Annotated in this window: 59 protein-coding genes, 20 tRNA genes, 2 rRNA genes, 2 pseudogenes and 4 riboswitches (2 of these 87 running past the window's edge); of the genes and pseudogenes, 65 read left to right on the forward strand and 18 right to left on the reverse strand. The window is 35.8% G+C overall.

The annotated features are described in order from the left end of the window. From AC3WVZ_RS01835 to AC3WVZ_RS01950, 24 genes are all read left to right on the forward strand, one after another. Nucleotides 1-159: ribosomal RNA gene (locus AC3WVZ_RS01835) — 23S ribosomal RNA — on the forward strand (it extends 2763 nt beyond the left edge of the window). Nucleotides 160-261: 102 nt separating this feature from the next. Beyond that, nucleotides 262-377, forward strand: a 5S ribosomal RNA gene (gene rrf / locus AC3WVZ_RS01840). A 5-nt stretch (nucleotides 378-382) separates the two neighbouring features. After that, nucleotides 383-458, forward strand: a tRNA-Val gene (locus AC3WVZ_RS01845). Between the two features lie 8 nt (nucleotides 459-466). Next, nucleotides 467-550, forward strand: a tRNA-Tyr gene (locus AC3WVZ_RS01850). Nucleotides 551-561: 11 nt separating this feature from the next. Continuing rightward, nucleotides 562-636, forward strand: a tRNA-Gln gene (locus tag AC3WVZ_RS01855). Nucleotides 637-640: 4 nt separating this feature from the next. Continuing rightward, nucleotides 641-716: transfer RNA gene (locus AC3WVZ_RS01860), tRNA-Lys, on the forward strand. Between the two features lie 14 nt (nucleotides 717-730). After that, nucleotides 731-811, forward strand: a tRNA-Leu gene (locus tag AC3WVZ_RS01865). A 29-nt stretch (nucleotides 812-840) separates the two neighbouring features. Next, nucleotides 841-915 (forward strand) — tRNA-Gly (locus AC3WVZ_RS01870). 16 nt (nucleotides 916-931) lie between these two features. Further along, nucleotides 932-1020: transfer RNA gene (locus tag AC3WVZ_RS01875), tRNA-Leu, on the forward strand. 3 nt (nucleotides 1021-1023) lie between these two features. Continuing rightward, nucleotides 1024-1097, forward strand: a tRNA-Arg gene (locus tag AC3WVZ_RS01880). A gap of 10 nt (nucleotides 1098-1107) precedes the next feature. After that, nucleotides 1108-1181, forward strand: a tRNA-Pro gene (locus AC3WVZ_RS01885). Between the two features lie 16 nt (nucleotides 1182-1197). Then, nucleotides 1198-1270: transfer RNA gene (locus AC3WVZ_RS01890), tRNA-Ala, on the forward strand. Nucleotides 1271-1290: 20 nt separating this feature from the next. After that, nucleotides 1291-1383: transfer RNA gene (locus tag AC3WVZ_RS01895), tRNA-Ser, on the forward strand. A gap of 55 nt (nucleotides 1384-1438) precedes the next feature. Then, a tRNA-Ser gene (locus AC3WVZ_RS01900) sits at nucleotides 1439-1531 on the forward strand. Nucleotides 1532-1551: 20 nt separating this feature from the next. Next, nucleotides 1552-1628, forward strand: a tRNA-Met gene (locus AC3WVZ_RS01905). Between the two features lie 3 nt (nucleotides 1629-1631). Beyond that, nucleotides 1632-1707, forward strand: a tRNA-Asp gene (locus AC3WVZ_RS01910). Between the two features lie 8 nt (nucleotides 1708-1715). Next, nucleotides 1716-1791 (forward strand) — tRNA-Phe (locus AC3WVZ_RS01915). Nucleotides 1792-1801: 10 nt separating this feature from the next. Next, nucleotides 1802-1874, forward strand: a tRNA-Thr gene (locus AC3WVZ_RS01920). 6 nt (nucleotides 1875-1880) lie between these two features. Continuing rightward, a tRNA-Trp gene (locus AC3WVZ_RS01925) sits at nucleotides 1881-1951 on the forward strand. A gap of 10 nt (nucleotides 1952-1961) precedes the next feature. After that, nucleotides 1962-2038 (forward strand) — tRNA-Ile (locus AC3WVZ_RS01930). Between the two features lie 8 nt (nucleotides 2039-2046). Then, nucleotides 2047-2121: transfer RNA gene (locus AC3WVZ_RS01935), tRNA-Asn, on the forward strand. Between the two features lies 1 nt (nucleotide 2122). Beyond that, nucleotides 2123-2194, forward strand: a tRNA-Glu gene (locus tag AC3WVZ_RS01940). Nucleotides 2195-2322: 128 nt separating this feature from the next. Next, nucleotides 2323-2742 carry a CBS domain-containing protein gene (locus AC3WVZ_RS01945; protein ID WP_000199006.1) on the forward strand — a complete coding sequence of 140 codons (420 nt, stop codon included), beginning with the start codon at nucleotides 2323-2325 and terminating at the stop codon, nucleotides 2740-2742. A gap of 320 nt (nucleotides 2743-3062) precedes the next feature. After that, nucleotides 3063-4214 (forward strand): DUF3965 domain-containing protein, encoded by a 1152-nt coding sequence (locus AC3WVZ_RS01950; RefSeq protein WP_000648912.1) that lies wholly within the window; start codon nucleotides 3063-3065, stop codon nucleotides 4212-4214. Nucleotides 4215-4454: 240 nt separating this feature from the next. Here AC3WVZ_RS01950 and AC3WVZ_RS01955 read toward each other — a convergent pair whose 3' ends face one another. Beyond that, a complete protein-coding gene (locus tag AC3WVZ_RS01955; protein WP_098508793.1) occupies nucleotides 4455-4787 on the reverse strand; it encodes a hypothetical protein in 333 nt (110 codons plus the stop codon). A gap of 5 nt (nucleotides 4788-4792) precedes the next feature. Continuing rightward, nucleotides 4793-5947, reverse strand: coding sequence for an SH3 domain-containing protein (locus AC3WVZ_RS01960; RefSeq protein WP_001056030.1), 1155 nt, complete (start codon nucleotides 5945-5947; stop codon nucleotides 4793-4795). A 269-nt stretch (nucleotides 5948-6216) separates the two neighbouring features. Then, nucleotides 6217-6328, forward strand: a riboswitch (TPP riboswitch). A gap of 60 nt (nucleotides 6329-6388) precedes the next feature. Next, nucleotides 6389-6492: riboswitch (TPP riboswitch) on the forward strand. An 85-nt stretch (nucleotides 6493-6577) separates the two neighbouring features. Here AC3WVZ_RS01960 and tenA point away from each other — a divergent pair. The 18 genes from tenA to kdpDN all read left to right on the forward strand — a co-directional run bounded on the left by tenA (nucleotide 6578) and on the right by kdpDN (nucleotide 21550). Then, nucleotides 6578-7273, forward strand: a complete 696-nt coding sequence (tenA, locus tag AC3WVZ_RS01965; protein ID WP_000666827.1) for a thiaminase II — start codon at nucleotides 6578-6580, stop codon at nucleotides 7271-7273. After that, nucleotides 7242-7991 (forward strand): ABC transporter ATP-binding protein, encoded by a 750-nt coding sequence (locus tag AC3WVZ_RS01970; RefSeq protein WP_001256799.1) that lies wholly within the window; start codon nucleotides 7242-7244, stop codon nucleotides 7989-7991. Before tenA ends, AC3WVZ_RS01970 begins: the two co-directional genes overlap by 32 nt. Further along, nucleotides 7991-8743 carry an ABC transporter permease gene (locus tag AC3WVZ_RS01975; RefSeq protein ID WP_233936547.1) on the forward strand — a complete coding sequence of 251 codons (753 nt, stop codon included), beginning with the start codon at nucleotides 7991-7993 and terminating at the stop codon, nucleotides 8741-8743. Before AC3WVZ_RS01970 ends, AC3WVZ_RS01975 begins: the two co-directional genes overlap by 1 nt. After that, nucleotides 8740-9741 carry an ABC transporter substrate-binding protein gene (locus AC3WVZ_RS01980; RefSeq protein ID WP_065212398.1) on the forward strand — a complete coding sequence of 334 codons (1002 nt, stop codon included), beginning with the start codon at nucleotides 8740-8742 and terminating at the stop codon, nucleotides 9739-9741. Before AC3WVZ_RS01975 ends, AC3WVZ_RS01980 begins: the two co-directional genes overlap by 4 nt. A 10-nt stretch (nucleotides 9742-9751) precedes the next feature. After that, a complete protein-coding gene (gene tenI / locus AC3WVZ_RS01985; protein WP_000787170.1) occupies nucleotides 9752-10372 on the forward strand; it encodes a thiazole tautomerase TenI in 621 nt (206 codons plus the stop codon). Then, complete coding sequence (gene thiO, locus AC3WVZ_RS01990; RefSeq protein ID WP_065212397.1) at nucleotides 10365-11474, forward strand: glycine oxidase ThiO; 1110 nt, start codon at nucleotides 10365-10367, stop codon at nucleotides 11472-11474. The genes tenI and thiO overlap by 8 nt, the downstream gene beginning before the upstream one ends. 15 nt (nucleotides 11475-11489) lie before the next feature. Next, complete coding sequence (thiS, locus tag AC3WVZ_RS01995; protein ID WP_001049502.1) at nucleotides 11490-11693, forward strand: sulfur carrier protein ThiS; 204 nt, start codon at nucleotides 11490-11492, stop codon at nucleotides 11691-11693. A 2-nt stretch (nucleotides 11694-11695) separates the two neighbouring features. Next, the gene (thiG, locus tag AC3WVZ_RS02000) at nucleotides 11696-12466 is read left to right on the forward strand and encodes a thiazole synthase (RefSeq protein ID WP_000931981.1); all 771 of its coding nucleotides are present in this window, start codon (nucleotides 11696-11698) and stop codon (nucleotides 12464-12466) included. Next, complete coding sequence (gene thiF / locus AC3WVZ_RS02005) at nucleotides 12459-13478, forward strand: thiazole biosynthesis adenylyltransferase ThiF (RefSeq protein WP_001065417.1); 1020 nt, start codon at nucleotides 12459-12461, stop codon at nucleotides 13476-13478. Before thiG ends, thiF begins: the two co-directional genes overlap by 8 nt. Nucleotides 13479-13493: 15 nt before the next feature. After that, nucleotides 13494-14306 (forward strand): bifunctional hydroxymethylpyrimidine kinase/phosphomethylpyrimidine kinase, encoded by an 813-nt coding sequence (thiD, locus tag AC3WVZ_RS02010; protein ID WP_000867388.1) that lies wholly within the window; start codon nucleotides 13494-13496, stop codon nucleotides 14304-14306. A gap of 85 nt (nucleotides 14307-14391) precedes the next feature. Further along, nucleotides 14392-14539: riboswitch (cyclic di-AMP (ydaO/yuaA leader) on the forward strand. A gap of 93 nt (nucleotides 14540-14632) precedes the next feature. After that, on the forward strand, nucleotides 14633-15019 hold the full coding sequence (locus AC3WVZ_RS02015) for a hypothetical protein (protein WP_000424090.1): 387 nt from the start codon (nucleotides 14633-14635) through the stop codon (nucleotides 15017-15019). Nucleotides 15020-15032: 13 nt separating this feature from the next. After that, nucleotides 15033-15266, forward strand: coding sequence for a hypothetical protein (locus tag AC3WVZ_RS02020; protein WP_001985933.1), 234 nt, complete (start codon nucleotides 15033-15035; stop codon nucleotides 15264-15266). A gap of 260 nt (nucleotides 15267-15526) precedes the next feature. Continuing rightward, nucleotides 15527-15672, forward strand: a riboswitch (cyclic di-AMP (ydaO/yuaA leader). 96 nt (nucleotides 15673-15768) lie between these two features. Next, nucleotides 15769-15873 (forward strand): SipW-dependent-type signal peptide-containing protein, encoded by a 105-nt coding sequence (locus tag AC3WVZ_RS02025; RefSeq protein WP_000887894.1) that lies wholly within the window; start codon nucleotides 15769-15771, stop codon nucleotides 15871-15873. Further along, on the forward strand, nucleotides 15873-15950 hold the full coding sequence (gene kdpF / locus AC3WVZ_RS02030) for a K(+)-transporting ATPase subunit F (RefSeq protein ID WP_223153441.1): 78 nt from the start codon (nucleotides 15873-15875) through the stop codon (nucleotides 15948-15950). Before AC3WVZ_RS02025 ends, kdpF begins: the two co-directional genes overlap by 1 nt. A 19-nt stretch (nucleotides 15951-15969) precedes the next feature. Beyond that, nucleotides 15970-17637: a potassium-transporting ATPase subunit KdpA gene (gene kdpA / locus AC3WVZ_RS02035; protein WP_000638330.1), complete on the forward strand. Its 1668-nt coding sequence runs from the start codon at nucleotides 15970-15972 to the stop codon at nucleotides 17635-17637. 13 nt (nucleotides 17638-17650) lie between these two features. After that, nucleotides 17651-19741 (forward strand): potassium-transporting ATPase subunit KdpB, encoded by a 2091-nt coding sequence (gene kdpB, locus AC3WVZ_RS02040; RefSeq protein ID WP_001248003.1) that lies wholly within the window; start codon nucleotides 17651-17653, stop codon nucleotides 19739-19741. A 16-nt stretch (nucleotides 19742-19757) separates the two neighbouring features. Then, the gene (gene kdpC / locus AC3WVZ_RS02045; RefSeq protein WP_000412608.1) at nucleotides 19758-20339 is read left to right on the forward strand and encodes a K(+)-transporting ATPase subunit C; all 582 of its coding nucleotides are present in this window, start codon (nucleotides 19758-19760) and stop codon (nucleotides 20337-20339) included. A gap of 56 nt (nucleotides 20340-20395) precedes the next feature. After that, on the forward strand, nucleotides 20396-21550 hold the full coding sequence (kdpDN, locus tag AC3WVZ_RS02050; RefSeq protein WP_233935942.1) for a KdpD-like non-kinase potassium sensor: 1155 nt from the start codon (nucleotides 20396-20398) through the stop codon (nucleotides 21548-21550). 24 nt (nucleotides 21551-21574) lie between these two features. Here kdpDN and AC3WVZ_RS02055 read toward each other — a convergent pair. After that, nucleotides 21575-22703, reverse strand: a pseudogene (locus AC3WVZ_RS02055) (MFS transporter). A 140-nt stretch (nucleotides 22704-22843) separates the two neighbouring features. On the opposite strand from AC3WVZ_RS02055, the gene AC3WVZ_RS02060 reads away from it, so the two are divergent. Further along, nucleotides 22844-23305 carry a MarR family transcriptional regulator gene (locus AC3WVZ_RS02060; protein WP_000679681.1) on the forward strand — a complete coding sequence of 154 codons (462 nt, stop codon included), beginning with the start codon at nucleotides 22844-22846 and terminating at the stop codon, nucleotides 23303-23305. Nucleotides 23306-23433: 128 nt separating this feature from the next. After that, nucleotides 23434-24288 carry a patatin-like phospholipase family protein gene (locus AC3WVZ_RS02065; RefSeq protein ID WP_000892679.1) on the forward strand — a complete coding sequence of 285 codons (855 nt, stop codon included), beginning with the start codon at nucleotides 23434-23436 and terminating at the stop codon, nucleotides 24286-24288. A gap of 125 nt (nucleotides 24289-24413) precedes the next feature. Here AC3WVZ_RS02065 and AC3WVZ_RS02070 read toward each other — a convergent pair whose 3' ends face one another. Continuing rightward, complete coding sequence (locus tag AC3WVZ_RS02070; protein WP_000482713.1) at nucleotides 24414-25715, reverse strand: NCS2 family permease; 1302 nt, start codon at nucleotides 25713-25715, stop codon at nucleotides 24414-24416. Between the two features lie 202 nt (nucleotides 25716-25917). Here AC3WVZ_RS02070 and AC3WVZ_RS02075 point away from each other — a divergent pair, with 202 nt between their 5' ends. From AC3WVZ_RS02075 to AC3WVZ_RS02095, 5 genes and pseudogenes are all read left to right on the forward strand, one after another. Beyond that, complete coding sequence (locus tag AC3WVZ_RS02075; RefSeq protein ID WP_001136261.1) at nucleotides 25918-26784, forward strand: SDR family oxidoreductase; 867 nt, start codon at nucleotides 25918-25920, stop codon at nucleotides 26782-26784. 66 nt (nucleotides 26785-26850) lie between these two features. Then, nucleotides 26851-27612 carry a L,D-transpeptidase gene (locus AC3WVZ_RS02080; protein ID WP_025709928.1) on the forward strand — a complete coding sequence of 254 codons (762 nt, stop codon included), beginning with the start codon at nucleotides 26851-26853 and terminating at the stop codon, nucleotides 27610-27612. Nucleotides 27613-27715: 103 nt separating this feature from the next. Next, entirely contained in the window at nucleotides 27716-27967 is a 252-nt protein-coding gene (locus AC3WVZ_RS02085) for a hypothetical protein (protein ID WP_233935943.1), read from the forward strand. A gap of 129 nt (nucleotides 27968-28096) precedes the next feature. Further along, nucleotides 28097-28624 (forward strand): annotated as a pseudogene (locus AC3WVZ_RS02090) (transposase); the annotation flags it as partial. Between the two features lie 92 nt (nucleotides 28625-28716). After that, a complete protein-coding gene (locus AC3WVZ_RS02095; RefSeq protein ID WP_100910607.1) occupies nucleotides 28717-29424 on the forward strand; it encodes an IS6 family transposase in 708 nt (235 codons plus the stop codon). Between the two features lie 216 nt (nucleotides 29425-29640). Here AC3WVZ_RS02095 and AC3WVZ_RS02100 read toward each other — a convergent pair whose 3' ends face one another. The 4 genes from AC3WVZ_RS02100 to AC3WVZ_RS02115 all read right to left on the reverse strand — a co-directional run bounded on the left by AC3WVZ_RS02100 (nucleotide 29641) and on the right by AC3WVZ_RS02115 (nucleotide 31920). Continuing rightward, nucleotides 29641-30627 (reverse strand): LacI family DNA-binding transcriptional regulator, encoded by a 987-nt coding sequence (locus AC3WVZ_RS02100; protein WP_001140401.1) that lies wholly within the window; start codon nucleotides 30625-30627, stop codon nucleotides 29641-29643. A gap of 117 nt (nucleotides 30628-30744) precedes the next feature. Continuing rightward, entirely contained in the window at nucleotides 30745-30960 is a 216-nt protein-coding gene (locus tag AC3WVZ_RS02105) for a DUF1540 domain-containing protein (protein ID WP_001115482.1), read from the reverse strand. Nucleotides 30961-31032: 72 nt separating this feature from the next. Then, nucleotides 31033-31488: a thioredoxin family protein gene (locus tag AC3WVZ_RS02110; RefSeq protein WP_000738435.1), complete on the reverse strand. Its 456-nt coding sequence runs from the start codon at nucleotides 31486-31488 to the stop codon at nucleotides 31033-31035. A 12-nt stretch (nucleotides 31489-31500) separates the two neighbouring features. Then, a complete protein-coding gene (locus tag AC3WVZ_RS02115; RefSeq protein WP_000532265.1) occupies nucleotides 31501-31920 on the reverse strand; it encodes a disulfide formation protein C in 420 nt (139 codons plus the stop codon). 297 nt (nucleotides 31921-32217) lie between these two features. Between AC3WVZ_RS02115 and AC3WVZ_RS02120 the strand changes: the two genes are divergently transcribed. Continuing rightward, nucleotides 32218-33405 carry an IS110 family RNA-guided transposase gene (locus tag AC3WVZ_RS02120; RefSeq protein WP_078187060.1) on the forward strand — a complete coding sequence of 396 codons (1188 nt, stop codon included), beginning with the start codon at nucleotides 32218-32220 and terminating at the stop codon, nucleotides 33403-33405. 266 nt (nucleotides 33406-33671) lie between these two features. Here the strand turns inward: AC3WVZ_RS02120 and AC3WVZ_RS02125 are convergent, their stop codons facing one another. The 6 genes from AC3WVZ_RS02125 to AC3WVZ_RS02150 form a co-directional block, all read right to left on the reverse strand. Beyond that, nucleotides 33672-33920, reverse strand: coding sequence for a YhdB family protein (locus AC3WVZ_RS02125; protein ID WP_001195459.1), 249 nt, complete (start codon nucleotides 33918-33920; stop codon nucleotides 33672-33674). Nucleotides 33921-34040: 120 nt separating this feature from the next. Further along, nucleotides 34041-34553, reverse strand: a complete 513-nt coding sequence (locus AC3WVZ_RS02130; RefSeq protein ID WP_000761036.1) for a PCYCGC domain-containing protein — start codon at nucleotides 34551-34553, stop codon at nucleotides 34041-34043. 54 nt (nucleotides 34554-34607) lie between these two features. Further along, a complete protein-coding gene (locus tag AC3WVZ_RS02135; protein WP_233935944.1) occupies nucleotides 34608-35708 on the reverse strand; it encodes a GerAB/ArcD/ProY family transporter in 1101 nt (366 codons plus the stop codon). Nucleotides 35709-35724: 16 nt separating this feature from the next. After that, complete coding sequence (locus AC3WVZ_RS02140) at nucleotides 35725-36810, reverse strand: Ger(x)C family spore germination protein (protein WP_000714134.1); 1086 nt, start codon at nucleotides 36808-36810, stop codon at nucleotides 35725-35727. Next, nucleotides 36807-38324, reverse strand: coding sequence for a spore germination protein (locus AC3WVZ_RS02145; protein ID WP_000467485.1), 1518 nt, complete (start codon nucleotides 38322-38324; stop codon nucleotides 36807-36809). The genes AC3WVZ_RS02140 and AC3WVZ_RS02145 overlap by 4 nt, the downstream gene beginning before the upstream one ends. A gap of 125 nt (nucleotides 38325-38449) precedes the next feature. Continuing rightward, nucleotides 38450-39046, reverse strand: coding sequence for a hypothetical protein (locus AC3WVZ_RS02150; RefSeq protein ID WP_000276979.1), 597 nt, complete (start codon nucleotides 39044-39046; stop codon nucleotides 38450-38452). Nucleotides 39047-39284: 238 nt separating this feature from the next. Between AC3WVZ_RS02150 and AC3WVZ_RS02155 the strand changes: the two genes are divergently transcribed. Beyond that, a complete protein-coding gene (locus AC3WVZ_RS02155) occupies nucleotides 39285-39845 on the forward strand; it encodes a nitroreductase family protein (protein WP_000214819.1) in 561 nt (186 codons plus the stop codon). 234 nt (nucleotides 39846-40079) lie between these two features. Here AC3WVZ_RS02155 and AC3WVZ_RS02160 read toward each other — a convergent pair whose 3' ends face one another. Genes AC3WVZ_RS02160 through AC3WVZ_RS02170 form a run of 3 tightly spaced genes read right to left on the reverse strand, consistent with a single transcriptional unit; the run spans nucleotide 40080 to nucleotide 42770 of the window. Further along, nucleotides 40080-40385 carry a YkgJ family cysteine cluster protein gene (locus tag AC3WVZ_RS02160; protein WP_000627670.1) on the reverse strand — a complete coding sequence of 102 codons (306 nt, stop codon included), beginning with the start codon at nucleotides 40383-40385 and terminating at the stop codon, nucleotides 40080-40082. Continuing rightward, nucleotides 40382-41746, reverse strand: coding sequence for a hypothetical protein (locus AC3WVZ_RS02165; protein WP_000739847.1), 1365 nt, complete (start codon nucleotides 41744-41746; stop codon nucleotides 40382-40384). Before AC3WVZ_RS02165 ends, AC3WVZ_RS02160 begins: the two co-directional genes overlap by 4 nt. 10 nt (nucleotides 41747-41756) lie before the next feature. After that, nucleotides 41757-42770, reverse strand: coding sequence for a hypothetical protein (locus AC3WVZ_RS02170; protein WP_233935946.1), 1014 nt, complete (start codon nucleotides 42768-42770; stop codon nucleotides 41757-41759). A gap of 736 nt (nucleotides 42771-43506) precedes the next feature. Between AC3WVZ_RS02170 and AC3WVZ_RS02175 the strand changes: the two genes are divergently transcribed. The 3 genes from AC3WVZ_RS02175 to AC3WVZ_RS02185 all read left to right on the forward strand — a co-directional run bounded on the left by AC3WVZ_RS02175 (nucleotide 43507) and on the right by AC3WVZ_RS02185 (nucleotide 48093). Then, entirely contained in the window at nucleotides 43507-44334 is an 828-nt protein-coding gene (locus tag AC3WVZ_RS02175; protein WP_001177271.1) for a hypothetical protein, read from the forward strand. A 970-nt stretch (nucleotides 44335-45304) separates the two neighbouring features. Then, entirely contained in the window at nucleotides 45305-46723 is a 1419-nt protein-coding gene (gene spoVR, locus AC3WVZ_RS02180; RefSeq protein WP_001202693.1) for a stage V sporulation protein SpoVR, read from the forward strand. A gap of 107 nt (nucleotides 46724-46830) precedes the next feature. Next, nucleotides 46831-48093 (forward strand): neutral/alkaline non-lysosomal ceramidase N-terminal domain-containing protein, encoded by a 1263-nt coding sequence (locus AC3WVZ_RS02185; protein WP_233935947.1) that lies wholly within the window; start codon nucleotides 46831-46833, stop codon nucleotides 48091-48093. A 108-nt stretch (nucleotides 48094-48201) separates the two neighbouring features. Here AC3WVZ_RS02185 and AC3WVZ_RS02190 read toward each other — a convergent pair whose 3' ends face one another. Further along, nucleotides 48202-48672: a MarR family winged helix-turn-helix transcriptional regulator gene (locus AC3WVZ_RS02190; RefSeq protein WP_000372891.1), complete on the reverse strand. Its 471-nt coding sequence runs from the start codon at nucleotides 48670-48672 to the stop codon at nucleotides 48202-48204. Nucleotides 48673-48818: 146 nt separating this feature from the next. On the opposite strand from AC3WVZ_RS02190, the gene AC3WVZ_RS02195 reads away from it, so the two are divergent. The 11 genes from AC3WVZ_RS02195 to AC3WVZ_RS02245 form a co-directional block, all read left to right on the forward strand. Next, nucleotides 48819-49403 (forward strand): DUF3238 domain-containing protein, encoded by a 585-nt coding sequence (locus tag AC3WVZ_RS02195; RefSeq protein WP_000247265.1) that lies wholly within the window; start codon nucleotides 48819-48821, stop codon nucleotides 49401-49403. Between the two features lie 135 nt (nucleotides 49404-49538). After that, entirely contained in the window at nucleotides 49539-50123 is a 585-nt protein-coding gene (locus AC3WVZ_RS02200) for a DUF3238 domain-containing protein (protein WP_233935949.1), read from the forward strand. A 201-nt stretch (nucleotides 50124-50324) separates the two neighbouring features. Then, a complete protein-coding gene (gene cdr / locus AC3WVZ_RS02205; RefSeq protein WP_065381827.1) occupies nucleotides 50325-51989 on the forward strand; it encodes a CoA-disulfide reductase in 1665 nt (554 codons plus the stop codon). A 184-nt stretch (nucleotides 51990-52173) separates the two neighbouring features. Next, nucleotides 52174-52437: a metal-sensitive transcriptional regulator gene (locus tag AC3WVZ_RS02210; protein ID WP_000456206.1), complete on the forward strand. Its 264-nt coding sequence runs from the start codon at nucleotides 52174-52176 to the stop codon at nucleotides 52435-52437. An 88-nt stretch (nucleotides 52438-52525) separates the two neighbouring features. Continuing rightward, a complete protein-coding gene (locus tag AC3WVZ_RS02215) occupies nucleotides 52526-53086 on the forward strand; it encodes a sulfurtransferase TusA family protein (RefSeq protein WP_000023952.1) in 561 nt (186 codons plus the stop codon). A gap of 38 nt (nucleotides 53087-53124) precedes the next feature. Continuing rightward, nucleotides 53125-54255, forward strand: coding sequence for an MBL fold metallo-hydrolase (locus AC3WVZ_RS02220; RefSeq protein WP_000351647.1), 1131 nt, complete (start codon nucleotides 53125-53127; stop codon nucleotides 54253-54255). Nucleotides 54256-54282: 27 nt separating this feature from the next. After that, complete coding sequence (locus tag AC3WVZ_RS02225; protein ID WP_002182462.1) at nucleotides 54283-54513, forward strand: sulfurtransferase TusA family protein; 231 nt, start codon at nucleotides 54283-54285, stop codon at nucleotides 54511-54513. A gap of 38 nt (nucleotides 54514-54551) precedes the next feature. Beyond that, nucleotides 54552-54911 (forward strand): rhodanese-like domain-containing protein, encoded by a 360-nt coding sequence (locus AC3WVZ_RS02230; protein WP_142408428.1) that lies wholly within the window; start codon nucleotides 54552-54554, stop codon nucleotides 54909-54911. Between the two features lie 14 nt (nucleotides 54912-54925). Then, nucleotides 54926-55222, forward strand: a complete 297-nt coding sequence (locus AC3WVZ_RS02235) for a rhodanese-like domain-containing protein (protein WP_000661797.1) — start codon at nucleotides 54926-54928, stop codon at nucleotides 55220-55222. Between the two features lie 60 nt (nucleotides 55223-55282). Next, entirely contained in the window at nucleotides 55283-55762 is a 480-nt protein-coding gene (locus tag AC3WVZ_RS02240; protein ID WP_000437719.1) for a DsrE/DsrF/DrsH-like family protein, read from the forward strand. Between the two features lie 33 nt (nucleotides 55763-55795). Then, on the forward strand, nucleotides 55796-55857 hold the beginning of the coding sequence (locus tag AC3WVZ_RS02245) for a sulfite exporter TauE/SafE family protein (RefSeq protein WP_233935951.1). 703 nt of this gene lie beyond the right edge of the window; only the first 62 of its 765 coding nucleotides appear in the window; the start codon lies at nucleotides 55796-55798; its stop codon lies off the right edge, out of view.

Below are 55857 nucleotides of genomic sequence, written 5' to 3' on the forward strand. Positions count from 1 at the left end.
AGTGCTGAAAGCATCTAAGCATGAAGCCCCCCTCAAGATGAGATTTCCCATAGCGTAAGCTAGTAAGATCCCTGAAAGATGATCAGGTTGATAGGTTCGAGGTGGAAGCATGGTGACATGTGGAGCTGACGAATACTAATAGATCGAGGACTTAACCATATAATATGTAGCAAATGTTATTTAGTTTTGAAAGAATATAAAAAACTTGTTGACTTTCGAGGTCAAATGAGTTAAAATGATTCTTGTCTTAAATGAATACAGTCTGGTAATGATGGCAGAGAGGTCACACCCGTTCCCATACCGAACACGGAAGTTAAGCTCTCTAGCGCCGATGGTAGTTGGGACCTTGTCCCTGTGAGAGTAGGACGTTGCCAGGCAAAATGGAGGATTAGCTCAGCTGGGAGAGCACCTGCCTTACAAGCAGGGGGTCGGCGGTTCGATCCCGTCATCCTCCACCATATATGTCGGAGGGGTAGCGAAGTGGCTAAACGCGGCGGACTGTAAATCCGCTCCTTCGGGTTCGGCAGTTCGAATCTGCCCCCCTCCACCATTCTTAATTAATGGGCTATAGCCAAGCGGTAAGGCAACGGACTTTGACTCCGTCATGCGCTGGTTCGAATCCAGCTAGCCCAGCCATTAAGAGCCATTAGCTCAGTTGGTAGAGCATCTGACTTTTAATCAGAGGGTCGAAGGTTCGAGTCCTTCATGGCTCACCATTTTAATGAAATATGCGGGTGTGGCGGAATTGGCAGACGCACTAGACTTAGGATCTAGCGCCTTTGGCGTGGGGGTTCGACTCCCTTCACCCGCACTTTTAATAAAATAACTCATACATGTCTTGCGGAAGTAGTTCAGTGGTAGAATACAACCTTGCCAAGGTTGGGGTCGCGGGTTCGAATCCCGTCTTCCGCTCCAATTTTCAATATGACATGCCGGGGTGGCGGAACAGGCAGACGCACAGGACTTAAAATCCTGCGGTGGGTGACCACCGTGCGGGTTCGACCCCCGCCCTCGGCACCATATGCGCCCGTAGCTCAATTGGATAGAGCGTTTGACTACGGATCAAGAGGTTAGGGGTTCGACTCCTCTCGGGCGCGCTTTTATTAACGGGAAGTGGCTCAGCTTGGTAGAGCACCTGGTTTGGGACCAGGGGGTCGCAGGTTCAAATCCTGTCTTCCCGATATTCCCAAAAAACATGGGGCCTTAGCTCAGCTGGGAGAGCGCCTGCCTTGCACGCAGGAGGTCAGCGGTTCGATCCCGCTAGGCTCCACTTTATTTAATATATGTCTCGGAGGTATACCCAAGTTCGGCTGAAGGGATCGGTCTTGAAAACCGACAGGCGGTGAGAATCGCGCGGGGGTTCGAATCCCTCTACCTCCTCCATTTTTTCTTTAATGGCTTAGACATATAATAATAAAATATTTATTTTTTCCTTCATGGAGGTATACCCAAGTTCGGCTGAAGGGATCGGTCTTGAAAACCGACAGGCGGCGAGAGTCGCGCGGGGGTTCGAATCCCTCTACCTCCTCCATTTTTAAAACTTTATATTGTCGCGGGGTGGAGCAGCACGGTAGCTCGTCGGGCTCATAACCCGAAGGTCGCAGGTTCAAATCCTGTCCCCGCAACCAAATGGTCCCGTGGTGTAGTGGTTAACATGCCTGCCTGTCACGCAGGAGATCGCCGGTTCGACCCCGGTCGGGACCGCCATTTATGTTGGCTCGGTAGCTCAGTCGGTAGAGCAGAGGACTGAAAATCCTCGTGTCGGCGGTTCGATTCCGTCCCGAGCCACCATTTTTTTTATGCCGGCTTAGCTCAATTGGTAGAGCAACTGACTTGTAATCAGTAGGTTGGGGGTTCAAGTCCTCTAGCCGGCATCATTTAGGGGCATAGTTTAAAGGTAGAACTGAGGTCTCCAAAACCTCCAGTGTGGGTTCGATTCCTACTGCCCCTGTAAAGTATATGGGCCTATAGCTCAGCTGGTTAGAGCGCACGCCTGATAAGCGTGAGGTCGATGGTTCGAGTCCATTTAGGCCCACCATATATTATTCCGCAGTAGCTCAGTGGTAGAGCTATCGGCTGTTAACCGATCGGTCGTAGGTTCGAGTCCTACCTGCGGAGCCATGGCCCGTTGGTCAAGTGGTTAAGACACCGCCCTTTCACGGCGGTAACACGGGTTCGAATCCCGTACGGGTCATACCAAAAAGAGTCAGCATTATGCTGGCTCTTTTTTATTTTGTTAATCCTTTTTATTACGTTACTTTCCAGAAATAAATAAAGGAATTTTGGAAAAGCTATGGTATGTATAAAAAGGAGGAAATCATAATGACACGAGTGAGAGACTTAATGAGTACCCATATTGTACATTGTACACCGCTAGACAATGTATATGAGGCAGCTGTAAAAATGAAGGAAGAATCGATTGGATTAATTCCTGTTGTTGAAAATGAGCAAGTTGTTGGGCTTGTTACTGATCGTGATTTAGTCGTTCGAGGGATTGCTGAAAAACATCCTGGATCTAATAAGATTACAAATGTAATGACAACAAATATTATCTCAGTTTCTCCAAATGATTCTATTGAAAAAGCTACAGAGCTAATGGCACAGCATCAAATTAGACGATTACCAGTAGTTGATAGTGGTCAACTTATTGGCATGTTAGCACTAGGAGATTTAGCTATAAGGGAATCAGCAGATGATCAAGCTGGATTTGCCTTGAGCGAAATCTCAGAGCGTACAGAGTAAATTGAAACTTTCATTAACCGAGAGTTTAATGGTCACTCATAAAGAGCTAAATTATATATAAATTTCAGATACATTATTCTAGTATATATGGATTAAACTAATATGTTAGCGTGATGTATCTGAGACATTATATAATAAGTATGTGGTTAATAATTTCGACATTTTTTAAAATTTGTTATTCTTAATTTTTAATAAGAGAAAAGATGATATACTGATAGATATAAGCATTATGAGAGATTTTGAATATAACAATATTAATTTTTAGTGGTGCGATAATAAATTAATATTTCCTACATAGATGAAAAGGGAAGGGGAATTATATGAAGGCTGTACAGGGCGATCCAAATTGGAATTTGGTTACAGATACATATATAGAACCAAATAATTTCGCTGAATTATTTTCTTTGCTTGTACCTTGTCACCCAAAAGGTGAGGGGAAAGAACGAACTATATTAGTATGGAAAGAGAAAGAATTTTATAAAGAAGAAAATTTAGCGGCATTTATCGTATATGGCATGAATAAAGCAAAGAAATTACCGCAGTTTCATAAAGATGAAATTCCAACTTTAGTGCGTATTCTTCGCTTATGCCAAGAGATTGGTTGGTATGAAGAGGCAAATGATTTTATGATAGCGCAAGGATTAGCTGAGTTTGTTCATACTTCATTGGAATATGAAACATGGGATCTTTTGACGCAATCAGTTGCTTTAAATTATTTAATTATTAAATATCGTATAGGTGAATTGACAGATAGGGATATTGAAATTTGGGATAGAGTTAAATTTAATGAGAAGTGTATAACCGATTGTAAACATTTATTATCTCATAAAGAAGTATTGGAATTTACATTCTTTTATATGTGCAAGAGAGCGAAATCATTATCAAAAGAGCAATTAAATAGTGATATGATGAGTTTAGCAATGTATTGTAATACTTTTGTATATGATTTGTATACACATGATTTATTACGGAAATATCGTAAGTGTACAGATTTCCTATCATATTATGGACCTAGTCAGGCAGTTTTAGCATGTCAAAGAGCTGTATTATCTCAAATTTCCGATCGCTTAGACCCATTAAAGACAACGCATGTAGATGATTATTTATATGTGATGAAAGAAATGATGGAGCATATGACGATAGGAGTAATGGATCGATATGGTCATTTTATTGGAAAGCTACTATCTTATGTGCCATTTTTCGAAATGATACAAGTTCCACAGCATGCATATTATTGTGAAGAATTACTGTATATTTGTAAGGGCATTGAATATAAAGAAGAAACACTACGCAATTATATATTTATACAATTACATGATTGTTTACCATCATTTTTTAGGCTATTTCTTAAAAATAAGCGTTACGCAACGATTCATGATATTCTTTTCTATTGGTGCGATGACGAACAACGAATGAGCTTAGAGAAAAAATATAATCTAAGCTTTATTTATGAAAAATATGCTTGTGGATAAACAATATTTTCGATATGAAAAATTAATATAAATTAAAAAGGATCTCCAGTTTATGTGAGATCCTTTTTTGTTAGTAAAACAAGGAGAAAGTGATTAAGACAAGAAACAACATTCCATATAGGAGAAGTTGTGCAGTATAACTTCCTTGTATACCAAAAAAAGTATTGGCTTTCTTATACAAATGCAATATGTATTTTATTGGAGCATCTTTGAAAGATTGGTACACAGTGTCTCCTCTTTCTAAGCTTCTTGTTCTTGTTTTTGGTTATAAGGGACATTAATATATCTAGCTACAAATAATAAAACAGCCATAAAGAATACTGGAAATACAGTAGATAAATAAAAGCCATTACTAATTATATTTGTTATGAGAGCACTCAAAAGAAAAATAGCATTATAAATATGGGCAATTTTTTGTTTTAGTTGCACTTGAAATGATTCCATCATAATTTCTAATGCAACAAAAGCAATAATAATAGATAAAAATACAATGTTTGTATTGTAAATGATTAAACAACAGATTAAACCTAAAAAGGCTACGTATTCAATTATAAGAGGTATATTGCGTGGCATACAATTTACCTAACTAAATATGGCAGTGGATTTACTGCATTTGTTTTTTCAAAATTCCATTCTCCATTATGTAATTCAAAATGAAGATGTTGCCCGTATGAATGACCTGTGTTTCCCATATGACCTATTAATTGTCCAGTCTGTACTTGATCACCAGCTTGTACAGTGCGATCCTTCATATGAGCATAAACAGTTGTATATAATTTCCCATTGATTTGATGCGCAATGAAAACAACATTGCCATAGCTAGCTGAATAATAAGATTTCACAACTTTACCTGCAGCAGCAGCTTGGATAGAGACGTTTCCTGGAGCGGCAATATCTATACCATAATGCATTTGTTCCCAGCGTATATCAAAGGTTGAGCTAATTCTTCCTTGAGCGGGGAATTTGAAAGCAGCTGGAATTGATGAAGGCTGATCTGTTTTAGCTTGTGGTTGATTTTGTACTACATAGTGTTTTGCTACATATCCGTATCCTGTGCCAAAACGAATTTTATACCAAGTACCTACAGTTTCTACTACTTGTACTTGAGTACCGTTTTGTAATGAACCGAGTAGAGCGCTACTTGTACTAGCTGTGCTACGTACATTTAGATTAGGTGTTGCAACAGTATATTTTGTATTATTTTGAACGGTGATTCCTTTTACTAAGGGTTGTGAACCATTAGAGATGAATGCTTTTTGTACGTAACCTGTTTGGCCATTATGTGATATTTTATACCATTCGCCTTGATCTTCTTGAACGGTAATAAACTTACCATTTGGTAATACATCTAAAATGGAAGATTCTAAATTAGGTTCAGAGCGAACGTTTAATGCATTAGCATTAACGATGTATTGATCATTAGATTGAAGTTTGTTTTTTAGTAAAATAGCATCTTTTTGTACATAACCTACTTTATTATGAACAGATACTTTATACCAACCATTAGTTGTTTCAATGATGTTCACTTTTGTATTAAAGCGAATTGTATCAATTGATGTGCTTTTTACGTTATCTTCTGTATGTAATGCTACTTGATCGACTTTGACATACCCAGTTTTAATATTAGATAATTGTTCAGCGTTTGCTTTTTGTACATTTGTTTCACCCATAGAAGGAAGTAAAGAAGCAATCGCTACAGTAGTTGCTGTTAAAGCAGTAGCTTTCATATTCATGGAATAGAGACCTCCTCTAGTTGTATAGTTGTAATTTTATTATAGTATAAAGATATAATATAGTGGGGGTATTCACATAAATGTAATATGAAATCAATATAAAAATAAATTTTTTGAGGATAATGATTCCTTTTTATACAATTAATTGGGGTTTTATTTTCTAAAATAGAATGTATGTATTGTATAATTTTGATATTATGTTGGCAATTAAGAAAATTAAAAAAGTTGATGATGTCTTATTAGGGTGTTATACTGACAGTGATAATTTTATAGTTTGCTAGGAGAGCTGGTGTTGCCAGCTGAGAGTAGGCCGTAAGCCTTTGATCCTTTTTATTACCTGATCTAGATTATGCTAGCGTAGGGAAGCAATTCGGACACTAACAATGAGTCCCCGTTTCTTTGCGTATAGAAACGGGGCTTTTTTATTTGAAAATTTCATATTGAAACCACTAGGGGTGCTTGACTTGCTGAGAGAGGAATAATCCTTAACCCTTACAACACCTGATCTAGGTAATACTAGCGAAGGGAAGTGGAACATCGAATAAATGTATAACTTTATTTGCTGTAACCACTTCTTATATATAGAAGTGGTTTTTTATTTAGATACATATATTGAAAGGGGATAGAGAAATGAAATTTTGCGATAGATTATTAGAAACTGTGCAACCGGTTTGGGAGATGAGTCATAATCATCCGTTTGTAGTGGGTATGGGAGATGGCACGTTAGAAAAAGATAAATTCCAGTATTATATTATTCAAGATTATTTATATCTGCTAGATTATGCAAAGTTATATGCGATTGGTGTTGTAAAAGCAACGAATCCACAAGTAATGGGAAAGTTCGCTGAACAAATTGATGGAATATTAAATGGCGAAATGACAATCCATAAACAATATGCAAAAAGACTTGGAATTTCTATAGAGGAGATAGAGTCTGCGAAACCATCTGCTAAAAATTTAGCTTATACAAATTACATGATGTCTGTATCTCAAAATGGCACACTTGCGGAATTAATAGCAGCGCTTCTTCCATGTATGTGGAGCTATTGGGAAATTGGAAAGCGTTTAAATGATATTCCTGGAGCAAGAGATCATGAGTTTTTTGGTGAGTGGATTCAAGGATATAGTTCGGAAGAATACGGTAATCTTTGTATTTGGTTAATAGATTTATTAAATGAAATGGCAGTTGGAAAGTCTGAGAAAGAACTAGAAAGATTAGAGGAGATCTTCTTATATTCCAGTCGATTTGAATATTTATTCTGGGATATGTCCTATCGTAAGGAGATGTGGGGATTTGAGGAGCAAGAACATACTACAGTTTCATAATGTTTCTTTTCATTACGATGAGAAACCAATCATCCATGAATTAAATGCTTCTATATATGAGAAAGAGTTTGTCAGTATTATCGGACCGAGTGGATGTGGAAAAAGTACTTTATTTCGCCTTATTACAGGTCTAGAAAAGGTAAGTACTGGACAGATAGAACTGACAGAAACAAAGAACCATCCTGTAGGATATATGCCGCAAAAAGATATGCTTTTGCCGTGGAGAACAATTATTGAGAATGCTGCCCTGCCGCTAGAGTGCCAAGGTGTACAGAAGAAAGAAGCAGAAGTAAAGGCAAAGGAACTGTTACATAAATTTGGTTTGCAAGGGTATGAGCAAAAATATCCGAAAGATTTATCTGGTGGGATGAGACAACGTGTATCTTTTATTCGAACTTTATTAACAGGCGGGGAGATATTGCTGTTAGATGAACCATTTAGTGCGTTGGATGCTTTAACGAAGACCTCTTTGCAAGAATGGTTGTTTGAACAATGGCAAGAGTGGGAAAAAACAATTTTATTCATTACTCATGATGTTGAAGAAGCGTTATTTCTTTCAAACAGAGTTTTAGTAGTGGAACAGCAGCCGATAACGACTTTGACTGAGCGGACTGTACCGCTTGATCATAACAGAACACGAAAAGATTTATATAAACCGGAAGTATTAGCGCTGAAAGATGAGCTTCTTAGTATGTTACAAAGGCAGGTACTTGTGTGATGAACCGATTGAAAGAATTAGTTCCTGCTATTACACTTTCTAGTATTTTACTAGCTGTGTGGGAAATAGGAGCAAGAATTGTAGATGAGATGTACATTTTACCGTCACCGTCTGCGATTGTAATGAAGATATGGAAACTAAAAGACATATTATTTACAGTTCATTTACCTGCAACGTTATACGTCGTTTTAATAGGTGTTGTTATCTCTAGCGTATTAGGTGTAGGGCTAGCGATGTTAATGAATGCGAGTACATGGATGGAAAGAGCATTTTATCCATTATTAGTTGCTTCACAAACGATTCCAATTACTGCGCTTGCTCCGCTATTTGTTTTATGGTTTGGATATACAATTTGGAGTAAGGTTGTTGTCACAGTTTTAATTACGTTTTTCCCAATTGCGGTCAATACGTATGATGGACTGCGTAGTACGAAAAAAGAATGGGAGGAGCTCTTAGTTACATATGGAGCAACAAAAAGAGATATTTTTCTTAAATTAAAGTTGCCGTCTGCTCTTCCTTATTTTTTCTCAGCTTTAAAAATTGCAGTTCCGCTTAGTGTTATCGGAGCAGCAATTGGAGAATGGCTCGGTGCACAAGCTGGGCTTGGATATTTCAGTAAGAGAATGATGACGCAGTTAGATGGAGCTGGCGTATTTGCACCTATTGTATTGTTATCATTATTAGCTATTTTCTTCGTCGTAATTATTTCCATATTAGAAAAGAAATTCATTAGTTGGAGGAAGCATTCATGAAATTTTTAAAACGCATCTTTGTGTTTACATTATTAATTGCAATAATTGCAGGATGTTCGAGTAATTCAGCATCAGACAAAAGTAAAAAAGAGAAAGAAATAACAGTCATGTTAGATTGGTATCCAAATGCGGTACATAGCTTTATCTATGCAGCAATTGAAAAAGGATACTTTAAAGAAGAAGGTGTAAAGGTAAATATTAAATTCCCTTCTAATCCGACTGATCCATTAACGCTAGCAGCAGCAGGGAAGGTGACAGTTGGCTTGTATTATCAGCCAGATGTTGTTATGGCGAGAGCGAATGAGCAAATTCCAGTGAAATCAATTGGGGCTGTCGTACGTTCACCATTAAATCATGTTGTATCACTGAAATCAGCGGGCATTCAATCACCGAAAGATTTAGAAGGAAAAACAGTAGGATACTCTGGAACACCATTAAGTGAGATGTATTTAAAAACGATGGTAAAAGAAGCTGGTGGTAATCCTAATACAGTGAAAGTAGTAGATGTTGGCTTTGATTTAGTACCAGCATTAATTACGAAGAAAGTAGATGCGGTAACAGGGGCATACATTAACCATGAAGTACCTGTTATGCGTCATGAAGGCCATGAACCAGCGTACTTTAATCCAGCTGATTACGGAGTACCAAACTATCATGAGCTTGTGTTTGTAACAGGTGATAAAACGTTGAAAAAAGATAAAGAGGCGTTGCAAGCTTTCTTACGTGGTACGAAAAAAGGCTATGATTTCATGAAGAAAAACCCAGATGAAGCATTGAATATTTTATTAAATCATCAAGAAAAAGAAAACTTCCCACTTGTGCCAGAAGTTGAAAAGGAAAGTATGAAAATTTTATTAGAGAAGATGGAAACGAAAGATGAGCCATTCTTATCAGATTCAAAAGAATCTTGGGAGAAACAAAATAAGTGGCTGAAGGACAAAGGAATGACGAATGAAACCGTCCCAGCCGATGAATTATTCGAAAATATTTTAAAGTAGGCGAATGAATATGAAAAATGAGCTCCACGTAATCTCAAATGGCCATATGCCATTCGAAGAGTTAGTGAATGTAGCGATGCAAATTGAGAGTGAGATTGATTATTTGCATATTCGTGAGCGTGAGAAGAGTACGAAGGAATTATATGAAGGTGTGGAAAGTCTATTAATGGAGGGCTTTCCAGCTTCTAAAATTGTCATAAACGATCGAATTGATATTGCAATTTTATTAAATATTCCTCGTGTTCAACTAGGATATCGAAGTACAGATGTAAAGTCAGTGAAAGAAAAGTTTTCGTATTTGCATGTCGGTTATTCTGTGCATTCGCTAGATGAAGCAATAGTAGCTTTTAAAAATGGAGCGGATTCACTCGTTTATGGCCATGTATTTCCGACAGATTGTAAAAAAGGTGTGCCAGCGAGAGGGCTTGAAGAAATTTCAGACATTGCAAGGTGTTTATCTATACCGATTACAGCAATTGGAGGAATTACCCCAGAAAACACAGTGGATGTTCTTACTAACGGTGTAAGCGGTATAGCAGTTATGTCTGGAATTGTAAGTAGTAGTAACCCGTATAGCAAAGCGAAATCTTATAAGGAATCAATAAGAAAGTGGGCGGAAAAACATGTGTGAGAAGTATGATGTAGCGATTATTGGTGGTGGTGTAATTGGTAGTTCAGTTGCACATTTTCTAGCAGAAAGAGGACATAAAGTAGCGATTGTGGAGAAGCAAAGTATTGCATCGGAAGCTTCAAAAGCAGCTGCTGGTTTACTTGGTGTTCAGGCAGAATGGGATGCGTATGATCCTCTATTTGAACTTGCTAGAGAAAGCCGAGCTATATTTCCACAACTTGCAGCAGTTTTACGTGAAAAGACGGGTGTTGATATTGGATATGAAGAAAAAGGAATTTATCGTATTGCTCAAAATGAAGATGAGAAGGAAAGAATTCTTCACATTATGGATTGGCAGCAGAAAACAGGTGAAGATTCTTATTTTCTAACGGGAGACCATGTGCGGGAAAAAGAGCCATATCTATCCGAATCTATTATAGGAGCAGTATATTATCCGAAAGACGGTCATGTTATTGCACCAGAGCTTACGAAAGCATTCGCACATTCTGCAGCGATTTCCGGTGCTGATATATATGAACAGACAGAAGTATTTGATATCCGTATTGAAAATAATAAAGTGACTGGAGTTATTACAAGTGAAGGTATTGTCACATGTGAGAAAGTCGTTATTGCAGGAGGTTCATGGAGCACGAAGTTACTCAGTTATTTTCACCGCGATTGGGGTACATATCCAGTTAAAGGAGAAGTGGTTGCGGTAAGAAGTAGAAAACAACTTTTAAAAGCACCTATTTTTCAAGAAAGATTTTACATTACTCCAAAGCGCGGTGGACGTTACGTAATTGGGGCAACAATGAAGCCACATACGTTCAATAAAACTGTGCAGCCAGAAAGTATAACTTCTATATTAGAGCGTGCTTATACAATATTGCCAGCTTTAAAAGAAGCAGAATGGGAAAGCACGTGGGCAGGATTAAGACCACAATCGAATCATGAAGCTCCTTATATGGGAGAGCATGAAGAAATAAAAGGTTTATATACTTGCACGGGCCATTATCGAAACGGTATTTTATTAAGTCCTATTTCTGGCCAATATATGGCTGATTTAATAGAAGGAAAGCAAGAGAATCATTTGCTAGATTCATTGCTTTCTAGAAGAGTTTAGAAAGGGGATGGAAGTTTGAATTTAAAAATTAATGGTAACCAAATTGAAGTGCCAGCGAGTGTAAAAACAGTAGCTGAGCTACTTACACATTTAGAGCTAGATAACAGAATTGTTGTAGTAGAGCGTAATAAAGATATTTTACAAAAAGATGATCATACAGATACATCTGTTTTTGATGGAGACCAAATTGAGATTGTAACTTTCGTAGGAGGCGGTTGATTATGTTAAACATTGGACCATTTTCATTTCATTCTAGACTTTTATTAGGAACAGGTAAATTCCCTGATTTTGACGTACAGCAAAAGGCAATTGACGTTTCTGAAGCTGAAATTTTAACGTTTGCAGTACGTCGTATGGATATCTTTGATGCAAAGCAACCTAATTTATTAGAGAAACTTGATGTGAAAAAATATACGTTATTACCAAATACAGCAGGAGCAAAAAACGCTGAAGAGGCTGTTCGTATTGCAAAATTAGCAAAAGCTTCTGGGCTTTGTGACATGATAAAGGTAGAAGTTATTGGTGATGATAGAACGTTATTACCTGATCCGGTAGAAACATTAAAGGCATCTGAAATGTTACTGGAAGAAGGATTTATCGTACTTCCGTATACATCTGATGATGTTGTATTAGCACGTAAATTACAAGAGCTTGGCGTGCATGCGATTATGCCAGGAGCATCTCCAATCGGATCAGGACTTGGTATTGTAAATCCATTAAATTTGAGCTTCATTATTGAACAAGCGACAGTACCAGTTATCGTTGATGCCGGTATTGGTAGCCCAGCTGATGCGGCATTTGCAATGGAATTAGGAGCAGATGGCGTGTTATTAAATACAGCTGTATCAGGAGCAAAAGATCCTATTAAAATGGCACAAGCAATGAAATTAAGTATTGAAGCAGGCCGTTTAGGATTTGAAGCAGGTCGCATTGCACGTAAGCGTTGTGCAACTGCAAGTAGTCCTTTAGAAGGAATGAGCGTAGTTGAATAATCGATATTCTCGCCAAGAACTATTTTCTCCAATTGGAGAAGAAGGACAGCAAAAGATAAGAGAAAAGCATGTGCTTATTATCGGTGCAGGTGCATTAGGTAGTGCAAATGCAGAGATGTTTGTAAGAGCAGGTGTTGGCAAGATAACAATTGTTGACCGTGATTATGTAGATTGGAGTAATTTACAAAGACAACAATTGTATGCAGAGAGCGACGTAAAGAATAATCTTCCAAAAGCTATAGCGGCTAAAAAACGTTTAGAAGAGATTAATAGTGATGTAACAATAGAAGCTCTCGTTCAAGATGTAACAGCTGAAGAGCTAGAAGAACTTGTTATAAATGTTGATGTAATTATTGATGCGACTGATAATTTCGAAACGCGCTTTATTGTAAATGATATATCACAAAAATATTCTATTCCATGGATTTACGGTGCATGTGTAGGTAGTTACGGTCTTTCTTACACAATCCTTCCTAGTAAAACACCATGTTTATCATGTTTATTACAGTCGATTCCGCTTGGCGGGGCAACATGTGATACAGCGGGTATTATATCACCTGCTGTATCTCTTGTCGTTTCTCATCAAGTAACAGAAGCTCTTAAACTGTTAGTAGAAGATTACGAATCACTTCGAGATGGGCTTGTATCGTTTGATATGTGGAAGAATGAGTATTCATGTATGAATGTGCAAAAACTTCGCCAGCATAATTGTCCTTCATGCGGAGAGAATGCATTATATCCGTATTTAAATAAAGAAAACACATCAAAAACAGCAGTTTTATGCGGGCGAAATACAGTTCAAATTAGACCACCTCATAAAGATGAAATGAATTTTGAACAATATAAAGAGTTGTTGGAAGGTCGTGTAAATGATTTAAATATAAATCCATATTTACTATCATTTTCTGTTGAAGACAAGAGGTTAGTAGCCTTTAAAGATGGCCGTGTGCTCGTACATGGAACGAAAGATATAAGCGAAGCAAAAACAATTTATCATCGCTATTTTGGATAGAAAAGGATGAGTGGGATGAAAGTGAATAAAGCTTTAACAATTGCAGGGTCTGATAGCGGCGGCGGTGCTGGAATTCAGGCAGATTTAAAAACATTCCAAGAGCTTGGTGTATACGGAATGACGGCTATTACGGCAATTACTGCTCAAAACACGCTTGGCGTTCAAGGGGTATATCCTGTTCCATTAGAAGGTATTACAGAACAGCTGAATTCAATTGGTACGGATGTAACACCAGATGCAGTGAAACTAGGAATGTTATTTAGTAGTGAAATAATTCAAATTGTTGCAGAACAAATTAAAAAGTTTGGCTGGAATAATATTGTGCTAGATCCCGTTATGATTGCAAAAGGCGGTGCATCATTATTACAGCAAGAAGCAGTTCAAGCATTAAAAGAATATTTATTACCAGTAGCAACTGTTATAACACCGAATGTCCCAGAAGCAGAAGTGTTAACTGGGGTGGAGATTCATAATGTTGAAGATAGTAAGGAAGCTGCAAAAGTATTGCACAAATTAGGTGCTAAATATGTGCTTATGAAGGGCGGACATGCAGAATATCAAGGGAATGAAGTAATTGATTTCCTCTTTGATGGAGAAGAATTTATTGAGTTTAGAAGCGAGCGAATTCCTTCAAAGCAAACGCATGGAAGTGGGTGTACATTTGCTTCAGCGGTTACAGCAGGACTTGCGAAAGGATACTCAATTGAAGATGCTGTTCAAGAAGCAAAACGATTTATTAGTATAGCAATTGAAGAGCCATTGAATATTGGTAGTGGTCATGGACCGACGAATCATTTTGCGTATAAAGTGAATAGAACGCGTGTATAGATAAGTGAAAAGCCAGTTTTATAACTGGCTTTTTTTCTGTTTACTTTTTCAAAATACAGGAGTAATATATCAGCCAGAATACATTTTTTTGTAAACGCTGAGTCCAATTATATGGAGCGGAGGAACCAATTTGTGCAGTGTCACTAGGGGTGAATCTTTCAAGTTTGAAAGTAGGGCTACTCTCAAAGTCCGAATCCGACAGCTAACTTCGTAAGCGTCTTGAGAGAGGACGGTGCCATGATGGATACATCACTTCATCGATCTGATTAGTATAGGGGAATATCAATCTATGTTTGATTTCTTTTATACTAAGGAGGATGAGGTACATGGAACTAACACTTATTTGTGTTGGAGAAGAAAGTAAGGTAAATAGTTTAAGAGATTTAGTATCATTTCAACATGAGTTAATTATTTTTACAGCAAATGAAGAGATAGCGGCTGAAGTTAGGAATTGTGGGTTTGATTGGACTTATAGCTGCAGTAAGGAGCAGGACTTTACTAGTATTTGTGAGTGTATTAAGAAGGTGATTTTACTAGGGGATGAGCTTCCAATCGTTAGTTTTTTCACAGAACACATTCGCTTTTCTTTTCAAGCACCTATTACTGTTGTTACAAGGAATAAACGATATCCAGCGAGGCTCTATGAAACAATTGGAGCTAAGTTTGTCGTGTTTACAAATTGTGATAATATTTCTTTTTTATTTTTTGAATAGGGCGGGGGAAGAAATGATGAAGGTACTATTACTTGGAGATATAGCAAATCGTTGGGCAGTATCGGTAGAGCGAGTTCAAGAATTGGTTCAGATCGATCCCCTTTTTCCAGGGCCGTATATTATATTACCATCAAAAGATGCTTTGTATTTAGAGGTAGATATTACCGAGTATGAGCAGCTACATGCAGAATTGACACAAGTTTATATTCGCGGGAGAAATTTACGTGCATTTTTACGAGGAGAATAAAGGTTGAATAAAAAAGAGCGAATGCTGAGTGCAACAAGCTATGCACTTCATGTCATTCGCTTTTTTTATTTCATATTTAAAAGGTCATTTTTAAGAAAAGAAAAGAGAAATAAAGAAAATAGATGAAATAACAGTAATAATCTTCAATATAAGCGTTTAAATGAATGTAAATATTATTATTTTCAGTAATTTACCCCTTTACAAGTGAAATATAGAGGAGTATATTTACTCTCATAAATCATTCATAAAATTTCCAAAAAAACCTAAAATCGCTGAGTTCCAGAAATGGAGCGGGGGAACCAATTTTGTGCATCGTCACTTGGGGTGAATCTTTCAGTTTTGAAAGTAGGGCTACTCTTTAGGCCCGAATCCGACAGCTAACCTCGTAAGCGTTTAGAGAGGAGGTTTACTTTTTGTTGTTCATTTTTTGAACACTGAGTAGAGCTCAGTGTTCTTTATTAATATTTAAATGGTAAATTTTAACAAAAAGAGAGGGATAGTTATGTTAGATGTTGTAATGGTCGGGATTTTTATTTTATTAGTTGCATCGATGGCAAGTCTTGCAAGTTGGTCAGATAAAGTTGTGAAAGAAGGAAAGCAATCATGATGATTGTCTTATCGGTTATTGTCGCAGCAATTACAGTGTATTTAGTGTATGCATTATTAAATCCAGAGAAGTTTTAATTAGGGGGAATCATTCATTATGATTTGGGTTGCAGTCATTATTACAATGCTCTTGTTTATTTTAGTAGCAAAGCCAACGGGGATTTATTTAGAAAAAGCTTTTCAAGGTAGCAAAACGTTAGATAAAGTATTCGGGCCTTTTGAAAAACTTATTTTTAAAATTACGGGTGTAAAAGCATACAATCAAACGTGGAAACAGTACGCATTATCATTAGTTTTATTAAATGGATTTATGATCGTTGTCGTATACTTCATTTTCAGATTACAAGGTGTGCTGCCGCTAAATCCAGCACATATTGAAGGGATGGAGCCTACGCTCGCTTTTAATACAGCGATTAGTTTTATGGCTGATACAAATTTACAGCATTATAGCGGTGAAAATGGTTTATCCTATTTATCACAATTAATCGGGATTACATTTTTAATGTTTGCGGCACCAGCAACGACATTAGCGCTCGTTATGGCTTTTATAAGAGGACTTGCTGGAAAAGAACTTGGTAACTTTTTCGTTGATTTTACGAGAGCGTTAACGAGAGTGTTTCTTCCTATTGCATTTATTGCGGCACTAGTTTTTGTCGCACTTGGCGTACCACAAACGTTAGATGGGGCGGTTACAGCACAAACGATTGAAGGTGCAAAGCAAAGTATTTTACGTGGACCTGTTGCATCATTCGTTTCCATTAAGGAACTTGGAAATAACGGCGGTGGATTTTTCGGAGCAAATTCTACGCATCCTTTCGAAAATCCAGGACAAATGAGTAATATTTTGCAAATGATGCTTATGATGTTATTACCAACAGCACTTCCATTTACGTACGGACGAATGGTCGGAAATAAAAAACAAGGCCGCATCCTTTTCGTGTCACTATTTATGGTATTTTTACTAGGGTTTATAACGATTACGACATCTGAACTAAACGGGAACCCGGCATTAAATGGAATGGGTATCGAACATGTACAAGGAAGTACAGAAGGGAAAGAAGTACGATTTGGAACAGTATTTTCTTCACTATACGCAACGGTAACGACAGCTGCTGAAACAGGCGCTGTTAATACGATGCATGATACGTTAACACCAATTGGCGGTTTAGTTCCGCTTGTAAATATGATGTTAAATACTGTGTATGGCGGCGTTGGAGCAGGTTTTGTAAACATTATTATGTATGCAATTATCGCGGTGTTTATATCTGGGTTAATGGTTGGACGGACACCAGAGTTTTTAGGTAAAAAGATTGAAGGTAAGGAAATGAAATTAATCGCGGTCACGATTTTATTTCATCCATTGCTCATTTTAGGATTTTCGGCATTAGCTCTTTCAACAAATTTAGGGACGGATGCTATTTCTCATTCCGGTTTCCACGGTTTGACGCAAGTGGTATATGAATATACATCGTCAGCTGCGAATAACGGATCTGGATTTGAAGGATTAGGAGATAATACACCGTTTTGGAATATTACGACTGGTTTAGTTATGTTTTTAGGACGTTACTTCAGTTTAATTACGATGCTAGCTGTGGCAGCTTCATTGAAAGAAAAAACGGTAGTGCCAGAAACAGTCGGAACGTTCCGTACAGATAATAGTTTATTTGGTGGCATCTTCATCGGAACAATTGTAATTGTCGGTGCATTAACATTCTTCCCGATGTTAGTACTCGGTCCAATTGCAGAATTTCTTACATTGAAGTAATGGAGGGTAAATGATGAGACCGGTAGTAGTAAAAGAAAAACAATTAAATGAGTCACAAATACATGCTGTAGAAGATGAAGTTAGACAAGCGAAAACGATGGATCGTGATATCGTAACACATGCGATGAAGCAATCCGTTGCGAAATTGAATCCGAAAGTCATGATAAAGAATCCGATTATGTTCGTTGTGGAAATTGGATTTATCATTACGTTCATTTTATCTTTTCTTCCAAGTAGTTCTAGTAGTATACCAGGATGGTTTAATATAACAGTTTCTCTCATTCTATTATTTACAGTTTTATTTGCGAATTTTGCAGAAGCATTAGCAGAAGGTCGTGGTAAAGCGCAAGCCGATTCTTTAAAGCAGTCGAAGAAAGATGTGTTTGCAAATGTAGTAAAAGAAAATGGAGACATTGTCCAAGTTTCAGCAACTGATCTTAGAAAAGGTGACGTTGTTATCGTAAAACAAGGAGAAATGATTCCAAGTGATGGTGAAGTAATCAAAGGATTAGCATCTGTAGATGAATCTGCAATTACAGGTGAATCAGCTCCTGTTATAAAAGAAGCAGGCGGTGATTTTTGTTCCGTAACAGGTGGAACGATGGTCGTAAGTGATGAAATTACAATTGTCATTACGAGTAATCCTGGTGAATCATTTATCGATAAAATGATTTCTTTAGTAGAAGGAGCTGCTCGTCAAAAAACGCCGAATGAGATTGCTTTAAATACAGTATTAACGAGCTTAACTCTTATTTTCTTAATCGTCGTTGTGACGTTGCCGATTTTTACAAATTATTTAGGTTTTCAAATTGATACTGCTGTACTTGTAGCGTTGTTAGTATGTTTAATTCCAACGACAATTGGTGGTTTGCTATCAGCGATTGGTATTGCGGGGATGGATCGGGTGACAAAATTTAACGTGCTAGCGATGTCAGGGAAAGCAGTAGAAGCTGCGGGCGATATTAATACAATTATTTTAGATAAAACAGGTACAATTACTTTTGGGAACCGAATGGCTCATACATTATTGCCTGTAGGAAATGAAACGATTGAGCAAGTTGGAAAGTGGGCCGCTATTAGTTCTGTTTTAGATGAAACACCAGAAGGTCGATCTGTTATCGAGTATGTGCAGGGAAAATCTATATCATATAATAGAGAACTTGCAGAACAAGGTGAGTTTGTTCCGTTTAAAGCAGAAACGAGAATGAGTGGTGTTGATTTACAAGACGGAACAAAAGTGAGAAAAGGTGCTGTAGGTGCCGTTATTGAATGGGTTGAGTCACAAGGCGGAACAATTCCGAAAGATGTAAATCAAAAAGCAGACTTAATTTCAAAAGAGGGCGGAACACCACTTGTAGTTGCAGTAGATAATCGTATTTACGGTTTAATTTATTTAAAGGATACAGTAAAACCGGGTATGCGTGAGCGTTTTGAACAGTTACGCCAAATGGGGATTAAAACGGTTATGTGTACAGGTGATAATCCGTTAACAGCAGCAACCATTGCAAAAGAAGCTGGAGTAGATGAATTCGTTGCCGAGTGTAAACCGGAAGATAAAATTGCTGTCATTAAAGCAGAGCAAGATAAAGGGAAACTTGTAGCGATGACAGGTGATGGTACAAATGATGCTCCAGCATTAGCACAGGCGGACGTTGGATTAGCGATGAACAGTGGTACGACAGCAGCGAAAGAAGCGGCAAACATGATTGATCTAGACTCGAATCCAACGAAAATTATTGAGGTTGTAGGAATCGGTAAGCAATTGTTAATGACGCGAGGTGCTTTAACGACGTTTAGTATTGCAAATGATATAGCAAAATATTTTGCAATCATTCCAGCAATGTTTACACTTGCGATTCCGCAAATGGAGGCATTGAACATTATGAAATTAACATCACCACTGTCAGCGATTTTATCAGCATTAATATTTAACGCTGTTATTATTCCATTACTCATTCCGTTAGCGATGAAAGGTATTGCATATAAACCGATGAGTTCTAATGCATTGCTTAGCCGAAACTTACTTATTTATGGGCTTGGCGGAGTTATCGTTCCGTTCATTGGAATTAAAGTAATTGATATAATTGTCGGCTTGTTCATATAAGGAAGAGGGGGAAAAGATGGAGAAGAAACAAAGTATACTATCACCAATTATCCGTATTACTTTTACATTTCTAGTGTTGTGCGGACTTGTATACCCGCTTATTGTTACTGGTATTGCACAAGCCGTGATGAAGGATAATGCGGATGGAAGTCTAATATATAATGATAAAAATGAAGTGATTGGTTCTAAATTAATCGGGCAAAACTTCACGGATCCACGTTATTTTCAAGGGCGTGTTTCTAGTATTGAATATAAGGCTGAAGCATCTGGTTCAAATAACTATGCACCATCTAATCCAGATTTAGAGAAACGAGTAGAGAAAAGTATTGAAGAGTGGAAGAAACAAAATCCGAGCGTTCCAGTTACAGAAGTACCGATTGATTTAGTGACAAATTCAGGTTCAGGGCTTGATCCTGATATTAGTCCGAAGGCAGCTTCTGTGCAGGTGGATCGCATATCGAAATTAACGAATATTCCGAAAGAAAAACTTAATCAATTGATTAAAGATCAAACAGAAGGTGCTGCGCTTGGTTTATTTGGAGAGACCCGCGTAAACGTCTTAAAGCTAAATTTGGCATTACAGGAATTAATGAAATAGTAACAGTGCTACCTCAATCTAACGGATTGAGGTAGCGTTGTTTCGAATGAAAGGTAGTGTTTATTTTGTATGCAGATGATTATGAACCGAAGTTTCAAAGGCGAACGCCAGAGGAATATTTAGAATATATTCGTCAGCAAAATCGCGGAAAGTTAAAGTTATATGTAGGAGCAGCTCCAGGCGTAGGAAAAAGTTATAAAATGCTCTTTGATGCAAGGGAAATGAAAAAAGATGGAATTGATATTGTAATTGGTTTAATTGAAACGCATGGAAGAAAAGAGACGGCAGAAGCAATTGCTGATTTAGAAAAAGTTCCTTTGAAAGAAATACAGTATAAAGGAAAGGTATTTTATGAGCTTGATGTGGAAGGAATAAAAAAACGCGCGCCGCAAGTAGTCGTAGTGGATGAACTTGCGCATAGTAATGTTCCTGGTTCTAAGCATAAAAAACGTTATATGGATGTGCAGGAATTGTTAGAGGCTGGTATATCGGTATTATCAGCTTTTAATATTCAACATTTAGAAAGTGTTCATGATATTGTAGCTCAAATTACGAATGTAAAAGTAAGAGAACGAATTCCAGATTTTATTTTACAAAAAGCAAATGAAATTCAGCTCCTTGATGCAACACCGGAAGTACTTCGGAAGAGGTTAATAGACGGAAAGATATATAAAGAAGAAAAAATTCAGCAAAGCTTACAAAATTTCTTTACGCTTAATAATTTAGGAGCACTTAGGGAATTATCGCTTCGTGAAGTCGCTGACGATATGGACGAAAAGATTAGTCAAACAGTGATAGAACCAATCGGAGTGAAAGAAAAAATTCTCGTTTGTGTACAATACAGTTCAACAGCGGAGAAATTAATAAGACGGGGATGGCGCATGGCTGATCGGTTAAACGCTGAATTGTACGTATTAAACGTTGAGAGGGAAAATATAGATTCTATTTCAGCTGGAAAAAAGCAGACGATTGAAGAGTGGAAGTTGCTAACGAATCAATTTGATGCAAGTTTTGTATTAGAAGAAGCAAAGGGAAGAAAGCCAGCAGATGTTATTATTGAAGTGGCAAAAAGATTACAGGTGACGCAAATTTTACTTGGACAATCGGCTAGAACAAGGTGGGAAGAAATACGAAAAGGCTCTATTGTAAATGAAATTATGAGACAAACAAAGTATATTGATATTCATATTGTTGCGGATCAAAGAGGATAAATAGAGCCGACCTTTTTGGGGGCTCTATTTTGCTTTTTGTACAGAATGAAAACTTAGCATTTTCATTGTATATAAGATTACAAGTAAAAACATAATTGCGCCTAGGAAGAAAATCCAAAAGTAATTTTGGTTAAATAAAAGAAATCCACCTATAAGTGGCCCTGTGCCCATACCAAGATAGCGGATGAAGTTGTACATACCGATAGCTGTTGCGCGTTCTTGTACGAATTCTTCTGTTAATAAAGTAGTGTGAGTTGGCATAGAAAGTCCCATACTAAAACCGTACAAAGATGTAACGATAATAATGAATGGGATATTGATGCTATATGTGAAAGAGAATAAAACGACACATATAATATTGAAGAAACTCGTAATAAATAAAGCTTGCTTTGTTGGACATTGGTACAAACATAAGACCAATTTTATTTACAGTTAAATGAAATGAATTTGTTAAAATACTCGGTAAAAAAACGAGAAAGCAAAAGTAAATACAAAATTGAATGAAGCCAATAAGAGTAATAGAAAATCCAGTTTTATTTTTTAAGATAAGAGAGTAATTCTTTTGTGCTTTAGATTGTTTAATTATATTTGGCCTTGTTTCTGGGAGTAGTGAAATGTTTATAATTAATAAGATAATGCCAAGTGTAGATAAAAAGAGAAATACAGATAAGTGACCATTTATACTGCCAAGATAACCACCTATGAGAGGAGCCATTGCAGGTGCGAGGGCAAGTAACATTTGGTATAGGCTCATCGCTTCTCCGCGTTCTTTTCCTTCAAATAAATCGCCGATAATCGTTGCTGAAACTACAGGTATAGCCGCTATTCCTATAGCTTGAACAGCTCTAAAAAAGAGAAATAAATAAATGTTTGCCGAAAAAGCACATCCGATTGAACCAATTGTACTAATGACTAAACTAGGGATAAGGACAGATTTTCTCCCTTTTGTATCAATTAAAGGTCCATATACGAGCTGCATAATTGCAAGAACGAATGTGAAAAGTGAAACTGTTACATTTACAAGATAAAGAGAAGTGTGAAAAGAATTTTGAATCATCGGTAAGATAGGTGTGTAAATATTTTGAGCGAAGGAACCGAGTAAGGCACTAATACAGACAACATATAAAATGAAAGTTAGTTTAGATTTTTTCATCTTGTTAACCTCCTTGTAATTTAGTTTCCTTGGAAACTAAATTTATTTTAACATGATTTTCTTACTTGTAAAGATGAAAAAATGGTTTTAAAATGGTATATAGTTAAATTGTTTCTTTGGAAACTTAGGAGGCGAACGGATTGAAGCATGCAACGAAGCAAATGGAAATACTGTCGGACATTCGTACACTTTTGCATAAAAAAGAAGAACATTTAAAACGACAAAATGAGAAGTTTCTTCGTGAGACAGGCGTAAGTAGTATGTCTTTATCTGAGTTACATGTAATCGAATGTATCGGAAAAAATGGTTTGATGAATGTAACGGCAATTACGACAGAAATGGGCATGACGAAGGGAGCAATCTCTAAAATTTGTACAAAGTTGTTTCAAAAACAATTCGTTGAGAAGATGCAAATGTTAGATAATCAAAAAGAAATCTTCTTCAGCTTAACGGAGAGTGGGAATGAAATATATAAAGCTCATGAAAAATTGCATAAGCAAGCTGAAGAAAAGTGGTTGTTACTTTTAGATGGATATACGAAAGAAGAGCAAGACTTTATTCAAAGGTTTATAAAGGATGTCTCCGGTCATTTGGAAATATAATTGGAAGAAAAAACTCCTTTTTCTCAAGTCTTTTAAATATAATTTCTGAAAGAACTCATATATAATAGAAAAAGATACTTAACATGGTGAATAATTAAAGAGTCAATATATATAGAGGAGAGAGTAACATGCTTGAAAATACGGGGTTAGTATTAGAAGGCGGCGGTATGCGTGGTGTATACACGGGCGGGATATTAGAATACTTTATGGAACAAGATTTATATTTTCCATATGTAATCGGTGTATCAGCTGGTGCTTGTCATGCAGCGTCGTATCTTTCCAGACAAAGAAATAGAAATAAAACGGTCAATATTGATTATGCATCACATCCGAAATATTTATCGTATAAAAACTTATGGAGAAAACGTCAGCTATTTGATATGGATTTCATTTTCCACGAAATCCCAGAAAAGCATGTGCCGTTTGATTTTGAAACATACTTTAATAGCCCGGAACGTTTCCTTGTAGGAACGACGGATTGTGAAACAGGGCAATCAGTTTATTTTGAAAAAGAAGGCACGAATGATGATGCGCTAAATTTATTACAAGCGTCTAGTTCATTGCCTTTCATTGCACCAGTAGTAAATTATCGTGGCAAGCAACTGTTAGATGGCGGGATTTCTGATCCAATTCCAGTTCGTAAAGCACAGGAAGATGGATTTAAAAAATCAGTCGTAATTTTAACGAGAAATCATGGTTACGCAAAGAAAAAATCAAGATTTGGGTGGATTGCTGCGAAAGCTTATAAAAAATATCCGAACCTTGTGAACACGATGCTAAATCGTTATGAAGTGTATAATGAAACACTTCACTATATTGAAAAAGAAGAACAAGCTGGCAATTTATTTGTTATTCGTCCAGAAGTACCGCTTCAAGTAGATCGTATGGAAAAAGATACAGCAAAACTACAAAATCTATATGAGCAAGGCTATGAAGATGCAAAGAGACAGTTTGCAGATTTGCAGGCGTTCTTGCAAAAATAATAATTAGGCTGTGGAGATGGAGTTCTCTGCAGTCTTTTTATATTGCTTTTAAAAAAGGAAAATAGAACATCGAATTTCGATGCTCTACTTTTTATGTATAAAAAAATCCCTCTTTATGAGGGATTTTAATGTGGTAAGAATATCAATTGATAAGCAAACAAAATTCCAAATACATATACAAGTGGGTGAACAGCACGGAATTTACCTTTTGCCACTTTCATAAGTGGGTATGAAATAAATCCAAGTGCGATACCTGTTGCGATACTTGATGTAAGTGGCATGCTTAAGATTACTAAGAATGCTGGGAATGCTTCATCAAATGCGTCCCAATCGATGTGGCGAACTGAACCCATCATAAGACTACCAACGATAATTAATGAGGGTGCAGTAATAGCTGATACACCAGAAACAGCACTTACTAATGGGCCGAAGAATGCTGCTAGTGCGAATAGAACCGCTACTGTAACAGTTGTTAAACCAGTACGACCACCAGCTGCAACACCAGCAGATGATTCAATGTAAGCTGTTGATGGTGTCGTTCCGAACATAGAACCAATAGTTGCTGAGAATGAGTCAGATAGAAGAGCTCGTCCTGCTTTTGGAAGCTTTCCGTCTTTCATAAATCCACCTTGTTGTGCAACGCCAAGTAATGTACCTGTTGTATCGAATAGTGTAACAAGGAAGAATGAGAATACAACGCCGTATAATCCGTAGTTAATTACGTCAGATACAGCAGTAATTGGATTTGAAACGATAATTCCTTCTGGTAAACCAGGCATTGATGTAACACCGTTTGAGAATGATAATTGTCCCGTGAAGAAAGCGATAATACCAGTTAATAGCATCCCGATAAATAGTGCGCCATTTACATTTAAAGACATAAGGACAATTGTAATTCCAAGTCCAGCTAATGCTAGTAGTACTGGAGCAGAGTGAAGATCACCAAGTCCAACTAAGTTTGCATCATTTTTTGTAACGATACCTGTTAAACGTAAACCGATAAAGGCGATAAATAGCCCGATACCAGCAGTAATTGCATGTTTTAAGTTTTCAGGAATTGCTTCCATTAATTTTGTACGGAAAGATGTAAATGATAGCAAAATTAAAATCATACCTGCTACGAATACAGCAGAGAATGCAATTGCGAAAGTCATGCCTTCATGCGCTTTTACAACAGAGTAAGAGAAGTAAGCATTTAATCCCATACCTGGCGCGATTGCGATTGGTAAGTTTGTAAAGATTGCCATAAATAATGTTCCGACAACAGCAGCGATAATTGTTGCTGTAAATGCTTGTTCAAATGGAACACCTGCATCTCCAAGGATAACAGGGTTTACGACAATGATATATGCCATTGTTAAGAAGGTAATAATACCTGCCATAATTTCAGTTTTAATAGAAGTTTTATGTTTTGAAAGGTTAAACATATAAACATCCTTTCTGTTTACGAATAATTTTCACAACAGTTATATATAATATTCGTTTTTTATCTATTTTGCAATAGTTTTGCATAAAAAGTTTATAACAATTCATATTTTGTGTCTTAAATTCGAATATTAATCGTAAAACGATGTGTGAATTTCAGCTTTTTATTGTGCACATGCTAAGGAAAAGGAGTTGAAAGCAGCTATGCCACAGCAAAAAAACTTTATAACAATGCCTGCGCAACATCAAAATAAGCAGCCAGGTATTGAATCATTAATGAGCCCCCTTCCGCAGTTTGAAGATGCAAACTATAAAGGAAGTGAAAAGTTAAAAGGGAAGAATGTGTTAATTACGGGAGGAGATAGCGGAATTGGACGAGCAGTTTCCATCGCTTTTGCAAAAGAGGGAGCAAATGTTGCGATTGCTTATTTAGATGAGGAAGAAGATGCAAATGAGACGAAACAACGTGTTGAAAAAGAAGGTGTAAAGTGTGTATTGTTGCCGGGGGATTTGAGTAATGAACAGCATTGTAAAGATATTGTGGAAGAAACCGCCCGGCAGTTAGGTAGTTTAAATATTTTAGTGAATAACGTTGCACAGCAATATCCGCAGCAAGGGCTAGAGTATATTACAGCAGAACAGCTAGAAAAAACATTTCGTATTAATATTTTTTCTTATTTTCACGTTACGAAAGCAGCCCTTTCTCATTTGAAGAAAGGGGATGTCATTATAAATACGGCATCTATCGTTGCATATGAAGGAAATGAAACGTTAATTGATTATTCCGCAACGAAAGGAGCAATCGTAGCTTTTACAAGATCACTTTCTCAATCGTTAGTGCAAAAAGGGATTCGGGTAAATGGTGTTGCACCAGGCCCGATTTGGACACCGCTTATTCCATCGAGCTTTGATGAGAAGAAAGTCTCTCAGTTTGGGAGCAATGTTCCGATGCAACGGCCTGGTCAACCATATGAGTTAGCGCCGGCATACGTATATTTAGCATCTGGTGATTCATCCTATGTTACTGGGCAAATGATACATGTAAATGGGGGCGTTATTGTAAATGGATAGTTTTCATTTATAAGAGCAAAGTAATGTTAATTCCACTTATTATAGGGAGCGCTAGGGGGGATATAGCTGAAAAAGTTATGTTTCATCATACTATTATTTTTCATCCTACCGGTTAGTGCTTTTGCTAATACAGATCATTTAATATTAGTAAATCTTACGACGAACCAGTTGTCTTTTTTTGAAAATGGAAATTACACAAAAACATTTCCAGTAACGACTGGAAGAGATCGTACACCTACGCCTGAAGGTAATTTTTGTATTATAACTAAATTTAAAAATAAAGAATACCATCGAAAAAAAATACCTGGGGGTGCACCGAATAACCCTCTTGGTACGAGGTGGCTTGGACTAGATAAGAATGAATATGCAATTCACGGGACGAACCGGGAATGGACGATTGGAAGTAGGGAATCAAATGGCTGTATTCGTATGCATGACAGGGATATACAATGGTTATATGACCGAGTACAATTACAAACAAAAGTAATCATTTCTCGTTTTCATACGAGCCCCGAATATGAAGCGAATAAGCTTGGTTATCGCGTTGTGAGCTGGAATGGTCGAAAAATAGAAGAAGAACAAATTGGAGTACTTACGCTAGTAGACCGTGCGGATATATATTGGCAAGAACCAAATGGACAGTTAACGAAAGTGAAAACGGTATTGCCAAATGAAAGATATCCAGTGTACTCAAAACGAAAAGATGGAATATATTATATAGGAAACAATTCGTATATTATAGATGAAACAGGAGAGAAAGTTCGTTACGAGCAAATTCCTTCTTCGATTTTAAGTAATATATATAAACGGAAATACAATGTTCCGTAATGGCTACCGTATTATAGACGGTAGCTTATTTATACTTGGAGTTTAACTGCAACTATTGTATTTTGCTGAATATAATACAGTACAGATAGGGGGCGGTTATATTATGAAAAGTGAATTTGCGTTTAAAGTTTTCTTAGTAACGACCTGTTTATTTATCGTGTATTTATATGCGTTTCTCGTCTTTTCTTTTTATGTTCCATATGTTGATTTAATATTATTCTTCGGATTTATTTGGGCGTTTGTGAAAGCGAGGGAAGGAGAGAAGAGTATATATCGGCGCATTACCCTATGCGGGACGGCCGTTCTCGTTATTTTGTACTTTTTTATTAGGCATGATTTTTGGAGAGGAATGTAAAAAAAGCATACGATTAATCGTATGCTTTTATCAGGCTGTGGAGAAAGTCTTCTCCACAGCCTGTTTTTGTGTCTGAACCTCTTTTTATGTGTCAACACTGATAAAAAAGAGGAAAAGGAGAGATTTTTTATGATGGGTGCTTTAAAAAATCATCGTGATGAGCGTGTATCTGTTTCTGTAGAAGAGTTGGTTCCACAAGATCATTTCCTTCGTGCAATTGAAGCGACAATTAGTTTTGATTTTATTGAAGAGAAGTTACGCCCTTATTACTGTGAAAACAATGGACGCCCGTCCATTCATCCTATTGTTTTATTTAAGATGATGTTTATTGGATATTTTTACGGTATTCGTTCTGAGCGTCAATTGGAAAAGGAAATTAAAACGAATATTGCCTACCGTTGGTTTTTAGGGTTTTCTCTATCGGATACTATTCCGGATCACTCTACAATCAGTTGGAATCGTCGTACTCGTTTTATTCATACAAATATTTTCGAAGAAATTTTTGATGAGATTGTGAGACAAGCGACGGAGCACCGGATGGTAGGAGGACGTGCACTGATGACAGATTCTACACATATTAAGGCCAATGCCAATAAAAATAAATTTGTACATAAATATAAAAAAGAAAAAGCAAAGTTTTATATAGACGAGCTAGAAGGGTTCTGGTGCAAAAAAGCGAAATGATTTGAAAATGCTCTTTCAAACTTGGCAATACTGGTGCTATTACTAAAAAAAGGTGTGTGATCAGTATGGAAAAAGAAAATATATTCAAATGGAAACAGTATCAGCCTGATATCATTGTATTAACCGTACGTTGGTACCTGCGGTACAACTTAAGTCTTCGTGATTTAGTGGAAATGATGGAGGAAAGAGGATTATTCTTAGTACATACAACAATTATGCGATGGGTGCATCAATATGGACCAGAATTAAATGAGCGTATTCGAAAACATTTGAAACCAACCAATGATTCTTGGCGTGTGGATGAAACATACATCAAAATCAAAGGAGAGAAAATGTACTTATATCGCGCGATTGATTCTGAAGGAAACACGATTGATTTTTATTTAAGTCGTAAAAGAGATGCGAAGGCTGCCAAACGTTTTCTAAAGAAAGCCTTGGCTTCTGTTCATGCCACAAAACCTCGTTCGATAACTGCTGATGGCGATAAAGCCTATCCTGTTGCAGTACGTGAACTAAAGGAAGAAAAGTGTATACCACACGGTATACCACTTCGTGTAAAAAAATACTTAAACAATATCATTGAGCAAGATCATCGGTTTATCAAAAAACGGATTCGGAATATGCTAGGATTGAAATCATTCCCTACAGCTATAAAAATGATTACTGGAATAGAAGCTATGCATATGATCAAAAAAGGACAAACTCTCCAAGGGGAGAAGTCTGTCCAAAAGCAGATATATCTTATCAATGAACTCTTTGGTTTAACAGCATAAAGTTCCATTCCGTTAGGAATCTTCTATTCTTTTTTCACATTCCACTATTGTTGCACCAGAACCAATTTGTTTCATATCCATAAAAATTCCCCCTTACTATAAATTCTCTTTTATAGAACCGGTTCCGCAATAAGTTAAAATAAAAAACAGGGAAATGATGTTGAAAATCCTGTTTTTAAAATGTGGAACCGGTTTTAATTTTATTATAGAGCGCCTTTATATTTTGTCAACGCTTTCTTGGATTTTTAATGTATAACGGGAGTGTAATATTTTTGGTATAGTTTTGTTTTCAACAAGCTGTGAAAGAGAAGTGGCAGCAAGCTTTCCAGCATACTCATAGTCAAACGCAATTGTCGTTAAACTAGGGTGTACCATTTCTGAAATATCATATCCACCGAATCCTGTTACAGAAATATCACCTGGTACAGAAAGAGAGTGGGAGTGAATGACTTTCATTGCGCCAAGAGCGATGTTATCTGTAGCACATACGATAAGAGTTGGGCAATTATTATCTAAAATATGTTGTACTTGTTTCATGGCATCTTCTATGCGGAAAGTTGTTTCGTAATATGAAACGTTGCAAGTCGGTTCTAAATTTTCAATTGCTTTTTGAAAACCATTTTTTCGATTTATTCCAACAGAAATATCATCTTTTTCTATCCCTAAATAGGCAATATGTCGATGGCCTTGCGATAAAACGTATGCCCCTAACTCATAAGCTGCATCATAATCATCGTGAACGAGGCAATATTGATCTTTATATTCTTGCCCGACGAATAAAATAGGGATGTTTGAATTAGCCATAATTTTTTGATGTTCATTCGTCAATGTTTTTGTTAATAAAATAATGCCAGCTACCTTTTGTTTTATAAAGTTTTCAATTGCTTGTATTTCAGTTCCGGTTGTTTGATTTGCATTTGCTACAAGCATTTGATAGTTATTTTCCTGTAATGTTTTATCGATCCCGATAAGTGTTTTCATTGTAGCGAAGGAGTCTAATCGGGGGATGATGACACCAATTAAATTTGTTGTTTTTGCTTTTAAACTTTGAGCAAATGTATTAGGAGAGAAATTTGTTTCTTGAATAATACCTTCGATTTTAAGTTTTGTTTTATCACTTACATATCCGCCGTTTAAGTAACGAGAGACTGTGCTTTTTGCAACTCCAGCCAATTTGGCGATATCTGCAATTGTTTTAGCCATAGTATTTCACCTTCGTATTCATAAAAATGTTAACTTTATTATAGGGAGAATTAGAGATGACGTAAACAAGAAGAGGGAAAGAAAAGACCACCTCACGTATATGAGGTGGAATAATTGTTAATATCTAGGCTTAAATGTATGACAACAAGTCTCTACACTCGTTGCTACAGAACTTTCTAGCGTCTCGTTTGTTAAAACAGCAGCTGTATATGAATCATTTTCAGTTTGACCAGTTTCATCTGCATCAGGCTGAACGATGATCGCACTTGCTTGACAAAAGTTACCTTGTCCCCAAAAAGAACAGTTGGAAACAGAACATCTTACTTCTGGCATAAAACCCCCTCCTTATACATTAGTGTGGGATTTTACGCCCATTTCATGTGTAGAAGGAGTTTCCTTTTCTAATTACTTTTTCGTTTGTTCAAGCCATTCTTTTAATTTGTCTTTCGGCTGTTCACCGCTAATACGACTCACTTCTTTGCCATCTTTAAAATGAATGATTGTTGGTGTACCTTGAATTTTATATTCATCCCAAGGAGCATCTAATTTTTCAATATCCATAACTTTCATATCAACGTTCAAGTCTTTAGCCATTGGCACTACGACAGGAGATAATTTTTGGCAATGAACGCAAGATGTTTGATAAAAGTATACTGTTTCTTCTTTTTTCTCTTTTAAGTTCTTTTGAAGATCTGAAAGAGAAATTTTATTTGTGTAGTAGTCAGGACCATCTGTTTGACTACCAGTAGCATTATCAATTTTTTGGCTAGTTGAAGCGTTTTTTTCTTCCATTTGTGTTACAGCGAAAATTGCCGCAAACAAGGCGATAATAATACCACCAAATATAAGCATTTTTTTCATTCTTTCATCTCCTTATTTGTTTTTGATGACAATAAAGCTACAAACAGCGATTGTAATAAAGCCGATAAGTGCTAAAAACGGGATTGTCACAAAACCGAACCAGTTTATGTATTCTCCCGTACATGGTACACGTCCACAAGCTGCCCCAGCAGCTGAAAATGCTGCGACTTTTTGAATTGCATAGTGATATAAAGAAATACAAGCACCAATAGTTGCGATTGGTAAAGAATAACTTGCAATGCGATAATCTTTCTTTGCTACAGCGATACCAAGCCATAAAACGAATGGATACATAAAAATACGTTGATACCAACAAAGAACACAAGGCTCAAATTTCATGATTTCGGAAAAGTACAGACTTCCTAGTGTAGCGATAAAAGAAGCTCCCCATGCGGTAAGTAAAGCATATTCTTGCTTTTTTTCTCGTCCCATATTTTATACCTCTCTTGTATGTTTAAGTTAGGTTTTTAGGAAAGGGATTTACCTATAAACCCAAGGGTATTTTAACTATTGTAAGATACTCTTACTTGTAGATAGAGTGTTGCCGTTCACCTCCCTGAATCGTTGTATTCGTCTTGGAGACTGGTACCTCTATCTAATAAGTAGTTTACGAATGAGTTGGATGTTGCTGACCGTTGGTCATTCTTCGTATCTCTAACAAGGCAGTAACGCTTATTAGATTAGAGGATGTACAACTATCTTATAGCTATAAAATAAGGAGTGAACCTCATGTACTATGTCGGAATTGATATTGCCAAATTTAAACACTATGCTTCCATCATTGATCAAACAGGAAAAGCACTAACTAGACCCATTTCGTTTCAAAATCATACGGATGGTGGAAATAAACTTTTAGCCTGGATACATCAATACGTGGATAACCCTACCGATGTATTAATTGGAATGGAGGCAACCGGACACTATTGGCTAGCCCTCTATTCGTTTCTTTTAGAAAAAGGGTTTTCAGTCATTGTATTAAATCCTCTTCAAACCAATGCTTGGAGAAAGGGAACAGAAATTCGAAAGCGTAAAACAGATTCCATTGATGCAACCTTAATTGCAGACGTAATTCGCTTTGGAAGATTTACAGAAACCGCTTTAGCTGATGAAACAATGCTGGCATTAAAACAACTAAGTCGTTTCAGATATTCGCTTGTACATAGCGTGAGTGATTTAAAACGAAAAGCCATTGTGGTATTAGATCAAACATTTCCGGAATACCATACGGTATTCTCTGATATTTTTGGAAAAACATCCTCCGAAATTTTAATGGAATATACCACTCCCAGCGATTTTGAAAATGTCTCAATTGAACAACTAACTGAACTTATGGAAAAAGCTAGTCGGAAAAGAATTGGCGAAAATAAGGCGAAACAACTCCTACAAATCGCGTCCCAGTCCTTTGGTGTAAGATTTTGTAAAGATGCTTTTTCATTTCAATTAAAAATGTTACTCGAACAAATCAAATTTATTGAAGAGCAAATTAAGCATTGTGAACACCAGATGGGAGAGTATTTAGTTGAACTGGACACCCCTATCACAACCATACCTGGGATTGGCCCCATTTTAGGTGCCACAATTCTAAGTGAAATTGGTAATATTCATCGTTTTGATAAACCAGCTAAGCTTGTTGCCTATGCAGGAATTGATGCTTCCATTTCACAATCTGGGCAATATGAAGCATCAAAAGGTAGCATGTCTAAACGTGGCTCTTCACACTTACGACGTGCCTTATTTCAAGCTGCCATATCCGCCTATCGATGTGACCCAGTGTTACAAGCGTTTTATAAAAAAAAGAAAGCACAAGGAAAGCATTATTATGTTTGTATTGGCGCAGTAGCTAGGAAATTGTGTTACATTATTTATGCCATTTTAAAAAGTAATAAACCATATGAAATTCCACCACATATAGAATAAGTTATATACCACTCTCTATTTTTTCAGCCTTTCGATAAAGGCTTATTTCCTATGCTTTTTAAATTGAATACCCATATTTTCACTTTAATTTACAGTTGACTTTTCATAGTTGGTCTTATAATAGTTACATACTAAATTATAGTATGAAGTAGTATGGAAAAGAAAGAAAAAATATGTTTATCAATAAAAGTTTTATAAGGAGAAACTTTTATTGATATAAACATTTTAAAAAAGCGCCATTCTCCGGAAGAGAATAGCGCTATATTTTACATTTGAATTTGTTCTACTTCTTCTACATGCGACTTTTGGGATGCGTGGTCAATATATTGAAATAGGAGCTGCAATTGTTTATCAACTTCTGGAAGTTCTTTACTGTATTGATAAGCGTGTAAAAAATGCTCAATACGTTTAGAAAATAATTGATCGTTCGTTTGAACCATGAGAACGAGTAATTTATCCCAATTACAGCAATACGTGTAATAGAGAGCTTTATCATAGTCGTTATATGTTTGCACTGTGTACCCTCCTTACCGAGAGTTATATATAGTGTGTGATAAGTAAGGGGAAATACACTTGAAAGAATTTGTTAAGAAAAAAAGTGAATGAAAAGAAAAAACGAGGAGTTTCCTCGTTTTTTAAGCTTTTGGCATTGGCGTAGGTGTTGGTTTGCCATAGCCTTCTTTGTATTTATTATCGATATAGTTACGAATTTCAAGCGTTGATTTTCCTTTTTGTTTCATGGAAGCAGATTCAACTGCGATTTCTAGGCAATTGACGCAAGTCGTTGCATGGGAGTCCCAAACAACTTCACCATTCTTTTTAATTTCACGAATAAAGCAGTTTTTATTATTTTTATGTCCTACACTTTCACCGCAACCACAATAGCATGGAATCCAATCTAATAGTTCTGCATTTTGTCCAGCGACAGTGTAGATATCTTTCATTTGTGGATCAAGCTTGTCTAGGAAGGTAGGAAGTGTGTCGACTCCTTTTGTTTTCTCTTGAATGTCAGCTTGCTGAGTGTGCGATGCGTGGTCATGTTCTTCTTTTTTTGATTCAGAAGATTTTTGGTCATTTGTACTAGTACTTCCGCATCCAGCAAGAATTAAGCTTAGTACTGCAAGTAAAGAAAATACATACTTTTTCATTCGCTTGTCCCCTTTATAAATGTATTAATCAAATTGTATCAGACTAAGGGACACCTAGGGAGAAGTTTTTTTTGAACGATTTTTGAAGTACCATCTTAGTGAATGAAACAAAAATAAAATTGGGATATAAGCGTATACAATATATAAACCCGCTTGAGATAGTACGGTATTTAATGTGTTGATACTTTCACGGTTTGTGAAAAGTAGAGAAGCTGAAAATATGATGAAAATAAAAAACGGTAATGTAAATTTAAATGAAATATGAAAGGAACGCTTCATCGTTTGACATGATGACCAAATGGTTAAGCAGAGGTTTGGTAAAATAATTAAAAACCAAACGAAAATAATAATATATTCAAAGCGCTGGATAAAAGGAACTTTAATTATTTTTAACATCGTTAAAGTAGGCCAAATAGTACGGTTTAATTGTCCCTCGCTGTAATACATAAAAGATACGATAGCTAAAACTACATAAATTAAGGTGCTAAAAGCAATTCCAGCATGGGCCCATCGCTTTAAAGATTTTCCTTTTTCAATAAAGGGATAAAAGATAAGAATTGTTTCAAACCCCAGAAATTCCAATGCGGATTGTTTTGCAGATATAAGCATGTCAAAAGGTGAATGTGTAAAAATAGGTAAAATATTACGAAAATGAGCATATTTCATTGGATAGATTAAAAAGAATACAACGAAAATAGGAAGAACAATACCCCAAAAACATATCCCTGTCACAGAACGGAAGCCACCTTTTATAATGTAGTAAGTGACTAATAAAAACATAAGCGTAAGTTTCCATAACTTAATGGTAGGGAAAATCCAAACTTGTATCACTTCCATATACGTACGAAGAACCGTAAGGCAAAATAATAAGCAATAAAGAGTGAAAATTACAGAAAATATAGAGCCAACCCATTTTCCAAAGGTTGTTGTATGAATGCTAATTAAATCTCCGTCTTTTTCAAGCATTTTTAACATACAAAACAGCACAATATGAGTTGCAATTCCCGCAATAATAAGAGAAATCCAGGCATCATAACCATCGTTTTTTAAAATTACACGTTGATATCCGAGAATTCCTATACCAATCTGGAGAGAATGCAATAAAATAAATGCAAAATATGGAGAGACTGTCTTTGTTTTATTCATTGTATTCATTGCTTATTTCACCTCACTATTCTCCGATTCCAGATTGTACAATATTAAGATCTAAATTTACATCCACCGCTACATTTTTATACATATTTCGAATTTGTGTTATATTCCATTTTCTCGTATGGCTTCTAATTTCATCTCGTATTCCTAAAGGATCAATTTCCTTTTCTTGAAATTGTTTTATTAGATCTTCACAGTCTTTTTCAACATTTCGTTCAATTTGTTTTTTTATATAGTTGATATTTGTTTCTTTTCTTAAATCAATCCAATTAGGAGAGTTTTTAATTAATCCATTTAATTTTAAATGGATTTTTACTTTTGGTATGTCGCCAGTTTGATCTATATTATACTTATTTTCCCCAGCTAAGTTTTGTATAACAACCATACCTTTATGTTTATCCTTTTTTATCGCTGCTTCGTAACGTCCATTTTTCGTAGGATTAATAAGTAATTTTGCTAAAACAGAATGTCTTTTGTCCGTATACATGACGACTTTATCGCCTTTTAAAAAGGCAAGCCCTTTGACAGCGACAGAATGATTATCGTCCATTTTAATATAAGGAACATAGGCATCACATACGGAAGAGTAATAATTATATAAAAAAATGTTTAATTCGGTTTGTGGAATGTTTTCATTTCTTATATTTTGTTCGAGTAAATCAGCAATATATAAAGACCCATTTTTTTTTCCGTAATTTAAAAGCTCTTCAGCTGATCCATCTACAATTGCTAGTTGTACATCACGCCCGATATTTGGGTCACGTTGTAAGTTAGTAATAATCTCTCCCATTCCGCGTTCTCCTAGAGCTTTTCCAAATAGGACGACACGCATTTGACCTACAACGACATTGTGAGGAGATTTTGCATTTAATCGTGAAGCGATTGTCTCAAGTGAACGGGCAGATGTTGATTGCGTTTCTGGTTTAGACTTTACACCATGTGTGTACTCTGGGAATAGAATAGTTCCTTGGAATCTTTTGTTTTTTGTGATGTCAAATCCAGCGATATGAATGATACGCTGCGTATCCACTATATAGGTTTGTGTACAGCCAGTTTGTAAAATGAAGAAGATAATGATAATAAGGTGCAATAAAAATTTTTTCATTCATTCTCACCATCACGTTTTTGCTTCGCTTTGTTTGGATTATAGCGCCATTTTGATTTTGGTCTAAGAAAAGAAGGTCTTTGAGCTGTTTGACTAAATGGTAATCGAAGAAAACCTTCTGCTGTACCTAAACCACGAAATGGATATAAAGGTAATAAATAAGGTGATCCAAGTGATTTTAATTTAATTAAATGAGCTAAAATAAATACAAATCCGACAATAAGACCTAATCCTCCGAATGCACCGGCTAAAAGAATAAGTGGAAAGCGTAATAACCGGATAGTAGAAGACATCTTTACGGTCGGTGTTGTGAAAGATGCAAGAGCGGATAAAGCAACTGCAATTAATAAAATTGTACTAGTCAAAGCTGCCTCCACGGATGCTTGGCCAATTACAATCCCCCCAACAATACCAATCGTTTGTCCGACTTTTGTCGGTAAACGCGCTCCAGCTTCACGAAGCAATTCAATTGTAATTTCTAAAAAGAGTGCTTCTAGAATGGGAGGGAAAGGTACGTTAGCTCTCGAGAAAATAATAGGACCTAGTAAATCAGCTGGAATCATTTGATAATGATATGTTAAAGCCGCTGTATAAATAGCGGAGGAAAAAAGAGAAAATATAGCTCCGAAAAAACGAATAATACGAAAGAACGATCCAATCATCCACGGTAAATAATAATCTTCTGGTGAAATGAAAAAATCCAGTAGCGTTGTTGGTCCTGATAAAGCATATGGAGAGCCATCTGTTAAAATTAAAACTTCCCCGTTAATTAATGCAAATACAGCTCGATCTAATCGTTCTGTAGGTAATAGAACTGGAAAAGGTGAATTGCTATTATCACTAATAAATTGCTCAATCATAGTTGAATCAAATGGGACATCAAAGTCAATGTCTTCTAGCCGTTGAATTGCGGTGTTGATGAATTGTTCATTTGTAACTCCTTCTATATAAGCAACTGCTACTTTCGTTTTTGACATAGATCCGACGGTAACTTCTTTAAAAATGAGTTGCTCCGTTACGATATTTCGGCGTAATAAGTGTATATTTGTATCAAGGTTTTCAACGAAACCGATTTTAGGCCCGATTACGCTATACTCATTTTCTGTATCGTTATATAATCGTGTTCCTAAAACAGTACTTTCGGCACGAATTAAAGCATATTGATCAGGATTCGAATTGTTTTTTAAGCGTATTAAAATATATCCACCTAATAATTTCTCACGAATATCATCAATAGAAGGGGAGATAATAATGTCTTCAATAGAGACGATATTACATAAATCAGAGATGTTTTGGATTTGTTCCGATTCCTTTTTTAGAGGAGTTAAAATGAATTGTTTAATAATAAGTGCTTCCACGACAGATCTATAATAAAACAAGCACAATGTTTCATTTTCAAGTACGTTATGAGAAACAAAGTCGCTTGATTCTTTCATGGTTTGTATAAATTCTGGAATAGAACAAAGTGTTTTTGTATTAGTCTTTTTTGATTTTTTAGATGATAAACCGAACATTTTCTCACCCCTAACATATATCATTTACTTGTGTTAGTTTTTGGGAAAGACGGGAATTTATACTTAAAAATTGAAAGTTCATAAAGAAAAGGAAGAGTGGTGAATGCCTCTTCCTTTTTAGCATTTTAATTTGTTTTTTGTTCTTTAATAGACTTCACTAATTTCATCATTTCCGCTCGTATATCTTCTCTTTTTACATTTAATTTTTCGGCAATTTGTTTAATGTCCATTCCATCTTTTTTCATCTTTAATACATCATCAAGAGGAGTATTGCTTTTTTGAGAGATGATTGTTAACACAGTAAGATGACGCAATTTGATGTTATATTCTTTCATTTTTTGCTTTAGCTGATCCGGTGTGGATTTTTGCATAGTTGCTAACTGTTGTAGCAGTGCTTGCTTTGTTTCTTTATTCATATGATGCTTTTTCAGCTTACTTGGATCTATACCGAAATGCTCGGCTGTTTTCTCCCAAGATTTATTTTGCTTATAGTAAGCTAAAACATCTTGTATTTCTTTATTACTAATTCTTGCAATATGAGCAGCTTTCCAAATTTCATGTTTGTTATAGCCGAGTTTTTCTAGCGATTGTATTTCTTCATCTGAAATTGGTTTATGGTGATGCATTGTTACTTCTTTTGGGGTGGCAGCGGAAGCGGGGAAGATAATTGCTCCGCATAATAATGCTGCCATAGTCATACTTACCGCGATTTTTTTGTACATGTAAACTCCTCCTAGATGGATAATGTAGAAAACTGTACACATATCATTTCCATAAAATGTGAAATATTTGTGAACAAGTTAAGTTTTTTTATTCACAGCATGGAATGACGTTTTTAGAAGTTTTCCAACATAAAACATTGATTAATAGTAAAAAACTAAGGTATAATCGAAATTGAAAATCAATATCAATACTAATGATAAACTTATACATATAGATAAAAATAAGGGAGAGATAAATATGACTACATATACTTCCATCGCTAATGTGATTAAAGAAAGACGCTCTGTTCGTACATTTACAGACAAAGCAGTAGAAAAAGATTTATTAATTGAACTATTAAACGATGCAACATGGGCACCTAATCATAAGCACCGTGAACCATGGAATTGTAAACTATACATCGGAGAAGGCCGCAAGAAATTAGTAGATGCGGTATTAAACTCTTTCACGGAAGAAGAAAGAGCGAAACGCGGTAAAATTTTATCAGATCGTTTTTTAAGCACGCCTGCACAAATCGTTGTATATATAAATGAAGATCCACGTCAAATTCAACGTGATGAAGATTACGCTGCAACATGTGCATTTATGCAAAACTTCCAACTTCTTGCTTGGGAACGTGGATTAGGTTGCGTTTGGAAATCAGGCGGATTAAACTACAATCCATTATTTATAGAAGGAATCGGTTTAACAAGAGGCCAACGTATCGTTGGAATTCTTCATATCGGCTATTTCGATAAAGCACCAGAAGGAAAAGCTCGTACTCCGATTACGGAGAAGATGGAGATTATCGAAGGTTAAATAGGTGAGGCATCCTTGTTAAAAACAAGGATGTTTTTTGTTTTTGAGAAGACTATGAAATAGCAATCTAGCTATGTTGATAATTTTTGAGAATAAAGGTTTATTTGTTATATTTTTTATGTAGAGAAGCTACTCTTTTATATGATAATCATAAATATGTAATTAATTTAAATAGGCGTAGGGAGAATAAATACAAACAAGCACATTCCTCAATTAGGATGCGCTTGTTTGTATTTATTCATCAATTTGTTTAATATCAGTTCTATATATGGAAGAGATGTTATGCATTTCCTGTAATTCATTACATGATTTAGCATTTAGGAGATAAAAGTCCTTTTTTGATATAGATTTTTTAAAAAGCTCCTCATATGCTAGTTCGATATTGCAGAGAAGAGGACGTTCTTCATAAATTTTACATGACCGATTGTCAATATCATAATGGATACAACAGCCATCACCTCTGTTTAAATGAGATAGGGAGTCAATACCTTGTATGTTTTGACAACAGATTCCACATTGGGTACAAGGAAAAGTTATCATAATATGAATGACTCTTCACTTAGCATAAATGAATTGAACTCATCTTGATTTTTAAATTTAAACGAGACGTTTAAATTTTCGGCAAGTTGATGAATAGTCGCTTCTATATTTTCACCTGTATGAATCGTTTGTTTAACCAATCCAGTTACGTGTTCTATTTTTGCACCAGTTTCTTGATAAAAGTTACAAATACGTTCTTCTTCTTGTTTAATGTAATCTATAAGGACTTTACTTAATTCTTCAGCTCTTTTTCGTTCCTCAATTGTTAATTCCAATTCTTGTTGAGCACGAGTGAATGCTCCATAAAGTTGTTTCATTCCTAGCATAGCGACGGTAGCGCCGACAGCTGCACCGACAGGACCGAGAAGCATTGCTCCTGCTGCGCTGAATACAATTCCAGAAAAAGTAGTAACAGCGTTTTCACCAACTATTTCTAAAAATTCTTCAATAGATAATTTTCCTTTTATGAGTTGGTAGGAGCTTTCCGTTAGTCGAACAGCTGAAGAAGCAAGAGCTGCTGCTACGTTTCCTTTCATCATCACACTATCTTTACCAATAAATTTAATGCCATGAGCAATGCCTGCAACAGCAGCGCTTTTTCCAGCTTGTTTGCCACTATCTTTTCCTACTTGTATAAATCCATCTTTTATTTGCTTTTCGCTTTTACAAATCTCAACAGTTTGTTGTACAAGTGATACTCCGCCACCTACACATGCCCCTGCTAAAGCACCATTCATCATAGAAGAGAATGTTCCTTCAGCAAATGTATATATTTTTTCTTTTAGTGCGTATGTTTGTGGTTGATTTGTAGCTTTTAAAGCTTCCTCATATGTAGTGCCACCACTTGTAATGTTGTTTGCTTCTAGTTTTCCGTTTATGTGAGGAGCTGCTTGTTCGTAGTCTTTTGCATAAATACTTTGGGAATTTGCACGTTTCTCAACTAATTCTTTTACTTTATCAGCTTTTTCACTGTTAACTAAACGATCCATATCCCCATACTTTTCGCTCGATACCATTCTTGCTAGTGATGCAGCTTTAGCACCAGACTTTGCTTGTACTTCTTTAATTAATGTATCACCATCTTTGATTAAGATATCAGCCGCGGCATGTGGATCTCCTAAAGAGTCTGTTGTAAAAGCACGCAAACTTTCACCTTTTAAGGCTGCGTCTTTATTAAATTTGGTTGCTTCAATAATTTCAAAAAGCCGTCCTTGTGTGATATTGGGTGAACAGTTCATATATTGTTTTGCTACTTTGGTTAGTGTATCCATTCCAGCAAATGTTTCAATAGTAGCATTTCCATAGCGCTCAATTTGCTCAGCTACAATTTGAGTTGCGAGAATATCTAGATTTTTCTTCATATGCAATTACCTAGTACATGTGTTTAATTGATTTTTCTGTGGTTTTAAGAATATTTTCCAAGGTTTTGGATCGGTTGCCACCTTCATCAATAACAGGTGTATCTAATAATTTTTTCAAAATAATTGCAAGTTCAGCAGTATAACGGATCGCAAGTTGTTCATCATCGGAGAAGTTACGATAGTCGATACCCTTTTCATCGATGATAGAACTCATTGTTGCAATATAATCAGCAAAAAGTGTAGTTGTTTCAGTTGTTAAGTTTGATAATTTAATAGTGTACAATTTTATCTCTTTTAAGATAGAAGTGGCACTTTGTAATTTTTGCATTTCTACTGAAACTTCTTCTTTTTTTATTTTCATTTCTTCTAGCTTCTTTTTAGTGGATGCAGCAAAGATCATACTTCCTAATGCTAAAGCAGGAGCAAGAGCAATTCCACCTAGAACAGCCATGTCACCAGCCATTCCTAATCCACCAGCAGCCAGTGATCCACCACCTAAAAATGCTAACGTTGCATTGGTCGCTGCTACTCCGCTTAAAGAAGCAATAGCTGTCCCAGTTGAAGCGGCACCAAATGTTGTTGCTGCTCCGAGTGCTCCGAAAGCTGCAAGTCCACCGCCAGCAATTGCAGAAACGCCAGATTTTAATAGATCAGATGCAGCGATGACTTGTTTTTCTATTTCTTGCATGAAGTGTTTAGAATCAGAAACATCTTCTAGAGAATCAATAGTTGTTTTATCTGTAAAATCAACATTTTTTAACTTCTTGAATTCTGAAATGAATTCTTTCATTGTTCCATTAAGAATATTCAGTTTTAATTCTCCATACTTTTCAAATTGAGTATTTGTATCTTGACGTACTTGATCAAATATATTAAATACAGTTTTGTATTGCTTATCCATCGATTGAGCAATATTCTTTGTTTCTTTCATGTTTTTGTATGAGTCATGTCCTTTTTTTCCAGCGACTGCAGTGGCAACTGCAGCACCAGCAGCAACAGCTAATGGAATAAATGGTAATGGCATTCAAATCGTTCCCTTCATGATAAAATTTTCCTATAATATAATTAAAATATTACAATATTATCGAAGGATATTACAGGTTTTTTGTGAAAAACAAGAAATGTTAGATTGATTTAACATAAAATTCTATATGTATGTTTGAAATATAGAAAGATTGAATTGGGTAGGAATCATGTATTAATCTGTAAGGTATAACAAATATGAAATTCCAAAAATATTTATAAGAAATGGACAAAAATGCTTTTTTGATCCAATTAGAAAGAAATGAGTTTTAATTACTCCTGAAGAAATAGTAAGGTAACAAGGTATTCAGTTTGTAATTAAAGATAGCAAGTTCCAACTGAGTATATTGAGGTTAAAGTACTGATGTCTTATTTTAAGAAAGGTTTAAAAGGAAGTATTTAATTTGCATGATATTTTTGGAAATAGTTATGAAGATATAGAAAATGATCTTAAACAATTAAATGAACCAAATCTAATTATTTTAAAATAAAGTATAAATGATGTGGAAGATGTATTAAGAGAAGTTGTTAGAGAGTGTAAATTATCACGGAGATTAGCTAGGCTTAAAAATAATTAATAGGGTTTTGAATGCGTAATACTAAATAATGGGGTAATATTGTGAAGTGAATTTATAACAAAAAGGTACTGTCGTCCTAATAGGCTTCAGTACCTTTTTGTTATAAGACATTCTTCCTTTTTCATATGGTTTATAAATAAAAGAAGGGGAGAAGAGAACATGCAGCTTAGTAATATTCGCTTAGAGTTGGTGAAAATACAAAGCATCGTCCCTATTTATGCTGAACATGTTTCAAAAAGTGCTGTGAAGAAACTAGTTCGAGCTTTGGAACAAGGAAGTATGTTAAGTAGTAGCATCATAGTTGAAAAAGATAAGTTTGAGGATAAATATTGGCTTGTGTCAGGGTTTCCAGAATATATAGCTTATCTCGAGATTGATGATGCAAACCTACAATATAATACAGTCTATTGCGTTGTACAGCCTTATTCTAATGAGACAGAACAAAGGTTGAAGTTGTTACAGAGAATGTTCCATCACCAAGTTACCAAATGGATAGATAAACACATATTAATCAGTCAAATGGTTTATGATGAAAAAAGCATAGATACAATTTCGAAAAAATTAGGGGTCAATAAATCTGATATTAAAAGATATTTCATTCACCCTGATATTCCAATAAGTGTTATTGAAAAGGCTTATCAAAACAGTGGTAGCTTTATTAATTTAGAACAGATTCGAAAGTTGAAATTACATTCATTTTTGAAAGATAGATTGTACGAAAAAGTGGTGCTGCCACAAAGACACATTGATCGTTTAACAACGGACAAATTACAAAAGCTCAAGTGGGTTTTAAAAGAGAAAAATTTTTATGACTTAAAGCGTGAGGATCAATGGGATTTGATACAGCAAGCTTTAAATTACAAAGGAACATTACAGAGCAGTTGGAGTCGAGAAATTCAAAAAAGATTAAAGCATAATGCAAGAAGTAACTACATTATAAGAATGAATTGTAATAATACAAATCATTCTTCAGAGCATAAACATTAGGAACAATTTAGTGAGGTTTTATATATTTTGAAACAGGATAACAACAATTGAGTATAGAAAATGTATTTAGATATTATGCAGGAATTTAAATGGAAATAACGAGGATTATATAATGAAAGATACTATCAAATGATTGGAGTAAAAGGATGACAATTCTTCAGGACTATGGGCAAATGCCACCGCTGTATCGTTTTATTTATTATAAAGTAAGATTTTATGACGGAAAGGATATACACAAATTTGTATCCAAGATGATAAAGGACATCGAGAAGAAATTTATCAACAACTCATGTTAAGTGGAGATGCGAAGGTTAAATGGAAGAATGAAGCGGAGTTATTTAAACTCGTAGTAAAACATTATCCGGACGCAATTTTCCAGTATAGAGCAGATTGACTTGATAAATAGTCTCTTGATGTGTATATTTCTAGTTTGAAAATTGCTATTGAATTTCAAGGACAATAACATTATGAGCCTGTTGAATTTTTTGGAGGAGAAGATGCTTTTCTATATCGCCAAAAACTCGATGCATTAAAAAAAGAAAAATGTAAGGGAAATAAAGTTAAATTGATTGAATGGCATTATCAGGATGTGATATCCATGACAAATTTGAAACGAAAGATTAATCAATAAGAGAGGTAGGCTACCTGTTTCATAAACTAAAGAGGAGAATTTTAATTGAAGAATTTTTGAAAGTATGAAAAGGGTAAAGAATTTACATATTGAATAAATAGGACGATGTAGTATAAACCATCATCTTATTTAATCGTTTTTATTTTATATAATGTCAATACTAAAACTAATAAATTAATTAGACAAGTAGCTGAATATCCTTCTGATTTATAAATAGGTGATGAATGATGGGGATATTAAATCTTTAAATTGAATAAATGAAGTAACTACGTTTATTTTTCATGAAAGCTTGTTCTTCATCATACACTTTCTTAAGGGAAAGTGTAAGGAGGGAAAATAATGAGAGCAAGTGATGATAAAGCACTGCAATATGCGATTGCGGAAATTACGGAAATTGCGACTGGATTTGGGCTTGATTTTTATCCGATGCGTTATGAAATATGTCCAGCGGAAATTATTTATACATTTGGTGCATATGGGATGCCGACAAGGTTTTCACATTGGAGTTTTGGAAAACAATTTTTCAGAATGAAATTACAATACGATTTAGGACTTAGTAAAATATACGAACTCGTTATTAACTCTGATCCATGTTACGCCTTTTTATTAGATACGAACTCTTTAATTCAAAACAAATTAATTGTAGCGCACGTTTTAGCACACTGTGATTTCTTCAAAAATAATATTCGTTTTTCAAATACGAAGCGAGACATGGTGGAGAGTATGGCGGCAACAGCGGACCGTGTGAAAGCGTATGAGCATAAGTACGGAAAGGCAGAGGTAGAAACATTTTTAGATGCCGTACTTGCCATTCAAGAGCATATTGATCCGTCGCTTATGCGTCCGAAGCTCGCATGGAGTATTGATGATTTAGAAGATGAAGAAGTAGAAAAGAAAAAGGTGTCGCAATACGATGATTTATGGAATTTAGATAATCGCAATAAAAAGCAGGAACGTTCTAATGTGCGTAAAAAGAAGAAAATTCCACCACAACCAGAGAAAGATTTACTGCTCTTTATTGAAGAATATAGCCGTGAGTTAGAAGATTGGCAGCGTGATATATTAACGATGATGCGCGAAGAAATGTTATATTTTTGGCCACAGCTTGAAACGAAAATCATGAACGAAGGCTGGGCATCCTACTGGCATCAACGCATACTTCGTGAAATGGACTTAACCTCTGATGAAGCAATTGAATTTGCGAAATTAAATGCAGGTGTTGTACAGCCATCAAAAACAAGTATTAATCCATACTACCTCGGTATTAAAATCTTTGAAGATATTGAAGAACGGTACAATAATCCGACTGAAGAAATGAAACGACGAGGCGTAAAACCAGGATCTGGCCGTGACAAAATGTTTGAAGTACGCGAAATTGAATGGGACGTATCGTTCCTAAGAAACTACTTAAATAAAGATCTTGTTATGCGAGAAGATATGTACTTATTCCAGCGCCAAGGAAAAGAATATAAAGTAATAGATAAAGAATGGGAGAATGTGCGTGATCAACTCGTAAATATGCGGACAAATGGTGGGTTCCCGTACTTAGTGGTAGAAGATGGAGACTACTTAAAGAACGGAGAATTATACATTAAACATAGTTACGAAGGAATCGAGCTCGATTTAAAATACTTAGAAAAAGTATTACCATATCTTCATCAGCTATGGGGAAGAACGGTGCATATGGAGTCGATTGTGGAGAGTAAGGGCGTTGTGTTTTCTTATGATGGGAAGATGGTGCATCGGAAGTATGTGTGAGGGGAAGAACGGACATAGGATACTGTGTCCGTTCTTTTTATTTGGAACAAAGTTAAATATGCTATTCTTGAAAAAAGGGAGTTACATAGAGAAATGGAGTGATTTAAATGAGCAAAGTAGGGATATGTAAGGTTGATATTACGCCGCCTGTAGGTATTGATTTTGTCGGATATCATAGAGAGACAGGCATAAATAATGTTGAAGAACGTATTTACGGGACAGTTTTTGTATTTGAAAAAGATGAAATGAAGACTGTGTTTATAAGTATTGATAATATTGGGATGCTAGTAGAAGATACGAATATGATTCGTGAGCGAGTAGCAAGTAGGCTTCATGTGCCATTTGAGCGAATAACGGTTGTTTATACTCATACGCATTCCGGTCCAGAGACAGTCGGTGATAATCCGCTAGTGCAGTCGTATAAAACGATTTTAGTAAATAATGTAGTGCATGGTGCTATTACTGCGAATAACAACTTGAAGCTATGTGAAGTTGGCTGGGGTGTTACGACAGGTGATATTGGGGTAAATCGAAGAGAGAGAACATGTGATGGAAGAGCGAAGATGGGAACAAATATAGATGGTGTTGTAGATAAGCGAATTGGTATGTTAGCAATAAGAGATGCTGAAACGAAGGAGTTATCTGGGATTTTAGTATTTGGTACTGCGCATCCTAATGTTTTAAAAGGTGATAGTGATGAATTATCAGCGGATTATCCTGGAATGACGAGAGAGATTTTAGAGCAGATAGTGAACTGCCCTGTTATTATCGTTCAAGGTGCCGCTGGAAATGTGAATGCGAAGTACCGCGGTTCAAGTGAAGCGTTAAAACAAATGGCCTATTTACTTAGTGGACATGTATTAATGATGTTGCCAACAGTTACATATAGCTCAATTGTAAATTTAAGGACAGTTTCGAGTATGATGCAAATGAAGTTGAAGGATATTCCTGAATTTGATGAGATACGAAGCATGGCTCGATTAGCCGAGAAGCAGTGGGGCGTGAATACGGATGAATGGCTTACTATCGTTTTAGAGAAATATGAGCAAGGTATTCGGCGGTTAAGTATTGATTTAGAAGTGCAGTTATTTCAAGTTAATGATGGTATGTTTTCAGGTTTACCGATGGAACCTTTTTCGGAAACGGCATTAGAAGTGAAAGAGAATCTTCAAAATGAATTAGCTTTCTTTGGTGGATATACGAATGGATATATTGGTTATTTACCAACGAAGGAAGAATTCTTATACGGTGGGTATGAAGTGGAATTAAGCCCTGTTGTGTATGGATCGGTTACGAATTTATTGATACCACCGGAGGAGAATACTGCGGAGTTGGTTGTGAAGAGAGTTATGGAATTATATAACGCGTAAAAAATATATTTAGTAGAATAAAATTTAAAGAAATTAATGATTTTTAATACATCTGTAGAAAACGAATCCATTTTGAAGAAGATGAATCAAAATGGATTCGTTTTTTGTTTACCAGACAGGTCGTATATTTGATGATAATTTCTCTGTATTTTCTTTAGTAACGAATGTTGTTAAATCCTCTTTCAGTATTTGCATTCGTTCTATACCTATGTTTTCAATCCATCGCTGTTCTATTTCAGCTACTATTTCTTCTTTTACTTTCATTACTGACAAACCACGTTCGGTTAAAACGATGATTTTACCTCTTTTATCAGTAGGGTGTGTTTTGCGTGTAACGTAGCCATTACTCTCAAGAGAATCCACCATTTTACTTACAGCTTGTTTGGAAATCCCCAAATACTCAGCTAGCTCTATACCAGTTGCCCCATTAGGAAGGATGCGTTTGAACATAAAACCATGTGCTGGCCTAATATCTTCAAATCCTAATTCACTTAATTTGTCATGTAGCTCAGTGATTAATGTGCTAAATGATAATGATAAAAGCGATGTAAGATCTAACTCGTTAAATGTTTGATCCATGTATATAACCTCCGCGCTTGTAGTCAATTAAGTTGACTATATGTAATGTCTATTGTACTATACATAATATAGTCAATCAAATTGACTATATTATGTCGGTAGAACAAATAATGATTTATATAATATAGAATCAATGGAGGTTTCACATGGTTAATATCGTGAAAATTAGAGGGAGTGTATTTGCACCGTATGCATCGCTGGAACCTATTAAGGACCCTGCAACAGGAAGAGTGTTTGAATATGCTGGAGATGCACGTGAGTTTACACCACAAGCTGTGAACACAAAGCGTTCAAGATTAGAACAAGAAGTGAATATTGATTTTTATAAAAGAGAAATTTTCACATATGCAGATGCTTGTATCGTCACCGTGAAGATTACAAATTCAGATGGCTCAATTGAGTATCAAAAGGGAGAAACAAGTACAGAAAACATTGTATGTACAAATATTGTATGGAGTGAAGATGAAGTTTCATTTGAAATGAGAGCAAGTGCAAGTAATCCTTTAAACGCAGCAGCACCTGCAGCTGATTATTTTTTGACTATACGTGCTAATGAAAGTGGCACTGTGAATATTGAAGGTGTACATGATGGTTTCCCTTGCTATGAATTTTATAAACAAGTAGATTTTGGTTCGTTTGAATTGATATACACACATGATTTCAGAAAAACGGATGATACCCCAGCAGCACTAGCTGGAGAGATGGAATATAGCTTTAAAACGACAGTCTAAACATAAATATAGCGCTATTTTTTAGAAGGAAATAGAAAAGTAAAAGAGAAATCTATTGGTTTTAGGATTGAAATTATGGTCTGTTTTATTTAATAAGCATTCAGCATCTAAAATAAAATTATAGAGGTGTTTCTTATGACTAATATCGTGAAAATTAGAGCCAGTGTATTTATTCCAATGTCTTGGACTGAGGCTAAGAAGGATATGGAAACAGAAAAAGTAATTCAATTCGAAGGTGATTCACGTGAATTCACACCGTATGCGGTAAATGCGATGCACTCTAGAGTTGAGCAAGAGGTAGTAGTTGATTTCTATAAAGAAGAAGTGTTTTCATATGCGAACACGGGTATTACGACCGAGAAGATTACAAGTCCAGATGGTTCTGTGAGTAAAAGAACAGGGAAAGCAAGTACAGAAAATATTGTGTGCACTGATATCACATGGAATTCTGAAGGTGTGCAATTCAAAATGAGTGCGAGTGCAAGTAATCCATTAAATGTATATGCACCTCCTGTGGATTATGTATTAAATGTATGTGTGAAACAGGATGGTAGTATTGATATTCAAGGGGAGCATGATGGATTCCCTTGTTTTGAATTTTATAAGCAAGTAGATTTCGGTTCATTTGAAAAAATATATACACATGATTTTAGAGAAACTGGTGATACAGCGGCAGCCCTAGGCGGGAACATGGAGTATAGTTTTACAAAGAGATTATAGGAAGTATGATAATAGAACGATGGATTGATTCATTCGTAAAGAACTTGGAAATATCTAAGTTCTTTTTTTGTTTCAAATTTGTGAAAGACATATTGATTGAAATTAAATTTTTTATAATTTATTATATACCCGTACAGGTATAGGTTTTATATGTGTGATATATGAGGGAATTAAATAATAAATAGTATGGAGGTTTGACATATGTCTAGAAAAATTATAGTAGTAGGCGGAGTTGCTGGCGGGGCATCAGTAGCTGCAAGGCTTCGTCGTTTAAGTGAGGAAGATGAAATTATTATGGTTGAACGCGGTGAATACATTTCGTTCGCAAACTGTGGATTGCCATATTATATTGGCGGTGTCATTACAGAAAGACAAAAGTTATTAGTACAAACTGTTGAAAGGATGTCAAAACGTTTTAATTTAGATATACGTGTATTGAGTGAAGTTGTAAAGATTAATAAAGAAGAGAAAACAATTACGATAAAGAATGTAACTACAGATGAAACATATAACGAGGAATATGATGTTTTGATTCTTTCACCAGGGGCGAAACCAATTGTTCCACCTATTCCGGGCATTGAAGAAGCGAAGGCGTTGTTTACGTTACGAAATGTACCTGATACAGATCGTATAAAAGCGTATATTGATGAGAAGAAACCACGTCATGCGACGGTTATTGGTGGAGGATTTATTGGAGTGGAAATGGTTGAGAATTTAAGAGAACGCGGGATTGAGGTTACTCTTGTAGAGATGGCAAATCAAGTGATGCCACCAATTGATTACGAAATGGCGGCATATGTACATGAGCATATGAAGGTGCACAATGTTGAGCTTGTTTTTGAAGATGGTGTAGATGCGTTAGAAGAGAATGGGACTGTTGTACGTTTAAAAAGTGGCTCAGTTATAAAAACAGATATGATTATTTTAGCAATTGGTGTACAACCAGAGAGTAGTTTAGCGAAAGATGCAGGATTATCATTAGGAGTTAAAGGAACGATAAAGGTAAATGAGAAATTTCAAACATCTGACCCATATGTATATGCAATTGGTGATGCGATTGAAGTGAAAGATTTTGTTACAGAAACAGAAACGATGATTCCTTTAGCGTGGCCCGCTAATCGTCAAGGTCGTATGTTAGCAGATATTATTCATGGCCATACGGAGTCTTTATATAAAGGTACGATGGGAACTTCTGTGGCTAAAGTTTTTGATTTAACAGTTGCTTCGACTGGAGTAAATGAGAAAATATTAAAACGATTAAATATACCCTATGAGGTAGTACATGTACAGGCAAATTCTCATGCAGGATACTATCCAAATGCTACGCCAGTGCTAATAAAATTAATTTTTAATAAAGATAGCGGAAAAATTTACGGAGCACAGGCTTTAGGGCGTGATGGAGTAGATAAGCGTATCGATGTTATTGCAACGGCAATGAAGGCAAATTTAACTGTAATCGATTTACCAGATTTAGAATTATCATATGCCCCGCCGTATTCTTCTGCAAAAGATCCAGTAAACATGGTGGGGTATGCCGCAAGTAATATAGTAGATGGTTTTGTGGAAACGGTACAATGGCATGAAATAGATCGTATTGTTGACAATGGTGGATATCTTATAGATGTTCGGGAGCCCAATGAACTAAAACAAGGAATGATTAAAGGCTCTATTAATATTCCGTTAGATGAATTACGTGATAGATTGGATGAAGTGCCAATGGACAAAGAAATATATATCACTTGTCAACTTGGTATGAGAGGGTATGTTGCAGCGCGTATGTTAATGGAAAAGGGATATAAGGTAAAGAATGTAGATGGTGGTTTTAAATTGTATGGGACAGTATTGCCAGAACGTGTTGTATATTGATATTTTTCATTTTCTATTTCAAGATTTAGTGGAAGATGAAAACCTATAGATTAAGGTTTTACTTTTTGTTTTGCGAACATATAAGGCGAAAAATAAAAATAGAGGTTTACAAAATACCCTATAGGGTATAATATATTGTCATAGGTTATAAATAGTGACATAATGGTAATGAGGTGATTATAGGATGGAATATAATCAAGATATGAAAAATAGATTGAAACGTATTGAAGGTCAAGTTCGTGGTGTGCTTCGTATGATGGAAGAAGGAAAAGATTGCCGAGAGGTTATTACACAGTTAACGGCATCTCGTTCTGCACTTGATCGTACAATTGGACTCGTTGTTGGAACGAATTTAGAGCAATGTTTGCGTGAACAGTTTGAAAGTGGAAATGGTTCAAATGAAGAGTTAATTAAAGAAGCCGTTCAATTACTTGTAAAAAGCCGATAATCTGTCAAACGTAAGTGTTGACAGATTTTCAAAAACGGTTCAATATACCCCTATAGGTATATGTATATAAATTGTGGAGGAATCGATTATGAGTATAAAAGTGGATATGAGTTTAGATTGTAAAGGTTTGGCTTGTCCGATGCCTATTGTGAAAACGAAGAAGGCGATAGAAGGATTAGCACCAGGGCAAGTGATTGAAGTTAAGGCAACAGATAAAGGATCTACGGTAGATATAAAAAGTTGGGCTAGTAAAGTAGGACATCAATATATCGGGACGAAACACGAGGGTGATGTATTGGTGCATTATGTTAGGAAAGCAAACGAGCATGAAGTGAATGAAGTTGTGAAATATCCACATACAATTACGAATGCAGAATTACAGTCTATATTGTCTCATGGAGAAGAGAGCATTGTATTAGATGTTCGCGAAGCAGCGGAATTTGCTTTTGGCCATATTCCATCCGCCATTTCGGTGCCATTAGGTGAATTAGACAGCGCAGTATTAGATAAGATGAAGCAAATTTATGTTATTTGTCGAACTGGTAACCGTAGTGATGTAGCTTGCCACATGTTGAAAGAGAAAGGTTATGCAAATGTGAAAAATGTCATCCCAGGCATGTTAGAGTGGAAAGGGAATGTGGAAAAATAAAATTTTTTAAATAAAAATATACCTACGGGGGTAATGAGATGGATATTAAAGCATTACAAGCAAAAGATGTTGCAGAGAAAGTTTTATTCGGAGAGTTATTCATTTTAGATGTTCGTAATGAGGCGGATTATGAAGATTGGAAAATTGAAGGGAAACAAGTTTCTTCTATTAATAAACCTTATTTTGACTTGTTAGATGGTGTAGATCATATTGTCAGTGAACTACCTAAAGATAAAGATGTTTTAGTAGTATGTGCAAAAGAAGGGTCTTCTATATTTGTGGCAGAGCAATTAACAGAGGCTGGATTAGAAAATATTTATTATTTATCTGGTGGTATGAAGGCTTGGAGTGAATATGTAAAGCCTATAAAAGTGGGAGATTTAAAAGATGGCGGAAGTATGTATCAGTTTAACCGTCTTGGAAAAGGTTGTTTATCATATATGGTTATTTCAAACGGTGAAGCAGCAGTTATTGATGCGGTAAGGACAGCCGAGGCATATGAAGAATTTGCGAAAGAGCATGCTGTTACGATTACGAATGTAATGGATACACATTTACATGCAGACCATATTTCTGGAGGACGTAAGTTAGCGGAAAAAGTAGGGGGTACGTATTGGTTACCGCCAAAAGATGCGGAGGAAGTCGTTTTCTCATACGAACCGCTCGTTGAAGGATCTGTTATTACGGTGGGGGGGACTAAAATTGAAATTGACGCGTTATACTCACCAGGGCATACGATTGGAAGTACGTCATTCATTGTAAATGATTCTTATTTATTATCAGGCGATATTTTATTTGTAGATTCAATTGGGCGTCCTGATCTTGCTGGTAAGGCTGAAGATTGGGTGAGTGATTTACGTAATACTTTGTATAGCCGATATAAAGAGCTATCTCAAAATTTAGTTGTGTTACCGGCTCATTATTCAAAAGTAAGTGAAATGAACGAAAGTGGTATTGTTAGCGCAAAATTAAAAGATTTATTTGAGCATAATGCAGGATTAAATATTGAGGATGAGGGAGAGTTCCGTAAAGTTGTAACAGAAAACTTACCACCTCAGCCAAATGCATATGAAGAAATTCGTCAAACCAATATGGGTAAAATTCACCCAAGTGTGGATAAAGAGCGTGAAATGGAGATTGGTCCAAATCGTTGTGCAGTGCACGAATAATGAAATAAATAAAAAATGGAGGAATTGATGATGAATATAAAACAAGTGTTAGATGCGAAAGGTTTAGCATGTCCAATGCCGATTGTAAGAACAAAGAGAGCAATGGATACTTTGCAAACTGGAGAAGTGTTAGAAATACATGTAACGGATAAAGGGTCAGTTAAGGATATTCCAGCGTGGGCAAATAAATGTGGCCATGACATCGTAAAGCTTGAAGAAGAAGGCGATGTGCTGAAGTTTTGGATTAGGAAGGCGTAGTGAAGCAATAGTTTTGTAAATATAGAGAGGTTGGTTATATGAACACAATATTAAGTACGCTTTTTATTGTACTTGCTGCAGGGTTTGTTATTTCACGATTTTTACCAGTGAAAGGTGTGCAAAATATAAATGGCAAAGAATTGAAAAGTATAGTGGGGAAAAAGGGGAAGTATTTTATTGATGTCCGTACAGTAGGTGAATATAGAGGAAATCATATGAAAGGATTTCAAAATATCCCGCTAAATGACTTGGCTAGTAAGACAAATCAATTAGATAAGAATAGGGAAGTAATCGTTATTTGTCAGAGTGGAATGAGAAGTAAACAAGCAGCAAAGGTATTAAAAAAATTAGGATTTCAGCACGTTATCAATGTTTCAGGCGGTATGAATGGTTTGTGAGGAGGAAATGTAAAATGAAAGAAATGACAGCAAAAGAATTAGAAGAAAAATTGTTACGTAAAGAAGCAGTAAATATCGTAGACGTACGTGAAGTAGAAGAAGTAGCTGAAGGGAAAATTCCAGAAGCGTGTAATATTCCACTAGGACTATTGGAGTTTCGTATGCATGAGTTGGATAAAAAGAAAGAGTATATTATCGTTTGTCGTTCTGGCGGAAGAAGTGCACGAGCTGTTCAATTTTTAGAGAGCTACGGTTTTCAAGTGATCAATATGGTAGGTGGTATGTTAGCGTGGGAAGGTAAAGTAGAATAGGGCGAAACAATTTTTTATAAAAATAAAAATACCCCTATAGGTAATTGGAGGGAAAACAACATGGAACAACAGAAGAAAACAACAATCGTTTTATTTAGCGGAGATTATGATAAAGCGATGGCTGCTTATATTATTGCAAATGGTGCAGCGGCGTATGATCAAGAGGTAACTATTTTTCATACTTTCTGGGGATTAAATGCTTTAAGGAAAGATGAACATGTAGAGGTAAAGAAAACTTTCATAGAAAAAATGTTTGGAAAGATGATGCCACGCGGCGCTGATAAGATGGGATTATCTAAAATGAATTTTGCTGGTATGGGACCAAAGATGATTAAAGGTATTATGAAAAAACATAATGCGATGCCGTTACCAGATTTAATTGATTTGGCGAAAGAACAGGGGATTAAACTTGTCGCTTGTCAAATGACAGTAGATTTATTAGGGTTAAAAGAGGAAGAGATTATGGAAGGGGTAGAGTTTGCAGGAGTAGGAGCTTATTTAGCAGATGCTTCGGATGGGAATGTGAATTTATTCATTTAAATCACCTTCTTTTTAGAAGGCGGGGGATATAAGGTGAGTTTAGTCGTATTACTTTTTATAATTGGGTTTATAGGATCGTTTATATCAGGAATGGT

The organism is Bacillus sp. CPT56D-587-MTF (genome assembly GCF_058792335.1).

Excerpts from the sequence above, each read along its gene's own strand:
- AC3WVZ_RS01980 (WP_065212398.1), top strand. The coding sequence starts at position 8,740 with ATGAAATTTTTAAAACGCATCTTTGTGTTTACATTATTAATTGCAATA.
- AC3WVZ_RS02155 (WP_000214819.1), top strand. The coding sequence starts at position 39,285 with ATGACTACATATACTTCCATCGCTAATGTGATTAAAGAAAGACGCTCT.
- AC3WVZ_RS02115 (WP_000532265.1), bottom strand. The coding sequence starts at position 31,920 with ATGGGACGAGAAAAAAAGCAAGAATATGCTTTACTTACCGCATGGGGA.
- AC3WVZ_RS02170 (WP_233935946.1), bottom strand. The coding sequence starts at position 42,770 with ATGCCATTACCATTTATTCCATTAGCTGTTGCTGCTGGTGCTGCAGTT.
- AC3WVZ_RS02235 (WP_000661797.1), top strand. The coding sequence starts at position 54,926 with ATGAAAGAAATGACAGCAAAAGAATTAGAAGAAAAATTGTTACGTAAA.
- AC3WVZ_RS01955 (WP_098508793.1), bottom strand. The coding sequence starts at position 4,787 with ATGCCACGCAATATACCTCTTATAATTGAATACGTAGCCTTTTTAGGT.
- AC3WVZ_RS02085 (WP_233935943.1), top strand. The coding sequence starts at position 27,716 with ATGAAAAGTGAATTTGCGTTTAAAGTTTTCTTAGTAACGACCTGTTTA.
- AC3WVZ_RS02065 (WP_000892679.1), top strand. The coding sequence starts at position 23,434 with ATGCTTGAAAATACGGGGTTAGTATTAGAAGGCGGCGGTATGCGTGGT.
- AC3WVZ_RS01950 (WP_000648912.1), top strand. The coding sequence starts at position 3,063 with ATGAAGGCTGTACAGGGCGATCCAAATTGGAATTTGGTTACAGATACA.
- kdpF (WP_223153441.1), top strand. The coding sequence starts at position 15,873 with ATGATTGTCTTATCGGTTATTGTCGCAGCAATTACAGTGTATTTAGTG.
- AC3WVZ_RS02175 (WP_001177271.1), top strand. The coding sequence starts at position 43,507 with ATGCAGCTTAGTAATATTCGCTTAGAGTTGGTGAAAATACAAAGCATC.
- AC3WVZ_RS02120 (WP_078187060.1), top strand. The coding sequence starts at position 32,218 with ATGTACTATGTCGGAATTGATATTGCCAAATTTAAACACTATGCTTCC.
- AC3WVZ_RS02105 (WP_001115482.1), bottom strand. The coding sequence starts at position 30,960 with ATGCCAGAAGTAAGATGTTCTGTTTCCAACTGTTCTTTTTGGGGACAA.
- tenA (WP_000666827.1), top strand. The coding sequence starts at position 6,578 with ATGAAATTTTGCGATAGATTATTAGAAACTGTGCAACCGGTTTGGGAG.
- AC3WVZ_RS02160 (WP_000627670.1), bottom strand. The coding sequence starts at position 40,385 with ATGATAACTTTTCCTTGTACCCAATGTGGAATCTGTTGTCAAAACATA.
- AC3WVZ_RS02095 (WP_100910607.1), top strand. The coding sequence starts at position 28,717 with ATGGAAAAAGAAAATATATTCAAATGGAAACAGTATCAGCCTGATATC.
- AC3WVZ_RS02240 (WP_000437719.1), top strand. The coding sequence starts at position 55,283 with ATGGAACAACAGAAGAAAACAACAATCGTTTTATTTAGCGGAGATTAT.
- AC3WVZ_RS02070 (WP_000482713.1), bottom strand. The coding sequence starts at position 25,715 with ATGTTTAACCTTTCAAAACATAAAACTTCTATTAAAACTGAAATTATG.
- AC3WVZ_RS02220 (WP_000351647.1), top strand. The coding sequence starts at position 53,125 with ATGGATATTAAAGCATTACAAGCAAAAGATGTTGCAGAGAAAGTTTTA.
- tenI (WP_000787170.1), top strand. The coding sequence starts at position 9,752 with ATGAAAAATGAGCTCCACGTAATCTCAAATGGCCATATGCCATTCGAA.
- kdpB (WP_001248003.1), top strand. The coding sequence starts at position 17,651 with ATGAGACCGGTAGTAGTAAAAGAAAAACAATTAAATGAGTCACAAATA.
- AC3WVZ_RS02100 (WP_001140401.1), bottom strand. The coding sequence starts at position 30,627 with ATGGCTAAAACAATTGCAGATATCGCCAAATTGGCTGGAGTTGCAAAA.
- AC3WVZ_RS02225 (WP_002182462.1), top strand. The coding sequence starts at position 54,283 with ATGATGAATATAAAACAAGTGTTAGATGCGAAAGGTTTAGCATGTCCA.
- AC3WVZ_RS02020 (WP_001985933.1), top strand. The coding sequence starts at position 15,033 with ATGATGAAGGTACTATTACTTGGAGATATAGCAAATCGTTGGGCAGTA.
- AC3WVZ_RS01975 (WP_233936547.1), top strand. The coding sequence starts at position 7,991 with ATGAACCGATTGAAAGAATTAGTTCCTGCTATTACACTTTCTAGTATT.
- thiG (WP_000931981.1), top strand. The coding sequence starts at position 11,696 with ATGTTAAACATTGGACCATTTTCATTTCATTCTAGACTTTTATTAGGA.
- AC3WVZ_RS02210 (WP_000456206.1), top strand. The coding sequence starts at position 52,174 with ATGGAATATAATCAAGATATGAAAAATAGATTGAAACGTATTGAAGGT.
- AC3WVZ_RS01960 (WP_001056030.1), bottom strand. The coding sequence starts at position 5,947 with ATGAATATGAAAGCTACTGCTTTAACAGCAACTACTGTAGCGATTGCT.
- AC3WVZ_RS02200 (WP_233935949.1), top strand. The coding sequence starts at position 49,539 with ATGACTAATATCGTGAAAATTAGAGCCAGTGTATTTATTCCAATGTCT.
- AC3WVZ_RS02195 (WP_000247265.1), top strand. The coding sequence starts at position 48,819 with ATGGTTAATATCGTGAAAATTAGAGGGAGTGTATTTGCACCGTATGCA.
- kdpC (WP_000412608.1), top strand. The coding sequence starts at position 19,758 with ATGGAGAAGAAACAAAGTATACTATCACCAATTATCCGTATTACTTTT.
- AC3WVZ_RS02230 (WP_142408428.1), top strand. The coding sequence starts at position 54,552 with ATGAACACAATATTAAGTACGCTTTTTATTGTACTTGCTGCAGGGTTT.
- AC3WVZ_RS02185 (WP_233935947.1), top strand. The coding sequence starts at position 46,831 with ATGAGCAAAGTAGGGATATGTAAGGTTGATATTACGCCGCCTGTAGGT.
- AC3WVZ_RS02130 (WP_000761036.1), bottom strand. The coding sequence starts at position 34,553 with ATGAAAAAGTATGTATTTTCTTTACTTGCAGTACTAAGCTTAATTCTT.
- AC3WVZ_RS02145 (WP_000467485.1), bottom strand. The coding sequence starts at position 38,324 with ATGTTCGGTTTATCATCTAAAAAATCAAAAAAGACTAATACAAAAACA.
- AC3WVZ_RS02190 (WP_000372891.1), bottom strand. The coding sequence starts at position 48,672 with ATGGATCAAACATTTAACGAGTTAGATCTTACATCGCTTTTATCATTA.
- AC3WVZ_RS01945 (WP_000199006.1), top strand. The coding sequence starts at position 2,323 with ATGACACGAGTGAGAGACTTAATGAGTACCCATATTGTACATTGTACA.
- AC3WVZ_RS02215 (WP_000023952.1), top strand. The coding sequence starts at position 52,526 with ATGAGTATAAAAGTGGATATGAGTTTAGATTGTAAAGGTTTGGCTTGT.
- thiD (WP_000867388.1), top strand. The coding sequence starts at position 13,494 with ATGAAAGTGAATAAAGCTTTAACAATTGCAGGGTCTGATAGCGGCGGC.
- AC3WVZ_RS02025 (WP_000887894.1), top strand. The coding sequence starts at position 15,769 with ATGTTAGATGTTGTAATGGTCGGGATTTTTATTTTATTAGTTGCATCG.
- kdpA (WP_000638330.1), top strand. The coding sequence starts at position 15,970 with ATGATTTGGGTTGCAGTCATTATTACAATGCTCTTGTTTATTTTAGTA.
- AC3WVZ_RS02075 (WP_001136261.1), top strand. The coding sequence starts at position 25,918 with ATGCCACAGCAAAAAAACTTTATAACAATGCCTGCGCAACATCAAAAT.
- AC3WVZ_RS02140 (WP_000714134.1), bottom strand. The coding sequence starts at position 36,810 with ATGAAAAAATTTTTATTGCACCTTATTATCATTATCTTCTTCATTTTA.
- spoVR (WP_001202693.1), top strand. The coding sequence starts at position 45,305 with ATGAGAGCAAGTGATGATAAAGCACTGCAATATGCGATTGCGGAAATT.
- AC3WVZ_RS02135 (WP_233935944.1), bottom strand. The coding sequence starts at position 35,708 with ATGAATACAATGAATAAAACAAAGACAGTCTCTCCATATTTTGCATTT.
- AC3WVZ_RS02015 (WP_000424090.1), top strand. The coding sequence starts at position 14,633 with ATGGAACTAACACTTATTTGTGTTGGAGAAGAAAGTAAGGTAAATAGT.
- AC3WVZ_RS02150 (WP_000276979.1), bottom strand. The coding sequence starts at position 39,046 with ATGTACAAAAAAATCGCGGTAAGTATGACTATGGCAGCATTATTATGC.
- thiO (WP_065212397.1), top strand. The coding sequence starts at position 10,365 with ATGTGTGAGAAGTATGATGTAGCGATTATTGGTGGTGGTGTAATTGGT.
- cdr (WP_065381827.1), top strand. The coding sequence starts at position 50,325 with ATGTCTAGAAAAATTATAGTAGTAGGCGGAGTTGCTGGCGGGGCATCA.
- AC3WVZ_RS02110 (WP_000738435.1), bottom strand. The coding sequence starts at position 31,488 with ATGAAAAAAATGCTTATATTTGGTGGTATTATTATCGCCTTGTTTGCG.
- AC3WVZ_RS02165 (WP_000739847.1), bottom strand. The coding sequence starts at position 41,746 with ATGAAGAAAAATCTAGATATTCTCGCAACTCAAATTGTAGCTGAGCAA.